The sequence below is a fragment of the Mycolicibacterium peregrinum genome (assembly GCF_001665625.1).
GTDB lineage: Bacteria > Actinomycetota > Actinomycetes > Mycobacteriales > Mycobacteriaceae > Mycobacterium > Mycobacterium peregrinum_B.
Genome location: NZ_LZSY01000093.1, coordinates 1 through 54,837, shown reverse-complemented (window position 1 = coordinate 54,837; position 54,837 = coordinate 1). Strand labels below are relative to the sequence as shown.

47 protein-coding genes and 1 pseudogene are annotated in these 54,837 nt (G+C 65.8%); 23 read left to right on the top strand and 25 right to left on the bottom strand.

What is annotated here, in order from left to right:
• The 7 genes and pseudogenes from A5779_RS32980 to rpmF all read right to left on the bottom strand — a co-directional run.
• Positions 1 to 148, bottom strand: a pseudogene (locus A5779_RS32980) (MspA family porin); the annotation flags it as partial.
• 385 nt (positions 149 to 533) lie between these two features.
• Complete coding sequence (locus A5779_RS34025; RefSeq protein WP_165609180.1) at positions 534 to 692, bottom strand: hypothetical protein; 159 nt, start codon at positions 690 to 692, stop codon at positions 534 to 536.
• A 146-nt stretch (positions 693 to 838) separates the two neighbouring features.
• Positions 839 to 1,390 carry a MogA/MoaB family molybdenum cofactor biosynthesis protein gene (locus tag A5779_RS13430; protein WP_370693121.1) on the bottom strand — a complete coding sequence of 184 codons (552 nt, stop codon included), beginning with the start codon at positions 1,388 to 1,390 and terminating at the stop codon, positions 839 to 841.
• A gap of 23 nt (positions 1,391 to 1,413) precedes the next feature.
• Positions 1,414 to 2,820, bottom strand: coding sequence for a S1C family serine protease (locus A5779_RS13425; protein WP_064882618.1), 1,407 nt, complete (start codon positions 2,818 to 2,820; stop codon positions 1,414 to 1,416).
• Between the two features lie 194 nt (positions 2,821 to 3,014).
• The gene (locus A5779_RS13420) at positions 3,015 to 4,514 is read right to left on the bottom strand and encodes a HAMP domain-containing sensor histidine kinase (protein WP_236734759.1); all 1,500 of its coding nucleotides are present in this window, start codon (positions 4,512 to 4,514) and stop codon (positions 3,015 to 3,017) included.
• Between the two features lie 4 nt (positions 4,515 to 4,518).
• Positions 4,519 to 5,205, bottom strand: coding sequence for a response regulator transcription factor (locus A5779_RS13415; protein WP_055117058.1), 687 nt, complete (start codon positions 5,203 to 5,205; stop codon positions 4,519 to 4,521).
• 145 nt (positions 5,206 to 5,350) lie between these two features.
• Positions 5,351 to 5,524 carry a 50S ribosomal protein L32 gene (gene rpmF / locus A5779_RS13410; RefSeq protein WP_044521728.1) on the bottom strand — a complete coding sequence of 58 codons (174 nt, stop codon included), beginning with the start codon at positions 5,522 to 5,524 and terminating at the stop codon, positions 5,351 to 5,353.
• Positions 5,525 to 5,804: 280 nt separating this feature from the next.
• On the opposite strand from rpmF, the gene A5779_RS13405 reads away from it, so the two are divergent.
• From A5779_RS13405 to A5779_RS13375, 7 genes are all read left to right on the top strand, one after another.
• Positions 5,805 to 6,674 carry a putative endonuclease domain-containing protein gene (locus A5779_RS13405; protein WP_064882616.1) on the top strand — a complete coding sequence of 290 codons (870 nt, stop codon included), beginning with the start codon at positions 5,805 to 5,807 and terminating at the stop codon, positions 6,672 to 6,674.
• Positions 6,675 to 6,794: 120 nt separating this feature from the next.
• Positions 6,795 to 8,489 (top strand): acyclic terpene utilization AtuA family protein, encoded by a 1,695-nt coding sequence (locus A5779_RS13400; protein WP_064882614.1) that lies wholly within the window; start codon positions 6,795 to 6,797, stop codon positions 8,487 to 8,489.
• Positions 8,486 to 9,637, top strand: a complete 1,152-nt coding sequence (locus A5779_RS13395) for an acyl-CoA dehydrogenase family protein (protein WP_236734758.1) — start codon at positions 8,486 to 8,488, stop codon at positions 9,635 to 9,637. Before A5779_RS13400 ends, A5779_RS13395 begins: the two co-directional genes overlap by 4 nt.
• The gene (locus tag A5779_RS13390) at positions 9,634 to 11,229 is read left to right on the top strand and encodes an acyl-CoA carboxylase subunit beta (RefSeq protein ID WP_064882609.1); all 1,596 of its coding nucleotides are present in this window, start codon (positions 9,634 to 9,636) and stop codon (positions 11,227 to 11,229) included. The genes A5779_RS13395 and A5779_RS13390 overlap by 4 nt, the downstream gene beginning before the upstream one ends.
• Before the next feature lie 97 nt (positions 11,230 to 11,326).
• A complete protein-coding gene (locus A5779_RS13385) occupies positions 11,327 to 13,261 on the top strand; it encodes an ATP-binding protein (protein ID WP_064882607.1) in 1,935 nt (644 codons plus the stop codon).
• Positions 13,258 to 14,415 carry an acyl-CoA dehydrogenase family protein gene (locus A5779_RS13380; RefSeq protein WP_064882605.1) on the top strand — a complete coding sequence of 386 codons (1,158 nt, stop codon included), beginning with the start codon at positions 13,258 to 13,260 and terminating at the stop codon, positions 14,413 to 14,415. Before A5779_RS13385 ends, A5779_RS13380 begins: the two co-directional genes overlap by 4 nt.
• A 16-nt stretch (positions 14,416 to 14,431) precedes the next feature.
• Entirely contained in the window at positions 14,432 to 15,199 is a 768-nt protein-coding gene (locus A5779_RS13375; protein WP_064882603.1) for an enoyl-CoA hydratase family protein, read from the top strand.
• A 3-nt stretch (positions 15,200 to 15,202) separates the two neighbouring features.
• Here A5779_RS13375 and A5779_RS13370 read toward each other — a convergent pair whose 3' ends face one another.
• Together A5779_RS13370 and A5779_RS13365 are read right to left on the bottom strand one after the other, a co-directional pair.
• A complete protein-coding gene (locus A5779_RS13370; protein WP_064882600.1) occupies positions 15,203 to 15,676 on the bottom strand; it encodes a hypothetical protein in 474 nt (157 codons plus the stop codon).
• A gap of 10 nt (positions 15,677 to 15,686) precedes the next feature.
• Positions 15,687 to 16,289, bottom strand: a complete 603-nt coding sequence (locus A5779_RS13365; RefSeq protein ID WP_064882599.1) for a TetR/AcrR family transcriptional regulator — start codon at positions 16,287 to 16,289, stop codon at positions 15,687 to 15,689.
• Positions 16,290 to 16,423: 134 nt separating this feature from the next.
• Between A5779_RS13365 and A5779_RS13360 the strand changes: the two genes are divergently transcribed.
• The 6 genes from A5779_RS13360 to A5779_RS13335 all read left to right on the top strand — a co-directional run bounded on the left by A5779_RS13360 (position 16,424) and on the right by A5779_RS13335 (position 22,962).
• Complete coding sequence (locus A5779_RS13360) at positions 16,424 to 17,236, top strand: nuclear transport factor 2 family protein (RefSeq protein WP_064882597.1); 813 nt, start codon at positions 16,424 to 16,426, stop codon at positions 17,234 to 17,236.
• Between the two features lie 15 nt (positions 17,237 to 17,251).
• Entirely contained in the window at positions 17,252 to 18,199 is a 948-nt protein-coding gene (locus A5779_RS13355; protein WP_064882595.1) for an NADP-dependent oxidoreductase, read from the top strand.
• A 212-nt stretch (positions 18,200 to 18,411) separates the two neighbouring features.
• Positions 18,412 to 18,855 (top strand): ester cyclase, encoded by a 444-nt coding sequence (locus A5779_RS13350; protein ID WP_131811644.1) that lies wholly within the window; start codon positions 18,412 to 18,414, stop codon positions 18,853 to 18,855.
• A 555-nt stretch (positions 18,856 to 19,410) separates the two neighbouring features.
• Positions 19,411 to 21,465 carry an alpha/beta hydrolase family protein gene (locus A5779_RS13345; RefSeq protein ID WP_064882591.1) on the top strand — a complete coding sequence of 685 codons (2,055 nt, stop codon included), beginning with the start codon at positions 19,411 to 19,413 and terminating at the stop codon, positions 21,463 to 21,465.
• Positions 21,466 to 21,521: 56 nt separating this feature from the next.
• Positions 21,522 to 22,283: an SDR family oxidoreductase gene (locus A5779_RS13340; protein ID WP_064882590.1), complete on the top strand. Its 762-nt coding sequence runs from the start codon at positions 21,522 to 21,524 to the stop codon at positions 22,281 to 22,283.
• 97 nt (positions 22,284 to 22,380) lie between these two features.
• Positions 22,381 to 22,962 carry a DUF1707 SHOCT-like domain-containing protein gene (locus A5779_RS13335; RefSeq protein ID WP_064882588.1) on the top strand — a complete coding sequence of 194 codons (582 nt, stop codon included), beginning with the start codon at positions 22,381 to 22,383 and terminating at the stop codon, positions 22,960 to 22,962.
• Positions 22,963 to 23,029: 67 nt separating this feature from the next.
• Here A5779_RS13335 and A5779_RS13330 read toward each other — a convergent pair whose 3' ends face one another.
• From A5779_RS13330 to A5779_RS13300, 6 genes are all read right to left on the bottom strand, one after another.
• The gene (locus A5779_RS13330; protein ID WP_064882586.1) at positions 23,030 to 23,581 is read right to left on the bottom strand and encodes a hypothetical protein; all 552 of its coding nucleotides are present in this window, start codon (positions 23,579 to 23,581) and stop codon (positions 23,030 to 23,032) included.
• Positions 23,582 to 23,829: 248 nt separating this feature from the next.
• Complete coding sequence (locus A5779_RS13325) at positions 23,830 to 25,431, bottom strand: hypothetical protein (RefSeq protein WP_064882585.1); 1,602 nt, start codon at positions 25,429 to 25,431, stop codon at positions 23,830 to 23,832.
• A 708-nt stretch (positions 25,432 to 26,139) separates the two neighbouring features.
• Complete coding sequence (locus A5779_RS13315) at positions 26,140 to 27,537, bottom strand: hypothetical protein (protein ID WP_064882582.1); 1,398 nt, start codon at positions 27,535 to 27,537, stop codon at positions 26,140 to 26,142.
• Between the two features lie 514 nt (positions 27,538 to 28,051).
• Entirely contained in the window at positions 28,052 to 28,714 is a 663-nt protein-coding gene (locus A5779_RS13310; RefSeq protein ID WP_064882581.1) for a hypothetical protein, read from the bottom strand.
• A 48-nt stretch (positions 28,715 to 28,762) separates the two neighbouring features.
• Positions 28,763 to 30,772 (bottom strand): vWA domain-containing protein, encoded by a 2,010-nt coding sequence (locus A5779_RS13305; RefSeq protein WP_064882580.1) that lies wholly within the window; start codon positions 30,770 to 30,772, stop codon positions 28,763 to 28,765.
• The gene (locus tag A5779_RS13300) at positions 30,765 to 32,180 is read right to left on the bottom strand and encodes a sigma 54-interacting transcriptional regulator (protein ID WP_413784915.1); all 1,416 of its coding nucleotides are present in this window, start codon (positions 32,178 to 32,180) and stop codon (positions 30,765 to 30,767) included. The genes A5779_RS13305 and A5779_RS13300 overlap by 8 nt, the downstream gene beginning before the upstream one ends.
• A 122-nt stretch (positions 32,181 to 32,302) precedes the next feature.
• Between A5779_RS13300 and A5779_RS13295 the strand changes: the two genes are divergently transcribed.
• On the top strand, positions 32,303 to 34,183 hold the full coding sequence (locus A5779_RS13295) for an LpqN/LpqT family lipoprotein (RefSeq protein WP_064882579.1): 1,881 nt from the start codon (positions 32,303 to 32,305) through the stop codon (positions 34,181 to 34,183).
• Between the two features lie 36 nt (positions 34,184 to 34,219).
• Positions 34,220 to 35,233: an alpha/beta hydrolase gene (locus A5779_RS13290; RefSeq protein ID WP_064882577.1), complete on the top strand. Its 1,014-nt coding sequence runs from the start codon at positions 34,220 to 34,222 to the stop codon at positions 35,231 to 35,233.
• A 233-nt stretch (positions 35,234 to 35,466) separates the two neighbouring features.
• Here A5779_RS13290 and A5779_RS13285 read toward each other — a convergent pair whose 3' ends face one another.
• From A5779_RS13285 to sfnG, 6 genes are all read right to left on the bottom strand, one after another.
• Positions 35,467 to 36,318 carry a hypothetical protein gene (locus A5779_RS13285; protein ID WP_064882575.1) on the bottom strand — a complete coding sequence of 284 codons (852 nt, stop codon included), beginning with the start codon at positions 36,316 to 36,318 and terminating at the stop codon, positions 35,467 to 35,469.
• A 302-nt stretch (positions 36,319 to 36,620) separates the two neighbouring features.
• Entirely contained in the window at positions 36,621 to 38,189 is a 1,569-nt protein-coding gene (purH, locus tag A5779_RS13280) for a bifunctional phosphoribosylaminoimidazolecarboxamide formyltransferase/IMP cyclohydrolase (protein WP_064882573.1), read from the bottom strand.
• Positions 38,190 to 38,199: 10 nt separating this feature from the next.
• Complete coding sequence (gene purN, locus A5779_RS13275) at positions 38,200 to 38,832, bottom strand: phosphoribosylglycinamide formyltransferase (RefSeq protein WP_064882624.1); 633 nt, start codon at positions 38,830 to 38,832, stop codon at positions 38,200 to 38,202.
• 10 nt (positions 38,833 to 38,842) lie between these two features.
• Complete coding sequence (locus A5779_RS13270; protein ID WP_064882571.1) at positions 38,843 to 40,342, bottom strand: cell division protein PerM; 1,500 nt, start codon at positions 40,340 to 40,342, stop codon at positions 38,843 to 38,845.
• A 60-nt stretch (positions 40,343 to 40,402) separates the two neighbouring features.
• On the bottom strand, positions 40,403 to 41,245 hold the full coding sequence (locus A5779_RS13265) for a DUF5336 domain-containing protein (RefSeq protein ID WP_064882569.1): 843 nt from the start codon (positions 41,243 to 41,245) through the stop codon (positions 40,403 to 40,405).
• Positions 41,246 to 41,379: 134 nt separating this feature from the next.
• Positions 41,380 to 42,510, bottom strand: a complete 1,131-nt coding sequence (gene sfnG / locus A5779_RS13260) for a dimethylsulfone monooxygenase SfnG (RefSeq protein WP_055117226.1) — start codon at positions 42,508 to 42,510, stop codon at positions 41,380 to 41,382.
• A gap of 130 nt (positions 42,511 to 42,640) precedes the next feature.
• On the opposite strand from sfnG, the gene A5779_RS13255 reads away from it, so the two are divergent.
• A complete protein-coding gene (locus A5779_RS13255) occupies positions 42,641 to 43,489 on the top strand; it encodes an LLM class F420-dependent oxidoreductase (protein ID WP_064882567.1) in 849 nt (282 codons plus the stop codon).
• Between the two features lie 99 nt (positions 43,490 to 43,588).
• Here the strand turns inward: A5779_RS13255 and A5779_RS13250 are convergent, their stop codons facing one another.
• A complete protein-coding gene (locus tag A5779_RS13250) occupies positions 43,589 to 45,115 on the bottom strand; it encodes an acetyl-CoA acetyltransferase (RefSeq protein ID WP_064882565.1) in 1,527 nt (508 codons plus the stop codon).
• Positions 45,116 to 45,218: 103 nt separating this feature from the next.
• Between A5779_RS13250 and A5779_RS33855 the strand changes: the two genes are divergently transcribed.
• Positions 45,219 to 45,401, top strand: a complete 183-nt coding sequence (locus tag A5779_RS33855) for a hypothetical protein (RefSeq protein ID WP_131811642.1) — start codon at positions 45,219 to 45,221, stop codon at positions 45,399 to 45,401.
• A 495-nt stretch (positions 45,402 to 45,896) separates the two neighbouring features.
• On the opposite strand, the gene A5779_RS13245 is transcribed toward A5779_RS33855, so the two are convergent.
• On the bottom strand, positions 45,897 to 46,856 hold the full coding sequence (locus tag A5779_RS13245) for an oxygenase MpaB family protein (protein ID WP_064882563.1): 960 nt from the start codon (positions 46,854 to 46,856) through the stop codon (positions 45,897 to 45,899).
• Between the two features lie 141 nt (positions 46,857 to 46,997).
• Here A5779_RS13245 and A5779_RS13240 point away from each other — a divergent pair, with 141 nt between their 5' ends.
• The 3 genes from A5779_RS13240 (at position 46,998) to A5779_RS13230 (ending at position 50,263) form a co-directional block, all read left to right on the top strand.
• Positions 46,998 to 47,564 (top strand): TetR/AcrR family transcriptional regulator, encoded by a 567-nt coding sequence (locus A5779_RS13240; protein ID WP_064882622.1) that lies wholly within the window; start codon positions 46,998 to 47,000, stop codon positions 47,562 to 47,564.
• Positions 47,565 to 47,737: 173 nt separating this feature from the next.
• A complete protein-coding gene (locus tag A5779_RS13235; RefSeq protein ID WP_082941675.1) occupies positions 47,738 to 48,352 on the top strand; it encodes a TetR/AcrR family transcriptional regulator in 615 nt (204 codons plus the stop codon).
• A 42-nt stretch (positions 48,353 to 48,394) separates the two neighbouring features.
• Entirely contained in the window at positions 48,395 to 50,263 is a 1,869-nt protein-coding gene (locus tag A5779_RS13230) for an alpha/beta hydrolase family protein (RefSeq protein ID WP_064882560.1), read from the top strand.
• A gap of 116 nt (positions 50,264 to 50,379) precedes the next feature.
• On the opposite strand, the gene sucD is transcribed toward A5779_RS13230, so the two are convergent.
• Together sucD and sucC are read right to left on the bottom strand one after the other, a co-directional pair.
• The gene (gene sucD / locus A5779_RS13225; RefSeq protein ID WP_044520139.1) at positions 50,380 to 51,282 is read right to left on the bottom strand and encodes a succinate--CoA ligase subunit alpha; all 903 of its coding nucleotides are present in this window, start codon (positions 51,280 to 51,282) and stop codon (positions 50,380 to 50,382) included.
• A 12-nt stretch (positions 51,283 to 51,294) separates the two neighbouring features.
• On the bottom strand, positions 51,295 to 52,458 hold the full coding sequence (gene sucC, locus A5779_RS13220; RefSeq protein ID WP_064882558.1) for an ADP-forming succinate--CoA ligase subunit beta: 1,164 nt from the start codon (positions 52,456 to 52,458) through the stop codon (positions 51,295 to 51,297).
• A 282-nt stretch (positions 52,459 to 52,740) separates the two neighbouring features.
• On the opposite strand from sucC, the gene A5779_RS13215 reads away from it, so the two are divergent.
• From A5779_RS13215 to A5779_RS13205, 3 genes are all read left to right on the top strand, one after another.
• Positions 52,741 to 53,829, top strand: a complete 1,089-nt coding sequence (locus tag A5779_RS13215) for a M23 family metallopeptidase (protein WP_064882556.1) — start codon at positions 52,741 to 52,743, stop codon at positions 53,827 to 53,829.
• Positions 53,830 to 54,474 (top strand): hypothetical protein, encoded by a 645-nt coding sequence (locus A5779_RS13210; RefSeq protein WP_064882554.1) that lies wholly within the window; start codon positions 53,830 to 53,832, stop codon positions 54,472 to 54,474. It abuts the gene before it with no gap.
• 39 nt (positions 54,475 to 54,513) lie between these two features.
• On the top strand, positions 54,514 to 54,837 hold a 324-nt coding region (locus tag A5779_RS13205; protein WP_207549074.1), incomplete at its 3' end, for a hypothetical protein.

Genomic DNA, 54,837 nt, shown 5'->3' with positions numbered 1-54,837 from the left:
TGTCCCACTGCTGAACCGTCAGGGTCCGATCCTGACCATCGACCAGGCTCAGTTCATTGTCCAGACCCGCATGAGAAATGCCGGTGCTCGTAAACAGCGCCGCGATGGCTGCAACCATCGCGACCAGCACCCGACTGAATGCCTTCATGTTCTCCCTAGCTATGTCGCCGGCGCTCCCGGAGGGCCCACCGTTTGTGGAGGCGTCCCGGCCCCCGCAGACCGTACCGCCGCGCAAGACCAACATGTGATGTGGATTAGGAACTCCACACGTCGCTCTTACTTAATGCTCATCGTTGACACGAGGAACATAACGGGAGGGCATCCGAGCGGCAACGCAAGCACATATCCGCGGGGCCGCATACGTTCAATCGATCAAAATTTGCTGAATGCCGGCTGGGAGATGTCGCACAGGGTCGCGGTGCTGCAAGTTGGCCCGCGGGGCAATGCTGTGACGCCGTTCGCCTTGGTAACAACCTGAGGTCCAGACCACACTGCCTTACAGGGTTTTCCTGCCTTACAAGCCGCTCATCTATTCATCCATGATGAGGCGGAATGTTGTTCTGCAGCCACCGGTCGCGGTCGGCATCGTCGTCCGGCGAAGCGATGTCGCGTTCCTCGGGAGCGATCTCCGGGAGGGCCTCACCGAAGATCTTGTTAACTGCGTGGCGGGACATTTTGTTCGCTTCCGGCATCAGGATTCCCCTTTGTGACGAAGATCACATTCCAAGTCGAGCGGTGTGCAACGCCCGTTAACCTGCCCTTAACCAGCATGAACGCTGGGCGCGACATTCGCCAACAAACGGAAACGGCGGCCGATGGCCGCCGTTTCCGCTTGCGTTCAGATCTCCAAACTTGATAACTGGCCGATCACCTGCGCAGCCAGCGGCCCGAGGGTGGCCATACCGTCACGCACCGCTGCACGGGACCCGGCGATATTCACCACCAGCGTGCTGCCCGAGACTCCGCACAGCCCGCGCGACAGCCCCGCATCGACGATGCCCGCGGAGAGGCCCGATGCCCGCAGCGCCTCGGCGATGCCCAGCAGCTCGCGGTCGAGGATGTCGAGGGTGGCTTCTGGTGTCACATCGCGCGGTGTCACCCCCGTACCACCGACCGACACCACCAGATCGACGCCGCCGATGACCGCGGTGTTCAGCGCGTTGCGGATCTCGACTTCATCCGCGGCCACCACCACGACCCCGTCGACGACGAAACCGGCCTCACCCAACAACTCTGTGACCAACGGACCGCTGTGGTCTTCCTCGCCGTGTGCGGTGCGATCATCGACGACGACGACGAGCGCCCGGCCCACCAACTCCCCTGGCTGTTCCATGCCTGCAACCGTATATCCGGCGGCAGACAACGGTGTAGCCAGACGCAGTGTGGCCATCCCGCCGGGCCCGGTAAGTGTGCTCACTGCTCGGCCCTGCCGAGGGTGACCTCGATGGTCTGCGGCTTGCCGCCCTGGTCGAGGAAGGTCAGCGTGACCTTGTCGCCGGGGGCCTTGGACCGCACGGCGGCGACAAGCGCGTCAGCGCTGCCGATGACCCGTTCGTCGACCTTCGTGACCACCACACCGCTGGGAAGACCCGCTGCTGCGGCTGCCCCACCGTTGGTGACCTCGACGATCTTGGCGCCGTCACTGGTGGTGTCATTGCTGACCTGCACACCCAGCGACGCGTGCGAGGCCGTGCCGTTCTGGATCAGCTCGTCGGCGATCCGCTTGGCCTGGTCCACCGGGATCGCGAAGCCGAGGCCGATCGACCCGCTCTGCGCCTGCGGCGAATCCCCGCCCATGGTGGCGATCGCCGAGTTGATCCCGACCAGTTCGCCGTTCATGTTGACCAGAGCGCCACCGGAGTTACCCGGGTTGATCGCAGCGTCGGTCTGGATGGCGTCGAGCACGGTGTTCTGGTTGCGGGCGTCGCCGCCGGCGGCGACCGGGCGGTTCAGCGCACTGACGATGCCGGTGGTGACCGTGCCTTCGAGTCCGAGCGGTGAACCGACCGCCACCACATCTTGACCCACCCGGAGGTTGGCCGAGGAGCCGAGCGTGATGGGGGTGAGGCCCGAGACGTCCTGTGCGCGTACCACCGCGATGTCGCTGCTCGGGTCGGTACCCACGACGGTGAACGACTTGGTGGTCCCGTCGGAGAAGGTCACCTTGGTCTGCGCGCCGGGCGGCGCAGGCGCCCCGCCCGGTACCGGCGCGGGGCCGGGCCCGCCCGGCTTGGCGGCCTGCACGACGTGGTTGTTGGTGAGGATCAGGCCGTCGGCTGTGAGAATGATGCCGGAGCCCTCCTCGGAAGCGCGACCCAGGTCGGTCTCGAGCTTGACCACACTCGGCACCACCTTGGCCGCCACCTGCTCCACCGAACCCGGCGGCAGGGCCGCGGCGGGGACAGTCGGTGCGGCGCCGAGGCCTTGCGTGCCCAGACGCGGATGGTCGTCGTGTACGAAGGTTGCAACACCGCCACCGATGCCTGCCGACACCACGGCCACGGCGAGCGCGCCGGCCACGAGGCCGTTCTTGGACCGCTTTTTCGCGGGGACGGGCTGCGGGCCGACCGGAATCCGGTACGGGTCATACGGCGCACGGTAGGCCTGCTGCGGCGGCTGGTGTTGCGGCGTCTGGTGTTGCTGCGTCTGGTGCGACTGCTGCGGGGGCGGCAGTTGTTGCTGCTGCTGCGATGGCTGTTGACGCGCGTAGCGCCAGTCGTAGGGCTGTGACTGGTAAGGATCAGGACGCGCACCGGCGTATCCGGGGGCGCCGCCGGGATGCTGCTCCGGCTGCTGGGGGTACCTCGGGTGGTTCGTCATTGTGCTGCGTGCTCTTCTCTTGTAAAAGGTCCGCCGGCCAGTCACGCCGATCCGGTCCGACCCGTATGTCCAACCCTCGTATCCGTCACTTCGTCAAACGAAGTGGTGGTCACTCAGGTTGCCCAGATGGGCTGAGAATCCACTTAGAGATTTCTGGTCCATCCATGACTGGTCCCCCGACCACCTCAACTGTCTCACTTTTTCTCCGCGCCGACGGTGTGCCCGCCACCGGCCGGGTGCACGTGTGTCGCATCGGCATTCGAGATCGGCTGCCCTGGCAGCACCATGTGAAACGACGCCCCCGGCGGGGTGCCACCCGGCACGGTGTCGTCGATGTGCAGGGCACCGCCGTGCTTGAGCACCACCTGCTGGACGATAGCCAATCCGAGGCCGGATCCCGGCATCGCCCTGGCCGCATCGGATCGGTAGAACCGCTCGAACACCAGCGCGCGTTCCTGCGGAGGGATACCGGGCCCATGGTCGGAGACCACAAGCTCGGCATGTGTCGGATCGATCTGGCGCAACCGGACACCGACCGCCCCGCCGGCCGGACTCCACTTGGCGGCGTTGTCGAGCAGGTTGAGCACGGCGCGGCCGAGTCCGGGCGCATCGCCGAACACCTGCCAGCCAATGACATCGACGTCGAAGTCGATGTCATTGCGACGCCGCCGGACCCGCTCCAGGCTGCGGTCGACGACCTCGGACATGTCGACCGGTTCGGGGGTGATGCCGCCCGCGTCGTCGCGGGTGAGGTCGACGAGGTCGCCGACGAGGGTGGAGAGCTCCTCGATCTGGGCGATCACGTCCTGCTGCAACCCATCCATCTCGTCCCTGGGCAGCGGCGGCGCCCCGGGCGCCTGCGAGGCCATCAACAGTTCGACGTTGGTGCGCAGCGAGGTCAGCGGCGTTCTCAGCTCATGCCCGGCGTCGGAGACCAGCCGGGACTGGCGTTCCCGCGATTCGGCCAGCGCCCGCAACATCATGTTGAACGCCTCGGTGAGCCGGGCGAGCTCGTCGCTGCCGACCACCGGGATGGGCCGCAGGTCGTCGGTACGGGCGACCCGCTCCGCGGCTTCGGTGAGTCTGCCCACCGGTCTGAGCCCGGCTCGGGCCACGGCTCCACCGGCCATGGCCGCCACTGCCACGCCGACACCTCCGACGATGAGCAGCACCGTGCCCAGGCGTCGCAGCACTTGGACAGTGGGCGCCAGGCTCTTCGAGATCAGCAGGGAGCTGCCGTTGGCCAGGTGCACCGCGAGCACCCGCTGGTGATTGGCGGTGCGCAGGGACATCAGCAGCTCGCCCGAGATGACGTCCTTCTCTGCCGCGCCCAGTGGCAGCATCTGGCCCTGCTGATTGGCGGTGTAGATGGATCGGCCCGGGATCACCAGCATCGCGTTGACATCGGAGTACGCGGTGCCCTCGATCGCCTTGCCTGGGTCGGCTGCCAGCGATCCGCTCTCGATGAGCAGCCGGGCTCGGCTGTGCAGCTGGTTGTCGAGATCGTCGTAGAGCGCACGGGACACCACCGCGTAGACGGCGACGGCCATCAGCACGACCACCATGGCCACCATCGACATCGCCAGCATCATCACGCGCCAGCGCAGTGACAGTGAGCTGGTGTTTCGGAGGACGGCGGCAGGCCGCCCGATGTTCAAGGGGGTGGTGCGACCGTCGTTGTCGTTGAGCGCCATCAAATCAGGGGGGTGTTTCGCGCAGCACGTAGCCGACGCCGCGCACGGTGTGGATCAGTCGAATCTCACCTTCGGCCTCGGTCTTGCGCCGCAGGTAGCCGATGTAGACCTCAAGCGCATTGCCGGAGGTCGGGAAGTCGAAGCCCCAGACCTCTTCGAGGATGCGGCTGCGGGTGAGCACCCGGCGGGGGTTGGCGATGAGCATTTCCAGCAGCGAGAACTCGGTGCGGGTGAGGCTGATCTGACGCTGGCCGCGGGTCACCTCGCGGGTCACCGGGTCCAGGGTCAGATCCGAGAACGACATCTTCTGCGAATCGGCGCCGTCGTCGCTGACGGTCCGGCGCAGCAACGCCCGCATCCGCGCCAGCAGCTCCTCGAGCGCAAACGGCTTGGGCAGGTAGTCATCCGCGCCGGCGTCCAGCCCGGCGACCCGCTCAGAGACCGAGTCACGGGCCGTCAGCACCAGGATCGGCAGGTCGTCACCGGTGCTGCGGAGCTGCCGGCACACCTCCAGCCCGTCCAGCCGGGGCATCATCACGTCCAAAACCACAGCGTCGGGCCGGTCATTGGAAATCGCCTCGAGCGCTTCTACCCCATCCTGGGCGAGCTCGACCGAATATCCGTTGAAAGAAAGCGACCGGCGCAGGGATTCGCGCACAGCGCGATCGTCGTCCACGACAAGTATGCGCACAGGCCCAGTTTCAACCCGCTGTCTGAGAGTGGGCTGAGAGGCGCGCCGCAAATTCTCCGAGCGTTTTCGTGGCGCGTACAGCCCCTGGACACGACAAAAAGCGCTATCGCGAGCGATAGCGCTTTTTGAAGAAGTCTCTGCGGTTCTAGCGCTTGTCGAGGTCGACCAGGCCGAGACGGGCGGCCTTGAGCAGACGGCGCGGCACCTTGTGCTGCTGACCGGCGACACTGACGCCGACGAGACCGGTGGCCTCGGCCTTCCACTGCGCGCGCCGGCTACGGGTGTTCGCGCGCGACATTCTGCGCTTGGGCACAGCCATGACGTGCATCTCCTTGCTCTGGGTTGTTGCCGCGCGAATCGAAATGAGCTCACCGGCGGCGACGATTAGGTACAGAGTAACGGTTGACCTGGCGCTCCTCCAAAACGCAGCTCCACGGCCCTGCCCCAAGCGCTCCGCGGCCGTTACGCCGAGGGCTCCGCGCCCCATCCGCCCCTTCCGCCGAGATTGATGTCAGGGACAAAAATCCGGCCGATTCTGTCCCTGACATCAATCTCGATGGCATGTCGGTGCGGGGTGCGAGCATGCCGCAATGACGGCAATGACCAGGGTGTTCATGGGTAGCGAAGCGTTGGCCGAGGGGCTCGTGACGCGCAACGACCTCAGGCATCACTACCAACGGATTTTTCCCGACGTGTATGCACCAGCCGAACCCACGCTGCGGGACCGAACCATTGGCGCCTGGCTGTGGTCGAGGCGCCGGGCGGTGATCGCGGGGGTCGCCGCATCCGCGCTGCACGGGGCCTCCTACGTCGATGCCGACATCCCGATCGAACTCATCTGGCGCAACGGCCGCTCACCCAGCGGATTGATCGTGCGCAACGAGACGCTCGCCGACGACGAGATCAAACGAGTGGTCGGACTGCCGGTGACCACACCGGTGCGGACGGCGTTCGACCTGGGCCGTCACCTCCCACGCGATGACGCCGTCGCCCGCATCGACGCTTTGGCGTGGACTCTCCAGGTCACCGCCGACGACGTCACCCCGCTCATCGACCGCTACCCGCGGATCCGTGGGATCCGGGCCCTCAAAGTGGCGTTGCCACTGGTCGATTCCGGCGCCGATTCACCGCGCGAGACTTGGCTGCGCCTGCAATTGACCGACGCCGGACTGCCGCCCGACCAGACCCAGATCGTGGTGATCCAAGGACGCGGCCGCATCGTCGCAAAGTTGGACATGGGCTGGGAGCGGTTCATGGTCGGGGTCAATTACGACGGCATCTTCCACCAGTCGGACCGCAGGCGTTATGTGCAGGACCAGAAGACCCTACGGAAGCTGGAGGCCATGGGCTGGATCGTCATCCGCGTGATCGCCGAGGACAACATCGTCGACGTCCTTGCGCGGGTCGAGCAGGCGCTGCGCAGCCGCGGCTGGCATCCAGATTGCATTCAGGGACAAATCGCCGCCTGATTCCGTCCCTGGATGCAATCTGGTGGGTGGATCCCGGGCCGGACACCCCTTGACGTGGTACCGGCGGTACCCGCTAACCTACCGGTTGGTTGGTCCCTTTCAGCGTTGACGGGAGTACGTGTGCCACCAGTAGTACGGATCGGCAACTGTTCGGGGTTTTACGGCGACCGGCTGTCGGCCATGCACGACATGCTCGCCGGTGGGGAGCTGGACTATCTGACCGGCGATTATCTCGCCGAGCTCACCATGCTGATCCTGGCCCGCGACCGGGCCAAGAATCCCGAGCGCGGCTACGCCAAGACCTTCCTCACTCAGCTCGAGCAGTCACTGGGGCTGGCACTGGAGAAGGGCGTGAAGATCGTGGCCAACGCCGGCGGGCTGAACCCCGCGGGGCTGGCCGTCGCCATCCGGGCCCTGGCCGAACGGCTGGGTCTCGACGTCAACGTCGCCCACGTCGAGGGCGACGACCTCGTGGGCCGCGCTTCCGAACTCGGGCTCGGCACTCCCCTCGCGGCGAACGCCTACCTGGGCGCGTGGGGCATCGTCGACTGCCTCAATTCCGGTGCCGACGTCGTCGTCACCGGCCGCGTGACGGACGCGTCGGTGATCGTCGGGCCCGCGGCCGCGCACTTCGGTTGGAAGACCACCGATTACGACGCACTCGCCGGGGCGGTGGCCGCCGGTCACGTGATCGAGTGCGGCACTCAGGCCACCGGTGGCAATTACTCGTTCTTCTCCGAAATCCCAGATCTGGCCCGGCCCGGTTTCCCCATCGCCGAGATCTCCGCGGACGGCTCGTCGGTGATCACCAAACACGCCGGCACCGGCGGGCAGGTCAGCGTCGGCACGGTGACCGCGCAGCTGCTCTACGAGATCACCGGGGCGCGTTACGCCAATCCCGATGTGACGCTTCGGGTGGACTCGGTGCAGTTGAGCCAGGACGGTCCCGACCGCGTCGGCATCTCCGGGGTGACGGGCGAAGCCCCGCCGCCGACGCTGAAGGTGTCGTGCAACAGCATCGGCGGGTTCCGCAACGCCGCCACCTTCGTGCTGACCGGCCTGGACATCGAAGCCAAGGCGGCGCTCATCCGCAGCCAGTTGGAGGCCGGCATCAAAGTCCGTCCCGCCGAGCTGGAGTGGAACCTGGCCCGCACCGACCATCCGGACGCCGACACCGAGGAAGCCGCCAGCGCTTTGTTGCACTGTGTGGTCCGCGACCCCGACCCCAACCTTGTCGGCCGCCAATTTTCCGCGGCGGGCGTGGAACTCGCGCTGGCGAGCTACCCGGGATTCACCACCACGGCGCCGCCGGGCGACGGTCAGATATACGGCGTGTTCGTACCCGGCTATGTCGACGCCACCGAGGTGCCGCACATCGCCGTGCATGCCGACGGCACCCGGATCGGTATCGCTCCGGCAGCCGAAACACTCTCGCTGTCACCGGTTTCCGACCCGGCCCTGCCCGAGGAGCTCCCCGAAGGCCCCACCCGACGCGCCGCACTCGGCACGATCGCCGGCGCCCGCAGCGGCGACAAGGGCGGGTCGGCCAACGTGGGCGTCTGGGTGCGGACCGACGAGCAGTGGCGCTGGCTGGCCCACGCCCTGACGGTCGAGCGGCTTCGTGAATTGCTGCCCGAGACAGCCGAGCTTCCGGTCACCCGGCATCTGCTGCCCAATCTGCGGGCCGTGAACTTTGTGATCGAAGGCATTCTCGGCCAGGGCGTCGCATATCAGGCCCGGTTCGATCCACAGGCCAAAGGGCTGGGCGAATGGTTGCGCAGCCGTCATCTCGATATCCCGGAAAGGTTGCTGTGACCGGCATCTGGAATACCCCCGAACGCGAATCGCTGCGCAAGACGGTGCGCAGTTTCGCCGAGCGTGAGGTGCTGCCCCACGCCGCCGAGTGGGAACGCACCGGCGAACTCCCGCGCGAGCTGCACCGCAAGGCCGGCGAGGCCGGACTGCTCGGAGCCAATTTCCCCGAGTCTGTCGGCGGTGGCGGCGGCGACGGAGCCGACGCGGTGATCATCTGCGAGGAAATGCATTACGCCGGCTCGCCCGGCGGCGTGTTCGCCTCGCTGTTCACCTGCGGCATCGCGGTGCCGCACATGATCGCCTCGGGTGACGAGCGGCTGATCGAGACGTATGTGAAGCCGACGCTGCGTGGGGATCTCATCGGGTCGCTGGCCATCACCGAACCCGGCGGCGGCTCCGATGTCGGGCACCTCACCACCCGCGCAATTCGAGACGGCGACGACTACATCCTCAACGGCGCCAAGACCTACATCACCTCGGGCGTACGCGCCGACTACGTCGTCACCGCCTCGCGCACCGGCGGCCCTGGTGCTGCGGGCGTCTCGCTGATCGTGGTCGACAAGCCCACCCCGGGCTTTGAGGTCAGCCGCAAGCTCGACAAGATGGGTTGGCGCTCAAGCGATACCGCCGAGCTGTCCTACACCGACGTCCGGGTGCCGGTAGCCAACCTGATCGGCGCGGAGAACTCCGGCTTCTTCCAGATCGCCGCGGCATTCGTGTCCGAGCGGGTCGGCCTGGCCGTCCAGGCGTACGCCAGTGCCCAGCGCTGCCTGGATCTGACCGTCGAGTGGTGCCGTAACCGCGAGACCTTCGGCAAGCCACTGATCTCCCGGCAGTCGGTGCAGAACACGCTGGCCGAGATGGCCCGCCGGATCGACGTGGCCCGGGTGTATACGCGCCATGTGGTCGAGCGGCAGCTCGCGGGTGAAGAGAATTTGATCACCGAAGTGTGCTTCGCCAAGAACACCGCTGTGGAGACCGGGGAATGGGTCGCCAACCAGGCCGTCCAGTTGTTCGGCGGGATGGGCTATATGGCCGAATCCGAGGTCGAACGTCAGTACCGTGACATGCGCATCCTGGGTATCGGCGGTGGCACCACCGAGATCCTGACCTCCTTGGCCGCAAAGACATTGGGGTTCCAGTCGTGACGACACTGAAATCAACAATCGATCCCCGCTCCCCCGGGTTCACCGAGGCCGCCGAAGCGATGGCGGTCAAGCTCACCGAACTCGACACCGAGCACGCCAAGGCCCTGGCCGGTGGCGGCCCCAAGTACGTCGACCGCCATCACGGCCGTGGCAAGCTCACTGCCCGCGAGCGCGTCGAACTGCTGCTGGACCCGGACGCACCGTTCCTCGAGCTGAGCCCACTGGCCGCCTGGGGCAGTGATTTCACCGTGGGCGCCAGCGTCGTCTGCGGCATCGGTGCCGTCGAGGGCGTCGAGTGCCTGATCGTCGCGAACGATCCGACGGTCAAGGGCGGCACCAGCAATCCGTGGACGCTCAAGAAGATCCTGCGCGCCAACCAGATCGCGATGGAGAACCGGCTGCCGGTGGTCTCCCTCGTGGAGTCCGGTGGCGCCGATCTGCCGACGCAGAAGGAGATCTTCATCCCGGGCGGGCAGATGTTCCGCGATCTGACCCGGCTGTCAGCGGCCGGCATCCCGACCGTCGCGCTGGTGTTCGGCAACTCGACGGCCGGCGGCGCCTACGTGCCGGGCATGTCGGATCACGTCGTGATGATCAAGGAACGCTCCAAGGTGTTCCTGGCCGGACCGCCGCTGGTGAAGATGGCCACGGGCGAGGAGTCCGATGACGAGTCGCTGGGCGGCGCCGAGATGCACGCCCGCACTTCGGGTCTGGGTGACTACCTTGCCAACGATGAGCTCGACGCGATCCGGATCGGCCGGCGCATCGTGGCCCGGCTGAACTGGCGCAAGAAGGGACCCGTTCCCGCACCGGTCGTCGAGCCGAAGTTCGACCCGGAGGAACTCATCGGCATCGTGCCCGCCGATCTGCGAATCCCGTTCGACCCGCGCGACGTGATCGCCCGCATCGTCGACGGTTCCGATTTCGACGAGTTCAAACCGCTGTACGGTTCGTCACTGGTGACGGGGTGGGCCACGCTGTACGGCTACCCGATCGGCATCCTGGCCAACGCCCGCGGGGTGCTGTTCAGCGAAGAGTCGCAGAAGGCAACCCAGTTCATCCAGCTGGCCAACCGGTCCGACACCCCACTTCTGTTCCTGCACAACACCACCGGCTACATGGTGGGTAAGCAGTACGAAGAGGGCGGCATGATCAAGCACGGCTCGATGATGATCAACGCGGTGTCCAATTCGACGGTGCCGCACATCTCACTGCTGCTCGGCGCCTCCTACGGCGCGGGCCACTACGGCATGTGCGGGCGCGCGTACGACCCGCGGTTCCTGTTCGCCTGGCCGTCGTCCAAGTCCGCGGTGATGGGCGGCACGCAGCTGGCCGGCGTCCTCTCGATCGTCAGCCGCGCCGCTGCCGAAGCCCGCGGTCAGGCGGTCGACGAGGCCGCTGACGCCGCGCTGCGGGCAGCGGTCGAGGCTCAGATCGAGGCGGAGTCGCTGCCGATGTTCCTGTCCGGCCGGCTCTACGACGACGGGGTGATCGATCCTCGCGACACCCGCACGGTGCTGGGAATGTGCCTGAGCGCCATCGCCAATGCCCCGATCGAGGGGACGTCGAACTTCGGCGTCTTCAGGATGTGAGGGCTGTCATGACCACCTTGTGCGCCGAGACTACGCATTCTGACGAATTCCGGCCGAAATCCATCACAAACCGTAGTGCCGGCGAAAAGAGATCAAAATGAAGACAGTGCTCGTCGCGAACCGCGGCGAGATCGCCCGCCGGGTCTTCGAGACCTGTCGCCGCCTGGGCATCGGGACCGTCGCGGTGTACACCGATCCTGACGCCGGCTCGCCCCACGTCGCCGAGGCCGACGCCCGGGTACGCCTGGAGGGCAACAACGGCTACCTCGATTCCGCTCAGATCATCGCCGCGGCCAAGGCTTCCGGCGCCGACGCCGTCCACCCCGGCTACGGGTTCCTCTCCGAGAACCCCGATTTCGCCGCCGCCGTGATCGACGCCGGGCTGACCTGGATCGGGCCGCCGGTGAACGCCGTGCAGGCCATGGGGTCCAAGATCGAGGCCAAGAAGATGATGGCCGCGGCCGGTGTGCCCGTGCTGGCCGAACTTGACCCGTCCACCGTGACGGCCGATCAGCTGCCGGTGCTGGTCAAGGCCTCCGCCGGCGGTGGCGGCCGCGGCATGCGCGTGGTGCGTGAACTGTCCGATCTGCCAAGCGAAGTGGCCGCGGCCCAGCGCGAGGCGCAGTCGGCGTTCGGTGACCCGACGGTGTTCTGTGAGCGCTACCTGGCCGCCGGACACCATGTCGAGGTGCAGGTGCTGGCCGATTCGCACGGCACGGTGTGGTCGGTCGGCGAGCGCGAGTGCTCGATCCAGCGGCGTCACCAGAAGGTCATCGAGGAGGCGCCCTCTCCCCTCGTCGAGCGCACCCCGGGAATGCGGGAGAAGCTCTTCGACGCCGCCCGACTGGCCGCCGAGGCGATCGGCTACGCCGGCGCCGGAACCGTCGAGTTCATGGCGGACGAGAAGGGCGACTTCTTCTTCCTGGAGATGAACACCCGGCTGCAGGTGGAACATCCGGTCACCGAGGCCACCACCGGGCTGGATCTCGTCGAGCTGCAGATCCTGGTCGCCGACGGCGGCCGCCTCGACGCCGAGCCCCCGGCCTCACGCGGGTCTTCCATCGAGGCCCGGCTCTACGCCGAGGATCCGGCCAAGGGCTGGCAGCCCCAGGCCGGCACCGTGCACCGGTTCGACGTACCCGGGCAGGTCCGCGTCGACACCGGCATCGAGGACGGCTCAGTGGTGTCGATCTTCTACGATCCCATGTTGGCCAAGGTCATCTCGTACGCCCCGACCCGCCGCCAGGCCGCCACCGTGCTGGCCGATGCGTTGGCCCGCACCCGGATTCACGGACTGCGCACCAACCGCGATCTGCTGGTGAACGTGCTGCGGCATCCGGCATTCCTGGATGGGGCCACCGACACGGCGTTCTTCGACACGCACGGCCTCGATACTCTGGCCGCCCCACTGGCCGACGCTGGTGTGGTGACGCTATCGGCGCTCGCCGCCGCCCTGGCCGACGCCGCGCACAACCGCAGCAGCGCCAAGGTTTTCGGTGCGGCACCGAGTGGCTGGCGCAACCTGGCGTCGGGCTATCAGTCGCGCACGTACCGCGATGCCGCGGGTGACGACGTTCCGGTGCGCTACCGGTTCACCCGCACCGGGATCGAGTTGCCCGACGACGACGGCGTTTCGCTCCTGTCGGCGACGCCGGACCGCGTGGTGCTGTCCGTGAACGGGGTTGACCGCACGTTCGATGTGGCGACCTATGGCGATCAGGTGTTCGTCGACTCACCGCTGGGTCCGGTCCAGCTCACCGCGGCGCCCCGCTTCCCCGATCCGGACGATGCGGTCGCGCACGGCTCACTGCTGGCACCGATGCCCGGTTCGGTGGTGCGGGTCGGCGCCGCCGTCGGCGATACCGTCACCGCCGGACAGCCCCTGATCTGGCTCGAGGCCATGAAGATGGAGCACACCATCGCCGCCCCCGAGGATGGGGTGCTGGCCGAACTCAATGTCGCCGCAGGCCAGCAGGTCGAGGTCGGCGCCATCCTTGCCCGAGTAGAGAACCCTGAAGGAGAACAGTCATGAGCTTCATCGAAACCGAGGAACAGAAGGCGCTGCGCCAGGCGGTGGCTGCGATGGTCGCCAACTACGGGCAGGACTACTACCTGGAGAAGGCCCGCGCCGGTGAGCACACCACCGAATTGTGGAATGAGGCAGGCAAACTCGGCTTCATCGGGGTGAACCTGCCCGAGGAGTATGGCGGCGGCGGGGCCGGCATGTACGAACTGTCCCTGGTGATGGAGGAGATGGCGGCCGGTGGTTCGGCGCTGCTGATGATGGTGGTCTCCCCCGCCATCAACGGCACGATCATCTCCAAGTTCGGTACCGAGGAGCAGAAGAAGCGCTGGATCCCCGGCATCGCGGACGGGTCGATCACGATGGCCTTCGCGATCACCGAGCCTGATGCGGGATCCAACAGCCACCGGATCACCACCACCGCCCGTCGCGACGGCAGCGATTGGATCCTCAAGGGCCAGAAGACGTTCATCTCCGGCATCGACCAGGCCCAGGCCGTGCTCGTCGTCGGCCGCACCGAGGACCACAAGACCGGCAATCTCAAGCCCGCACTGTTCGTCATTCCGACGGATACCCCGGGCCTGAGCTGGACTGCGATCGACATGGAGATCATCAGTCCGGAGAGCCAGTTCCAGGTGTTCTTCGACGACGTGCGACTGCCGGCCGATGCACTGGTCGGTTCGGAAGACGCCGCGATCGCCCAATTGTTCGCGGGCCTGAATCCCGAGCGGATCATGGGTTCGGCCATGGCGGTCGGCACCGGCCGGCTGGCCATCGCCAAGGCGACCGACTATCTGAAGACCCGCCAGGTCTGGAAGGTTCCGATCGGCTCACATCAGGGCCTGTCGCACCCACTGGCACAGACCCACATCGAGGTCGAACTGGCCAAGCTGATGATGCAGAAGGCCGCCACTCTGTACGACGCCGGTGATGACTTCGGTGCTGCGGAAGCCGCCAACATGGCCAAGTACGCCGCAGGCGAGGCCTCGGTGCGTGCGGTGGATCAGGCCGTGCAGTCCCTCGGCGGCAACGGCCTGACCAAGGAGTACGGCATCGCCGCAGCCGTCACCGCGTCGCGGTTGGCCCGCATCGCCCCGGTGAGCCGGGAGATGATCCTGAACTTCGTCGCCCAGACATCGCTCGGCCTGCCGCGCTCCTACTGACGAGGCCGTACTGACGATGACGTCTTTAGTCCACTACCGGGTTCACGGCGCCGTTGCGCGTCTGACACTCGATTCCCCGCACAACCGCAATGCGTTGTCGACGGCCCTGGTGGAGCAGTTGCACCAGGGCCTGGCGGACGCCGCCGATGAGCCCGGCGTCCGGGTGGTGGTCCTCGATCACACCGGCGGAACGTTCTGTGCAGGAGCTGATCTCAGCGAGGCCGCTGGTCAGGACCCCGGTGAGATTGCGGTGGACCGGGCCCGGGAGATGACCCGGACGCTGCGGACCATCCTGGAGCTTCCGGTTCCGGTGATCGGCGCGATCGACGGCCATGTGCGCGCCGGCGGGATGGGCCTGATCGGCGCGTGCGATCTCGTCGTGGCCGGCCCGAAGAGCACGTTCGCGTTGACCGAGGCGCGTATCGGCGTTGCGCCCTCGATCATCTCGCTGACGCTGTTGCCCAAGATGTCGCCGCGCTCAGCGGGCCGCTACTTCGTCACCGGCGAGAAGTTCGGCCCGACCGAGGCGGCCGAGATCGGTCTGATCACGCAGGCCGCGGACGACGTCGAGGCGGCCGTGGCCGCGCTGACCGCCGAGATCGCAAAGGGTTCCCCGCAGGGGTTGGCTGCGTCGAAGGCGTTGACCACAGCTTCGATCCTGCGTCGGTTCGACGCGGATGCCGAAGCGCTGACACGGCAGTCGGCGCAGCTGTTCGTCTCCGATGAGGCCCGCGAAGGCATGATGGCGTTCCTGCAGAAGCGCCCCCCGAATTGGATCGGCTGAGATTCAGCAGTCCGGCCAGAGTTGGACGCGGATGACCACGCGCGTTTGTGCCGCTCGCGTGAGGTCATCCGCGTCGAACTTTCCGTGCCTGCTCCGCCGCACGTGGTGAAACCGCGCATCCCGCGGCCTGGCCGCCAGGAAACTCTCTATTACCGGAATGTTGGCCACGCCGGTCGACGCCTCGGCGTATCCGCGAAAGTGGCTCCGCTGCAACAACACGGCGACATCGGCACCGCCGCGTAGGTTCTTCCACCAGGCGTTGTCGATCCCCGTGATACACGTGAGGACGGCGCCGTCAGCGATGTAGCTGACCGGGATCTCGTAGCTTCGACCGGTCCGACGGCCCGTCACGGTGAGGATCATCATCGTGCCGCTCAGACAGCCTTGCGCCGGACTCCGCAGCACGGTCTTGACCAGTGGCGTCACAGCCCTGACCAGCAGCCGCAGATAAGCCTGCGGGGCAGAACTCTCAGTCATTCTCTTCGGGTCACTTGTCGTGTGCGGCGATGCCGTTGAGCAATCTCTCAAGTGCGGCAAACGAATCCCGGCTTTCTCGCTCGGGGTCCGCGGACCGAGCGACGGTCATCGCCGCCTCGCACATCGCGCCGTGAAGGAGATGCGCGAGGGGTTCCACGCGCTGCTCGGGCAGGTGACCGTCGGCGATCACCTGGCTCAGCCCCAGCCGCAGCAGCGACGTGACGTGTTCGTCTTCGAGGTCCCGCATGGATTCCCAGCCGAGAACGGCGGGCGCGTCGATCAAGGTGATGCGTTGAACGCCGGGGTCGAGTACCGCATCGAAGAACCCGCGACAGCCGCGAAGGAATCGCTGCCAGCTGCCCTTGGCGCCCCTGGCCGCGTGGTTGACCGCTTCACCTATCGCGCGCTGTTCGTTTTCGAAGACCGCCGCGAACAGGCCGCGCTTGCCCTCGAAATGGTGGTAGAGCGCGCCTTTGGTCATGCCGGCGCGTTCGGCGACGTTATCGACGAACGTGTTGTCGTAACCGTCGGCGGCAAACCGCTCGCGCGCCACCACCAGGATCTGGTCGACGGTTGCGCGTGTGCGTTCGGCCTGGGTGCGCGGTCCGGGCATGCCGCCAATCTACACGATTCATACTTGAGGTACATACTCCACGTATGTTAATACTCGAGGTATGCAAGTTCCACGGCCTCTGCCCGCGCAGCGGACTTGAGGGCAGCAGACCCCACCAGTGAGAGGACGATTCGATGAACACTGATCAGATCGACGTACTGCGGGATTCCTTGCGCACCTATACCGAGGCCAAGAACCGACATGATGTGGACGCGATCATCGCCGCGTACGCACCCGATGGGTGCTACCGGGATTCCGGTATCACTCAAAAGGTTTCGGGCCACGACCAACTGAGGACGTTTTACGAGGCGGTGTTCCGGTCGATCCCCGACTATCAGGGGCAGTTCGACGGCGCGGCTTTCGCCGAGGACACCGCGGTGGCGTGGGGCAGGATGACCGGGACGGTCGGCGACGAGCTTCTCGGTCTACCCACTGTGGCGGGTAGCCGCATCGACGTTCCGGTCACCTTCGTCTGCACGTTCCGCGACGGCCAACTGGCCAGTGACACCGGGTATTTCGACACTCGGATCCTGCACCGGCAAGTAGGCGTTCCGGCCGCCGAGTCAGAGATCGAGACGTTCGTCGCGGGTTGGACCAAGTTCTGGGCGGCTCCCGGCGACGCCAGTGGGGTTCACGATCTCGTCACCGACGAGGTGATCCTCAACTGGCCAGGCGCCACCGAACCACTCCGCGGCCGCGGCGCGTACGCCGACCGACTGGGCGCCGCCGTCCAACTCATCCCCGATCTGACGTTGTCGGTGGTCGACTATGCCCACCGCGACGGCCTTCTCATGCTCGCCTGGGAAGGCCGCGGGACGATCGGCGGCGAGCTGCGGCGATGGCCAGGCGTCGACCGGTTCCGGTTACACGGAACCCGAAGTGCCGAAACCACTGTCGTATTCGATACCCGGGCCGTGGCGCCCTCCGTTCCATCACCCCGTCGCTGAACCGAGGAGACATTCATGCGCGCCATCATGCAGCACGAATGGGACGGCCCCGACTCCGTGCGCCTGGTTGAGGTGCCGGAACCTCGTCCGGCGCCCACAGAGGTGAAGGTCCGGGTTCACGCTGCGGGAGTCAACCCGGTGGACTACTACACAAGCGGAGGCCTGGCCTACAACCGCGTGCTGGACCTGCCCTTCATCCACGGCTGGGACGTGGCTGGTGTGGTCGAAGAGGTGGGCTACGGCGTCACCCGATTCCACGTCGGCGACCGAGTATTCGGCATGCCGTGGTTTCCCCGGCAGGCGGGCGGCTACGCGGAGTTCGTGGCCGCGCCGTCCCGCCACTTCGCCCCCATCCCAACTGGACTGAGCTTCGTCGAAGCTGCCTCACTGCCGCTGGCCGGGCTCACCGCATGGCAGATGCTCATCGACGTGGCCCGACTGACTCCCGGCCGGCGCGTGCTGATCTCCGCCGCCGCCGGCGGCGTGGGCCACCTCGCGGTGCAGATCGCCAAGGCACACGGCGCGTATGTGATCGGCACCGCCCGCACCGCCAAACACGACTTCATCTGCGGTCTGGGCGCCGACGAAGCGGTGGACTACACCACGACTCCGGTCCACGAAGTCGTCAACGACGTGGACATCGTGATCCAGATGTTCGGCGGCGCGGCCGGCCGTGACGCCTTGCGCTGCCTCCGCCCGGGTGGCGTCCTGGTCAGTGCCCAAGCCGCCTGGACACCCGGCCTGTTCGACCGGGCCCGCGAGTTGAATGTCCACGCCTACGACTACCTCGTCGAACCCGACGCGGCCGGCCTGCAATCCATTGCCGGACTCGTGGCGGACGGACGGCTACGGGTACATGTCGGCGCGCAGTACCCGTTATCCGAAGCGGCGCAGGCGCTGAAGGTGATCGGCGATGGCCGCACCACCGGCAAGATCGTGCTCACCGTCGAGCCCGAGAACTGACCCGGTCGACGGAAACCGCACCGACCGGAAGCGACGCCATCCGGCAGTGGCGGCATCGGGGACAGCGCAGGTCAGCCCATGCAGACGGGGCGGCCGATAATTGCCAGTGGCAGCACACCCCGAGGCGTATCTGTCGGATCTGCGGCCGCAGTTCTACCGTTTCCTGTGCGGACGTTATCTGCCGTGCGGTGACCCCCCGAAAGGCCGGAATCATGGCCGATGATCAGAACAAGGCGATTTCCCGACGCATATGGGAGGTATTTGCCTCCGGCGACCTCAGCGAGCTCGACGATCTCGTCGCTCCGACTGCCGCCTTCCACGACACGCAGGATCCGTTCGGCGATCAGCGGGGTCCCGAGCACATGAGAAGTCTCATGGGCATGTATCGGAAGTCGTTCTCCAACATGCGGTTTGACATCAAGATGCAACTCGCCGAGGGCGACTACGTCTGCACGATGATCGAGGCGCAGGGCGACAACACCGGCGAGATCATGGGTCGGCCCGCCACCGGCAAGCACAGTCGGATCAACTTGACCGATGTCGACCGGATCGAAGACGGCAAGATCGCCGAAAGCTGGGTTACCTGGGACACCCTCGGCATGCTGCAGCAGCTCGGCCTGATCCCCGCAGGCGCTCAACAAGCAGCGCCCGCCTGAGCTGATTGCAGTTAAGGGTCCAGGGCCGGCCGCGGCCCTGGACCCGCTCACTCCGGAGCGGACGAAAGCGCGCACCGATAAGTCAATGCGCCCATTTCGAGAAACGCAAGTGTTCTCCGAACCTCGAATATTACTGAACGACAACCCTTTCGGCGGCCCGAACAGCCACCTCCTGCGTACCCAGCCGTTCAGGTCGGAGCGCCCAAACCGGCGACCGAGCGGTTGATCCCAGTAGCAAATGCCTTCACTCGGCGTTCCGGCGGGCGTCTGACGCCTCCAAAGTTGCATTCAATTCCGTCCCCACGCTGCACCGACCGCAATGCCGTCGACCGGAACTCGCGGGTTCCGAGTCCGCCACGCCCCGCGCGTGCCCGCGGGTGAAATATCCTGCCGCATCGGCGATGCGCGTCGGGCGACGACGGATTCCGCAGCGCCGCCATCCTCCAACTTCCCCCGCGGGCGTCATCTTGGCAAATTTGCCACGAGGCAAATATGTGTTGTTACAGTGTGCAAGCATTTGTCAGCCAGATCACATATCGAAGGCGGCGCGCTTTGATGTCACAGCCCACCCCTCTCCGTCTGCACACGGCCAAAGCCGCAGCCACCGCGGCCGCCGTCGTTGCCACCACAGCAGCGCTGACCGCCGGTGTGGCGTCGTCCGCGCCGGAAGCGCTGGCGGCTCACAACCGCAGTGTGCAGGCCGAGGTCGAGCTGACCGCCGCATCAAACTCCGACATCGGAAAGATCCCCGACATCGTCGGGATCTACGGCGTCGGTCCGATCTTCTGGACCGCTCAACTTTTGGGGATCACGCCGGAGAACGTGATCAGGACAGCCGGAGGACTGACCGGCAACACCGCACTGGCCGAGACCGTCATCGGATTGCTGGATCTCCTGGACGCAATCTCGCCCATCGAGGCCGGCGTCAAGGGCCCGATGCCCGACGACGTGTACAACGCCGTGAACGACCTGGACTACACCTTCACCGGGCTCTCCAAGATGTTCGGGCTCGGCGATAACAATGCGTTCATCAACTGGATCGCCAAACACGCACCCGTCCTGAATCAGCGCCGCGACATCATCCTGTCGGAGAGTCTGGGCGGCCTCACCACATCGATGGCCTACCGCGACATGATCAACGCGGTGCAGTCCGATGACCCGGAATGGGGCGTCGGGGTGACGGGGCAGTGGCTGATCTTCGTCAACAACGTCAGTCGACCTGGTGGCGGATTGTTCGCGCTGGCAACGCCTCTCACCAACCTGTTCGGAGTGGACCTCACCACGCCGGACGCGGGCAGCTACACCAATGCCGACCAGACCAAGGTGCTCAACACCTCGATCCTCGACATCACCTGGGCCTACAACCCGCTGTCGGATGTGCCCACCACGCTGAGCCCGCTGGCCTGGGCGAACTCGCTCGCGGCCGGGGTGTTCCTCACCTACCTGCTGCCCGACGAGGGCAACAACATCGGCAACCATGTGCTGCCGAGGCTGATCACCGGCATCGGTGACGGCGTGAAGGTAATGATCGACCCGACCGGCGGCCAGGGTCTGCAGATGATCCCTGTCCTCGGCGACTTGCTGAAACTCTTCAACGTGAACGTCCTCGACTTCCCAGGCAACGCCACCTACATCACGTATGACTCGGGCAATCTGCCGTTGCTGGAGCCGTTCCGGATGGCACCGCATCTGCTCAACCTCGTTCCGGGCGTTGACATCCCGACGCCGTTGACCGACAGCATCGAGCCCGCCCTGCGCAAGCTGGTGAACATGGGTTACCAGGACGTCGACCCCGATACCCTGGAACGCACGTTCAACGAAGCCGGTGAGCAGGCATACTTCTGGCACTCCCCGCTCACTCCGACACAACAACTGGCGGCCAACCAAATTGTGTTCGACGCGCTGATCGACGGCATCCAGGCCAACGCCCTGAACCCGGACGCGTGGGTCGCGAAACTGCCGGGCGCGAACTTGGAGCCGCTCGTGAAGAACGCCGCGTCGGTGGCAGTCGCCAAGGCCCTTTCTGACGCCCTGGAGGCCGTGCAGAAGGGCGCCGACCCGATGTTCGATGCCGTCGAGAAGGGTCTGGCCCCGGTCACCCATGCCCTCGATGACATGAACGCTCAGATGGAAACCGCCATCGACAACATGTTGAAGGTCAACGGCTCCACGGCCGACAAGAAGCCGGGCACCCAGTCCGTCAATGCGCTCCCGTCGGCCGGCGCGCAGTTGAAGACGCTGAGCGTCGAAGCGACCGACACGGCCGCCGGCGCCAAGCCGACGCCCCTCAGGGACGCGCTCAACGACCTTGGTCTGGAACAGGATTCGTCGAAGGACTCCGCGCTCTCCAAGAGTGTCACGAAACTCTCCGAATCGGCCAAGACAAAGGCCAAGTCCCGCCACGCCACCGACGCGAACAATCCGCTCAAGAAGTCGGTGAAGGAAACGGTCGCCAAGGTGCGTCAAGCCGCGGAGGACACCGCCGACAAGGTGGAGAAGGCCGGCAAGGAGACCGCGAAGAAGATCGACAAGACAGCCGACGACGCCAAGGCGAAAGTCAAGGAGTCGAAGAAGCAGGCGAAGAAGGCCCCGAAGCACGCCGCAGCGTAAGACGCACCCGCCGTAATCGCTGACAGCCGCGGTGACGCGTCGGTAGCGTGGCCCACATGCCACGCACTGTGCTCGTCACCGGGGCGACCGGCAGTCTCGGCCACCATGTGGTGCCGGAGGCCATCGATGCCGGTCATCACGTCCGCGCGTTGAGCCGTCGGGAACGGGTCGGCTACACGGGTGTGCACTGGCACCAGGCCGACCTGCTGTCCCCCGGCGGATTGGACGCCGCACTCGACGGCGTGGACGCCGTCGTCCATTGCGCCACGCAACCCACCGGCAGTAAGGACGTCCGGGCGGCCCGGAATCTGATCGAGGCCGCACGACGCAAGGGCGTCGGGCACCTCGTCTACATCTCGATCGTCGGGATCGAGGACATCCCGCTTCCTTATTACAAGACCAAACTCCGGGTCGAGCAGGCGCTCGAGACGTCGGGGGTCGGGCACTCGATCCTGCGCGCGACGCAGTTCCACGAGCTAATCGAAAAGACGTTCTCGGCACAGCGATTTTCGCCCGTTTTGTGGGCGTTGCGTGATGTCCGATTCCAGCCGATCGACACCCGCGATGTGGCCGCCAGACTGGTCGCGTTGATCGATTCCGAACCCGCGGGGAGGGTGTCCGACATCGGCGGACCCAGCATCCACAGTCACCCAGAATTGGGCCAGATGTATCTGTCAGCACACAACAGCCTTCGTCGCGTGGCCAGACTCACCATCCCCGGGCGGATCGTCGCCGGTTACAGGTCGGGGGCCAATCTGACCCCGGAAAATGCAGTCAAAGGCGTTTCGTTCGAGGAGTACCTGGGTAGCGACCGGTAGATCACCGGCGTCGCGCGGCAGCCACTCCCGCGCCCCTGGCGACACAGTTTGGCTACTGGTCTTGCATGTGACAGCGATAGTCGTAGGCTCGACAGCGATGAGCACTTCAGCGCCGCAGGACAGGTCGATGCGGGCTGCCGACACCGACCGCATCCAGGTGGCGCAGCTGCTCACCGATGCTGCCGCCGCGGGCCGGCTGCCGATGGACGAATACGAGGACCGGCTAGCAAAGGCCTACGCCGCGGAGACCTACGACGACCTGGCCCGGCTCAGCCGCGACCTTCCGGGCGCGGTGAACTGTTCGGCCAGCCAGTGTCGCCCCGCCCCCTCGACGCTGCTGCTGGCGATCATGAGCGGGTTCGAGCGCCGTGGCCGGTGGAACGTTCCCAAGAAGCTGACGACGTTCGCCCTCTTCGGCGGTGGAGTGGTGGACCTGCGCTACGCCGACTTCACCGCACCCGACGTCGACGTCCGCACCTATTCGATTTTCGGCGGGCAGACCATCCTGGTGCCACCTGAGGTGAATGTGGATGTCGAAGGTGTGGGCGTGATGGGGAACTTCGATCACGGCGTCGACGGGGCCGGCACATCCGGGGCACCACGCGTACACATCCGCGGGTTCTCCCTTTGGGGCAGCGTGAGCGTGAAGCGCAAGAAGCGCCGTAACCAGGTTGATTAGGCCCTGACGGCCGCTACCGACGCAAAACGGGCGGGCCCGAAGGCCCGCCCGTCTGTGTGAACTGGGATCAGTGGTTGCAGCTCGCGGCGGCGACGCAGGTCAGAGCCTTGTTCGAATTGGAAGGCTTGGCACTCGACACCTTGGCGGTGGGCCCGTCGCCGGCGATGGCCTTGGGCAGGGTGCCCGGCAGGTCCTTCTCGTCGGGGAGGAACTTGTTGCCCAGGTACTGATTCGAGTACTTCTGCGTCTGGTTGTAGTAGTACTTGCCGGCATTGACGTTCAGCTCGCCCTGGATCACGCCGTTGGTGCCCTTGCTGGGATCGGCGTAATTCCCGGTGCCGAAGTTGATGTGGTACGCCTCGCCCAGCGGGCTGTCGTCGAGCGTCTTGTTGACACCGGGGGTCTGGTTGAAGACCTTGTCGCCGACGGCCTGGGCCGCCCGGACTCCCGGCGCGGGGTTGTCGAAAGCGGGGCGGCCAACCGCGTCGCCCGACTTGCTGGAGTCAGCGGATGCCAGCCCGGTCGGCAAAGCCACCGCCAACGCACCGCCCGCGATGACACCCCCGACCAACGTCCGCGTCCGAACCGACCGCTCGGACAACTTCCGATGTTTTGCCATGCCTGTTACCTCTCGTGAGTGGCGTTGCGCCGCAGCTAGATTGGGGCCAAGAAGCTGACATTGCCACTGGCCCGCCAGCGAACCTAAGGCACCGCGACCAGGTGCGATAGGTACTGGCGCCGTTGTTCATTTGCTGTTCGGCACATGATCACGAGAATTCACAGCCCGTCCACAGCGACCATCCAAGTACGTGAAAACGCAACGGCCCCCTCCAAATCGGAGGGGGCCGCTGCGTGACAGTTCAGGCGTTACTTGTCCTTGTGACCCTTGCTGTCTTTGCTGTCCTTGGCGCTCTTGGCATCGGCATGCGTGTTGCCGGCCTTGGCTCCGGAATCGCTGTCGGAAGCACCCTTGGCGGTGGCACCCTTCGCAGTATCCTGCTTGTCGGCACCGGCCTTGGTGGTGGGCTTGAACGCCTTCTCCAGATTCTTCGTGGCGTTCTCGACGAACTTCTCGCCTGCCGACTTCTTGCGCTCAGTGGTGCGCGATTTCGGAGCGAACTTGTTCGCAGTCTTGCCGGTGGCACCGGTGGCACCGGTGTCGGCCGAGTCCGCAGTGCCGGCCTTCTCCTCCGAGCTCGCCTTCTCCTCGGACTCCTCTTGTGCCGCAGTCTCTTTGACTTCCGCAGCCTCGTTGACCGTGGTCTTGGGCGTCAGGTTCAGGCCCAGATCCAGTTTCGGCAGCTCGAACTTCGGAGCCTCGGGCTTCGAGACCTCGACGACGGGTGTGGCTGCCTCGGTGCCGTCCTCAGCCGTCTCGTCGACCGTGACGTCCTCGGTCTTGAGGTCGAGAGTCTTGACGAGCTTGGACTCATCGGGCGCCTCGAGCTTCTCCGCCAGCTTCTTGAGGGGCGACTCGACGTTCGTCGGCAGGCTAAGCAGCTTGCTGAGGTTCGGCAGGGTCGTGGACGTCACCGAACCTGGCCCGGCTTCCACCTTCGACGTGGTCTCTTCTTGCGTCGACAGGAGGCTCAAGGTGCCGGCCTCTTCAGATGGCTCCTCGGGAGTGAGCACCGCCCTCACGGTGTCGACGATGTAGTTGACGGCGGCGGTGATGCCCGTATCGTCGCCGTACCCGAAGAAGAACGAGTTGCTCAGATCCTGCGCGAAACTGCCATCCGGAAGGTTGTCGTTCAGAATGCTGCCGACGACCATGGTGGCCCCACCGGTGAAGAACTCATCGACCCGCTTCGACAGCTGGAGGCGTTGCGTCGGGTCGAACGCATCGACGATCGAGGCGGCGACCACTGAACCGAGATAGGCGAACTCGGTGGCACCCGCCTCGAAGAAGATGTTGTCGAAAACATCAAGCGGCAGAATGTTATCGCTGAGGTAGTACGCCAGACCGGTGAAGCCGTCATGGCAGACCGCGCCGGTTGCGGAGCAGTTGCCCGGGTCGTAGTAGTTCTCGTTGACCTTGTTGCCCAAGGCGTTGTAGAACTGAACGCCGTCGCCCATGTCGCCGACAGTCGCGGGGATCTTGCCCTCCGCGTCCTTGTAAAGGGGCTTTCCATCCGGACCGACAAGAGCGGTGTCCGCCGGAGTGTCCTCATCTGGATCTAAGAGGAGAGTCCCGTCCTCATTGAGGATGTAGCCGGGGGTCGGGGCGGGAACATAGCCTTGGTAGTAATAGCCGCCGTAACCATCGAGGAAGGAACCCAAGGCCGCTTCCAGCGAAAGCGCCACAAGGTTGATCTGCTCGGCCGTCATGGTCCGGTGCACCGTGGCTTCCGCAGTTGAGGCGGCAACCGTGATCTCGTCGCGAGGAACGAACAGCGCAGGGGTCCCGGCCACCAGCGCACCCGCACTGAGCAGGGCCACACCAGTGGTGACGAGCGGACGGACTGCCATGTGGGTGTGGCCCCTTATCTCAAGCGCGAGCCGGATTCCTGAGAATCCGGCTCGGTATCTGCGTACTACCTTAGAAGTCTTTGAGAAGGGTAATTCCCGTCACCACCTCCCGCAACCTCTCCCGCCGCAGGACAGGACCCCTGATGCACTGCCACAGCGCTGTTTTTGCGGGACGGCACCGACAAATATTTCGGTGCCGAACACGGCATGCCCGATCGATTCACTTTCAGCTAATTTCGGATACCGTCGCCGATGCGCACACCCGGCACAAAAGTGCGGGTGGTCGCATACGGAATCCGTGGCGCGAACACCGAAGGTAGCGGTCGGGCACACTCTCACGCCCGCCTCGGTCAACTGGCAGCCGCCCACTCATCTCCCTAGGTCAGCGCGCATGACCCCGGCGCCGACGCACCGTCATCCGGTGCGGACACGGCCGGCGTCACGGCTCGTTCCCGGCCGGCACGAACCTCGGCCGTCGGTGTGCCGGAAATCCCGGCCGAAAACTGGCAGTGTCCCGTCGCGAAAGCAATCACGGCGGCCATTGAATACGCCGGCATTTCCGGGTTGAGTTCGCCGCCGACAAACGTCGGAAGCACTTCGCCTTACACGGCAGTCAATATGCCCAGCTCACGGACCTGAGCGAACTTCACCGGCAGTCGTGAGACCTGAGAAGAAACTGAGATCGCACTCAGTTTTCTGGCCGCACGACTACTTATCACCGCCGTCGGTTCCCTTGTCCTTGCCGGCGTCGGTGGCGTTCTTGACGGCCTCGCCCAGTTTCTTCAGGAACTTGCTGCCATTGGACTCGCCCTTCGGCTTGCCGTCACCGAAGAGGATGGGCGGCGCGACCTTGTTACCGGTCCGGGTGTCAACGCCGGTGTTGGTGCCGTCTTCGCCGGTGACCTCTTTTTCCTTCACGTTGATCTTGGGGAGGTCGGGCTTGAGTTCCGGCGCCTTGATCTCGGGCACCGTGGCGTCCGGCGTCTTGACCTCTGGGACCGTCAGGTCCGGCGTCTTGAATTCCGGCGTCTTGAATTCGGGCACCTTGAATTCCGGCGCCTTGGGAAGCTCAAACTTCGGAAGATCCAGCTTCGGAATCTCGGCGCCCAACGGAACGGTCCCACCCTCGACCGGGTTCTCGGTGTCCTTGACCGCGCCCGGATCGGTGGTGTCGAGGGTGTTGACGAGGTTCGTCTCGTCCTCGGCGGGGGCCTGGAAGGGCGACTTGAACAGCTTCTTGAACGGCGACTGCGTCGACAGGTTCAGCAGCGATGCCGGCCCCGGCAGGCTGGTGACGGCCGTGCCGGTCTCCTTCTTGGCCAGCAGCATGGTGTCGCTGTTGCTCTCCTCCTCGGTCGAGAGCAGGGAAGGGCCGGAGTCGAGCGGATTGATCAGATTCGGAGTGGGAGTGGGCGTGCCCTGGGCGATCGCATCCACGACATAGGTGAACGCCGCGCAGATGCCGCTGTTGTCGCCATACCCGAAGAAGAACGAGTTGGTCAGACCGTAGGCATAGCCGTCCTGCGGCAGGTTGTCGAGCAACAGGTTGCCGATGAGTTGCGTTGCGCCACCTTCGAAGAAGTCGTCGACACGCTTGGTCAGATCCAGCCGGCCGGTCGGGTCAACCGAATCGATGGCGACGGCCACGGTGCGGATGGCCACGTGCGCCAGCTCGGTGAAGCCGCCCTCGAAGAAGATGTTGTCCACGTCGCCGAGCGGCAGGATGTTGTCGCTGAGGTAGTACGCCAGTCCGGTGAAGCCCTTCTGGCACACGGCTCCGGCGGCGGTGCAGTCACCGGGCGCATCGACCATCACCGGGTTGCCGTCGGCATCGGTGACGATCTCACCGGTGACCGGATCGATCTCGGGAACCTGGCCGGGGATGTAGATACCGCCGTACCCCTGAGTGAAGGACTGCCAGGCACCCTGCAGCGACAGCGCAAGCAGATTGATCTGGTCCTGCGTCAGCTTCGTCGGTTCCAGGGCTGCGGTCGGCGCGGCGACCGTGACGTGGTCACGGGGCACGAACAATGCCGGAGTCGCGGCGACGACTGCAGCTGCGCTGAGAAGTGCGGCACCAGTGGTGACGAGCGGACGTACAGCCATGCGGTGGACCCCTTAACTAGAGGACGGTACGGCCGACTTGGAGATCCGCCGACGGCAACTTAGAAACTCCTGAGAATGCTAAGTCTCCACATTCACTCCCGCAACCGATAACGACAGGAAAATTACTGGCGAATCCGTTAACTACAGCCGGCAAGAGCCGAGCGAATGTAGCGACACAAACCGCTTTAACCCGGTCGTCGATTTCCACCGGCCCCAGGCGCAGACATCTGCCCGGCGCGGCCCCGACACTCATGTATGTCCAGGTCAAATCGATGTTAATTCGACTTGCAGCGTCGCCACAGCCTTGGCGGGGGTACGCCGAACGAATCGACCTTCGCCGTTTGATTGCCTTTGCAATGAATTGAAAGAACCGATCAAGAAATGTCGAATAGCGTTGCGCTACGCAAAAGTTTCATTGTCGAAGTGTCGCACCGCCAACCGAAGTCGCGCCGCTTATTGCCCACGCAATGAATGAAGAGTTTCGCGCACACTCCGACGTCGAACAAATGCCGGATCAGCGCGGCATCGCAATCCGCAACCCCGCCAACATCACCTGCGCGTCGGCCATGAAGGTGGGATTGTTGGGCGCCGTGCTCTGCGCCAACGCCACGATGTTCCAGACCTTCGCTCCGAGCGGCACCATCACCGACACGGACGTCACGTAGCTGGTCTTGCTGATCTTGTCGTCGGGCGGGGTCGTGTAGTTGACCATCAGCGCCGGGAAACCACAGATCTCGGAAGGCACCTGGGTGATGTTCTGCGCGCCGATGGATTGGAAGCCCTTGATCGTGTCACTCAGCAGGTCCTTGGGCGACCGGTCCCCGTCCGTCGCATCTCCGATCGACACCGAGATGGCTGGATTCGTCACACCGTCAGTGAGGGATTCGTTACGCAGCACCAGTTTGACCGGGCCCTTGGCGAACTCAGGCACCGGCACCCAGCCCGGTGGTTGCGCGACACGCACCCGCGGCTCGTCGGGCCCGGTCCCGGGAACTTCGATCCAGGCGTCCGAGTGCAACTGCTCGCAGGTTTGGGCCTTGTAACCGGACGCTCCCGAGGGCGCTCCGGGTGGTGCGAAGCCGGCCTTCGCGGTGCCGTCGGTCATCTGCGTGCACCCGCTGAGAATCAGTCCGGCCGCCAACACGACCACACCCGCACCGCGCTTCATGACCCCCATCGCCCCCAGAGACTACGCGAGCCCGCGGCGCGCCGACTGTGTCGCAAACTAGCGCCGACGCGAGTGCAGGTAGTCGCCGACCACCGCGGCACCCAGCCCGTCGAGATCGGGCACGACGACCCGGCCCTGCACGCGACGCGCCACCTGGTCGATGAACCGGGCGAGCCCGGGGTCGGAGCCCAACCGGAAGATCGTCACCTGAGCACCGAGCCGGGCCACCTCGTCGAAACCCCGCACGGTGTGGGCGATGGTGCGGGGGTGTGGCGGGTAGTCGAAGAAGACTTCCGGCGACGGAGTCGCCGAATTGGGCGCAGTCCCGTGTCCATATCCTTCCAGGTGGGCGGTGGGCTCGCCGTCGGTCACCACCAGCACGACCGGTTGCGCATTGGGGTGACGACGCAGATGCCGCGTCGCCAGGGCCAGCGCATGGTGCAGATTGGTGCCCTGCTCATACACACCCTCCAATCCGGTCAGCTCGCCCGCGGTTACCGTGCGCGCGTACCGGCCGAAGGCGATGATCTGCAACTCATCCGAGCGGAACCGGGTGCTCACCAGATGGTTGAGCGCCAGCGCGGTGCGCTTCATCGGTAGCCAGCGGTTCTCCATCACCATCGAGAACGAGGTGTCCACCAGCAGCGCCACACACGCCTGGGTGCGGGTCTCGGTCTCGGAGATCTCGACGTCCTCGACCGCGAACCGAATCGGTCGCTCGGCGATTCCGGTACCGGCCTGTCGCAGCACCGCATTGGTGACCGTGCGGGTGACGTTCCACGGTTCGGTGTCGCCGAACTGCCAGGGGCGGGTGGCCCCGGTCAACTCCCCCGCCGCCCCGGCGCGTCGGGTGTCCCGCTCGCCGTGTCGACCCGAAAGTTGTTGCGCCACATCACGCAACGCGGTCTGGCCGAGCTGACGCATGGCCTTGGGTGAAAGCCGCCACTGCCCATCGGAACCTCGGTCGATGAAGCCCTGGTTGACCAGGGCCTTCTCCAGTTCGGACAGGGTGCGGGCGTCGATCGCGGCGTCGTCGCCGAGCTGGCGGGCCAACGCCTCAAGGTCGACGTCGTCCATCGACGCCCCGGCGTAACTCTGCGACAACGCGTCGGCCAACTGCTCCAACTCGGCGATGTCGGACAGCGCCTGGGCACCCTCACCCATGCCAAGCGGATCGCCTCCGGAGAACCGCTCCGAACCGCTCCAGTCCTCACCCGGCCGGGCGGCCTGCAGGTGTGAGTCGAGCCGATTGAGCGCATTCATCAATGACGGCGAACCGAAAGCCTGCTGCGACAGGGCATCCAGCTCGGCACGCTGCTCGGCCGACAGGCTGTTGCGGAACCGCTGCGCGGCCGCGGCCCGCTTGGCCAACGAGTCCAGTAGTTCATCGATGTTCTGCGGTCCTTCGGGGAAGAACTCGCCGTGCTTGTCCATGAAGTTCTGGAAGTCCTGCGGGGTATCTTCACCGCGGGCGTGCTTGTCCAGCAGGTCGTTGAGGTCGTCGAGCATGTCGTTGACCCGCTGCCGGTCCTCGTCGGTGGCGTTCTCCAACGCCTCCTTCATTCCGGCGAAACGCTGATCCAGCATCTCGCGGCCCAGCAGATCCTTGATCTGCTCGTACTTCTGCCGCGCCTCAGGGCTGCGCCAGTCATAGTCGGCAAGTTCCTGTACCGCCTTGGCCGGTGACGGGGAAAGCGCCTCCATCTGCAATTCGCCGAACCGTGCATCATCGTCGAGCGCGCGGGCCAGCTCCTTGCGCTCGGCGAGCACGGCTTCGTCGAGCAGCTTCTTGATCTCCTGCAGCGTCCCGTCAAGGTTGTGCCGCTGCAACAACTCCCGGCGTTTCCGATTGGCCTCGGCCGCCAGGCGGTCGGTGCCGCGCATACCCTCGGTGCCGCGACGCATCAGCTCCGAGAGGGCGCGGCGCGGCGAGCTGCCCTCCATGACGCTCTGACCGATCTGCTCGAGCGCGTCGCGCAGATCGATCGGCGGTGCCAGCGGATCCGGGCCACCGGTATATCGCGAATAGCGCGAGGTGTGCCCGTGTCCCCGACCGGGATCAGCCATAGACCGTCTCGCCCTCCCCCGTCACCTTGTCCACCCGCTTGGCCAGATACAGCGCCTCCAAAGCCAATTCGATGGCCGCGGCACGCTGACCGACCGACACCGCGCCCAGCCGGGAGGCGAGCGCGTCGACCACGGCCAGATCGGGCAGCGCGGCCAGGACGTCCTTGGCCGACACCCGCTCCCCGGTGGTCACCGGCGAACCCTCCTCGACCGCAGCCACCAACGGGGCGACGTCGATACCCCCCAGCAGCCGCTGCGCGGTATCGGCGGTGGCACGTCGCAGCAGGTGCTCCAGCACCGCCTGCTCACGTCCCTCCTCGCCCGTCTCGAACTCCAACTTGCCGCGCAGCACGTCGATCACCGTGGCCAGATCAACCACCCGTGCCACCGGATCGTCCTCGCCGAGAATCGCGGAGCGGTGCCGCGCCGAGGCCGCCACCGTCTCGGCAGCGGCGATCGCGAAGCGGGCCGACACACCGGACCGTTGGTCGATCGAACTCGATTCACGCAGATTGCGGGCGAACCGGGCCAGCACGCCGAGCAGGTAATCCGGGACCTCGGCGGCCAACTGGGCCTCCTGGCGGATCACCCCGACCTCGTCGTCGATCTCCAACGGGTAGTGCGTACGGATCTCGGCGCCGAACCGGTCCTTGAGCGGGGTGATGATCCGGCCGCGGTTCGTGTAGTCCTCGGGGTTGGCGCTCGCGACGACGAGGACGTCGAGCGGCAACCGCAACGTGTAGCCGCGGACCTGAATGTCGCGCTCCTCCATCACGTTGAGCATCGACACCTGAATCCGCTCGGCCAGATCGGGCAGCTCGTTGACGGCAACGATGCCGCGGTGCGCCCGTGGGATCAGCCCGTAGGCGATCGTTTCCGGGTCACCCAGGCTGCGCCCCTCGGCCACCTTGATCGGATCGATGTCGCCCACGAGGTCGGCCACGCTGGTGTCCGGGGTGGCCAGCTTCTCGGTGTAGCGCTCACTGCGGTGCCGCCACTCGATCGGAAGGTCCTCGCCGGAATCGGCGGCCCGGCGGATCGACTCGGGCGTGATCGGGCTGAAGGGGTGCTCACCCAATTCGGACCCGGCGATCACCGGCGTCCATTCATCGAGCAGCCCCGTCAACGCCCGCAGCAGCCGCGTCTTGCCCTGGCCGCGTTCACCGAGCAGCACCACGTCGTGTCCGGCGATCAACGCCCGCTCCAACTGCGGGATCACCGTGTCTTGAAAGCCGAGAATCCCAGACCAAGGATCCCGGCGATCTGCAAGTGCGGACAGCAGGTTCTCGCGAATTTCGGCTTTGACGCCCCGTTCACGGTGGCCGGAGGCGCGCAGCTCGCCGACGGTACGGGGCAGATCGCCGGAGCCGGGCTGCCGGCGACCATCGTTTTTGGGTTGGCTCACCACTCCACGCTACGACTGAACCCGCCCGCGCACATCGCCACCCGGCAGAACTAGCATCCGGCGCGTGGAAGCCACTCCCCCGGCATAGTCGTTGCGTGAGCGTTGCTACCGGTAGTCTGCGCTCCATGCCGTTGGCTAGCGGTCAGGAATTCGCAGGGTTCACCATCGTGCGGTTGGTGGGCACTGGTGGCATGGGCGAGGTCTATTTGGCGTCCCACCCGCGGTTACCCCGCGAGGACGCTCTCAAAGTGCTGCCCATCAGTGTCAGCTCCGACAACGAATTCCGGCAGCGGTTCATCCGCGAGGCGGACATGGCGGCCACGCTGTGGCATCCGCACATCGTGGGCGTGCACGACCGCGGCGAATTCGAGGGCCGGTTGTGGATCTCGATGGATTTCGTCGACGGGCACGACGCGGCCAAGCTTCTGCACGACCAGTACCCCAAGGGCATGCCGGCCGAAGATGTCATCGAGGTCGTCACCGCCGTCGGCGACGCACTGGACTACGCGCACCAGCGCAAGCTGCTGCACCGCGACGTGAAACCCGCCAACATCCTGCTGACCAGCAAGCAGGGTTCCAAGCGCCGCATCATGCTGACCGACTTCGGCATCGCGCGGCGCGCCGACGAGGTCAACGGGCTCACCTCGACCAACATCACCGTTGGCTCGATGTCCTACACCGCGCCCGAACAGTTGATGGGACAGCCCCTCGACGGCCGGGCCGACCAGTACTCGCTCGCCGCTACGGCGTACCGCCTCTTCACCGGCACTCCGCCGTTCGCGCACAGCAACCCTGCCGTGGTGATCAGCCACCACCTGAACTCCCCGCCACCGAAGCTGGCTGACACGAAACCCGAACTGGCCGTGTTCGATTCGGTGATGGCCAAGGCGCTGTCCAAGGACGCCAAGGACCGTTACGACACCTGCCACGACTTCGCCGTCGCGCTGGCCGAGGCGGCCACCGGAACCACCCCCGAGGTGCGTACGCCGGCTCCGGCCCACGAGCCGGCGCCGCCCACCACGCCCCTGATCATCCCGAAGCCGGTGAACCCGCCGCCGGCGCCTGTCTCGCCGACGCCACTCTCGCCGTCGAACCCGCGGCAGGCACCGCCGTCAGAACCGCCGGTGTTCACCTCGTCGTGGGCAGGCAACGAAAACGCGTCCCGCCAACCCGTCGCGAGCAATACGCCGGTCGGTATGCAGGGCCTCAGCGGGCCGTCGGGACCGCCCGGGCCGGTGGGGCCGCCGCAGACCAACTTCGGTCCACCGCCGTTGCCGCATACCCCGATCCCGCAGAAGTCGGCCAACCGGCGCAATGTCGTCCTGGCTGCGGCCGCGATCGCCGGGGTGGTCCTGCTCATCGGTGGCATCATCTTCGCGGTCACCTCCGGAGGCGAAGAAGACATCCCAGGCGGCGACACCACGTCCGCGACCGCCACCGATACCTCCGGCGAGAAGACCACAACCGCCCCCAAGGCGCCCGCACACGCCTTCACCATTGCCGACTACATCAAGCAGAGTGGCCTCGTCGAAACGCCGGTCCACCGCGGCGATCCGGGCGCACCGGTGTTCAACTGGCCGACTCCGCCCGGCTGGATCGACGCAGGCACCCGCACACCGGCCTGGGCGTACTCGGCGATGGTCAACGACCCGACAAACCCGCCGGATCCGCCGTCGGTCATCTCGCTGATCTCCAAGCTGACCGGTGACGTCGATCCGAACAAGCTGCTCGAGTTCGCCCCCAACGAACTGCAGAACCTGGCGGACTACAAGGCGAATGGTGACGTGACCCGTGGGGAGATCAGCGGATTCCCCTCGGTCCACCTGGCCGGCTCGTACGCGAAGGCCGAACAGCGGCGAGCGATCACCCAGACCACCATCGTGATCCAGGCGCCCGGCGCCGTGTACGTGCTGCAGATCAACGCCGACGCGCTGGAACGCGACAGGAGCGCGTTGACCGACGTCAACAAGGCGATCGAAGCCCAGGCCACCGTCACCCTGCCCTGATCCGAGCGATTTCAGGTACCCGGTACCCTAGGTACCGTGAATTCGCTCGATTGGCGTAGCCGGCCGGCCACCGTGCACTTCGGCCCCGCATCCTTGCAGTCCAGAGCACTCGGCTGGACCACCGCGATCTTCGTCCGCCCATTGCTGGGTCTGCTGACCCTGATCGGACTGGGCATCAACCGCGTCGCCCCTGCGGTGCTGCAGCGTGCACACCTCGACGTCATCGACCGGCCGCTGCGGTTCATCAAGCCGCTGCCCGGCACCGAGGTGACACCGGTGGCGCTGCCCAACTGCCCGGCCGAATGGGTGATCGCCCCCGAGGCCCGCGACTCCGACCGGGTGATCGTCTACCTGCACGGCTCGGCGCTGGTGACCCTCGGCCTGAACTCGCACCGCCGCTTCGTGTCGAAGCTTTCCGCGGCCACCGGGGCGCGCGTGCTCAACGTCGGCTACCGCCTGGCCCCGCAGGCCGACATCGAGGACGCCGTGGCCGACGGGCTCGACGGCTACCGCCTGGCGCTGTCGCTCGGGTTCGCACCCAATCGAATTGTCCTGGCCGGGGACTCGGCCGGCGGACTGATGGCCGCCGACACCGCCCGGGCCGCCCGCGCCGCCGGGCGGCCGGTTCCCGCCGGGCAGGTCCTGCTCTCACCGCTGACCTCGTCCGACATGGACCTGAAATACCGTGCGCTGCAAGAGCATCGCGACGTGATGTTCCCGTTCATGACCGTGAAGTTCATCTACGACGTGTTCGCCACGGTCAACGGCACCCGGCCCACGCCGGTGATGCCGCCCGAGGCGGACCTGCACGGGCTCGGCCCGTTCCTGCTCCAGGTAGGCACTCACGAGATGCTGCTGAACGACGCCTTCGCCCTGGCCGACAAGCTGCAGGCCGCCGGTGTTCCGGCGTGGGTTCAGGTGTGGGACAGGGCAATGCACATGTTCCAGCTGAGCTTCGACATCAACCCCGACGCGCGGCACGCCGTCGAGGAGATCACGTCGTTCATCGCGTACGCGACCGCTGAGGTCGAGGACGAGGCGAGCGCGTAAGGGCTGCCGTTTGGCGGCTCGAATGCGACGCTGCGCCTCGCCATGGCGCGCCTGCACCTCGCCTGCGCAGTGCGCCCCGCCATCGCAGTGCGCCCCGCCATCGCGCCGTTTTCTACGTGTGGGCTGTTGATCTCACGGTCCAGCAACCCTGGTGTAGAAAACCGTGAACTGCCCGGCCAGACGTCCGCGCCGTTTTCTACGCCTGGGCTGCAGACCTTGTGGTCTAGCGACCCTCACGTAGAAAACGGCGAAGCGTCGCGCCGCGCAAAGGCCTCTCGCACGCGGTACAGGATGAATGCTTTGCTGTGTTCGGCCACGACGTGGATGTTGATCCACCCTTCACGTTCGATGAGCGCGTTGCGCCCAATGTCGTGCACATAGCGGGGCCGGTCCGTGGCGTGGTGCTTGCCCAAGTAGTCGAGGCCGACTTTGACGTCGTCATAACCCATGTCGATGAACGCCTCGGCGAAACCATCGGTCACCCGGATCTGAGTGCGGGGTCGTCGAAACCCCGCATCGATTAGGAGCAGCCGCAGCCAAGTCTCCTTCGGAGATTGACCACCGGGGTCCATCAGGTCGAGTGCCGTTCGGGCACTTCGTATTCCACGCAGGCTGCGATATCGGGCTGCCAGTTCGAGCACCGGCGCCGCTTCGACGCCCGTGGCGATGGCCAGCGCGTCGAGGTGGGCGACCGCGTCGTCGCGAGGAAGAAAACGCGCGAGATCAAGCGCCGTGCGGAGCGGTGTGGTGACGCTGAACTCGCCAATCCGGCAGATCTCGTCGGGCCTGATACGTTCCTCGCGCACGATGACGCCGCGCCTGCGACGCCCATGCTCGACGATCAGTTCTACAGGAGCGTCGTCGTCGACCCATTGCGCCCCATGAAGCGCTGCCGCCGCGCGGCCGGCGATGATCCCGCGACGGCCAGTCCACAACCACGCGGCCATGGTGTTGTCTGCCAGCGTTGCGACAGCATTCTTCGACAGATACACGCGTGGGTGCGCCGAGGTGTAACGCCATCGCAGCTGCCCTCGCGTGAGGACGCCGGCTGCCAGTGCTTCGGATCCGATGAATGGCGCGTTCATGGGCACCGATGGTCGGCAGCGTGACCGACGGATTGACGGTGCCCACGTACGCCTCAGTCGATTCTGTGGATGAACCGTACGCTGTGGATAGTGCGGCGCGACGCCGTTCTCTACACCAGGGTCGCGATCGTGAACCCGTCACAGCCCAGAGGAATTGGTGCACACCCTCGTGGCAGCCATGCACCGTTTTCTACGCCAGGGTCGCTAGACCACGCGATCAACAGCCCTGGTGTAGAAAACGGCGGTGCGGCAGTGTGAGGGGCGGCGGCAAAAAGGCGGTGCGGCAGTGCGAAGACCCAAAACTAGTGCGCGAAATGCCTTGCACCGGTGAGGTAGAGCGTGATGCCCGCAGCCTCGGCGGCGGCGGTCACCTCGGCGTCACGCACCGATCCACCCGGGTGCACGACAGCCTTGACGCCGGCGTTGGTCAGCGTCTCCAAGCCGTCGGGGAACGGGAAGAACGCATCGGAGGCACCGACCGAACCGGGCACTCGATCGCCCGCTCGCTGCACGGCCAGCCCGGCCGCGTCGACGCGATTCACCTGTCCCATACCGACACCCACGGTGGCGCCGTCCTTGGCGATCACGATCGCGTTGGACTTCACCGCGCGGCAGGCCCGCCAGGCGAAGACCAGATCGCTCAGGGTCTGCGGGTCGGCCGGCTCACCGGTGGCCAGGGTCCAGTTGGCGGGATCATCGCCTTCGGCGTCGAGTGCATCGCGCTGCTGAAGCAGAACGCCGCCGCTGATCTGGCGCAGCTCGATGCCGCCGACCAGCGGCTCGGAAGCCACCAGGATGCGGATGTTCTTCTTGCGGGCCAGGATTTCGACTGCGCCGGCCTCGTAGGCCGGGGCGATGATGACCTCGGTGAAGATGTCGGCGACGGTCTCGGCCATCTCGACACTGACCTCGGTGTTGGAGGCGATGACGCCGCCGAACGCGCTCAGCGGATCGCACTCGTGGGCCTTGCGGTGTGCATCGGCCACCGATTCCGAGGAGATCGCGATGCCACACGGGTTGGCGTGCTTGATGATCGCCACGCAGATCTCTTCGTGGTCGAACGCCGCCCGCCACGCCGCATCGGCGTCGGTGTAGTTGTTGTAGGACATCTCCTTGCCGTGCAGCTGCTCGGCCTGGGCCAGTCCGGGCCACGCGGAGTCGTCGCGGTACACCGCGGCCTGCTGATGCGGGTTCTCGCCGTAGCGCAGGACCGCGCTGCGGTGCCAGGTACCCCCGAACCACTGGGGCAAGGACGCAGGCACCGAATCTTCCGCGGGGGCCAGCGTCGACCCCATCCAGCCGGCAACGGCCACGTCGTACTCGGCGGTGTGCCGGAAGGCCAACGACGCCAGCTTCTTCCGCTCGTCGAGGGTGAAACCGCCCGCGCGGACCGCGGCCAGCACGCCGTCATAGCCCAGCGGATCCACGACCACGGCCACGCTCGGGTGGTTCTTGGCGGCCGCGCGAACCATGGACGGCCCGCCGATGTCGATCTGCTCGACACATTCGTCCACCGACGCCCCGGACTCCACGGTCTCGGTGAACGGGTAGAGGTTCACCACCACGAGCTCGAACGCCTCGACCTCGAGCTCGGCCAGGGCCGCAACGTGTTCGGGCTTGCGGGTGTCGGCCAGCAGGCCGGCGTGCACGCGCGGGTGCAGGGTCTTGACGCGGCCGTCGAGCACCTCGGGGAAGCCGGTGACGTCTTCGACGGGGGTGACCGGAACACCGGCGGCGGCAATGGTTTTGGCGGTCGACCCGGTGGAGACGATGGCCACGCCCGCCTCGTGCAGGCCGCGGGCCAGATCGGCCAGCCCGGTCTTGTCGTAGACACTGATCAGCGCTCGCCGGATCGGTTTCTTCTCGCTCACGCTGTCATCCTCAACATCCGATGGTCGCCTTTCGTCCAGTCCAGGTCACGCCGCGGGTTGCCAGCGCGGCCAGCACATCCACCAGTAGTCGACGTTCGACCACCTTGATGCGTTCATGCAAAGTCTCTTCGGTGTCATCATCGAGCACCTCGATGGCCTGCTGGGCCAGAATCGGCCCGGTATCCATGCCGGAGTCCACGAGATGCACGGTGCAGCCCGTCACCCGCACGCCGTACGCCAACGCCTCCGGCACCGCATGCGCCCCGGGGAACGCGGGCAGCAGTGCGGGGTGGGTGTTGACGACGCGGCCGGGGAATCGGGAAAGGAACTGGCCGCCCAGAATTTTCATGAATCCGGCCGAGACGACCAGATCGGGCTCGTGCTCGGCGGTGGCCTCGGTGAGCGCGGCGTCCCAGGCGGCGCGGTCCGGATGATCACCCAGCCGCACGGTGTACGACGGCACGTCCGCCGCGGCGGCGATGTCCAACGCGGCACATTTGCGGTCGGTGCCGACTGCGACGACGCGCGCCGGATAGTCGTCGACGGCGGCGGCCAGTAGCGAGGCGAGCAACGACCCTGTCCCCGAAGCCAGCACTACCAGCCGTGCCGGTGCACTCGGAGGCACTTGTAACGGTTGCTGCACGCGCAGCAGCCTAGTCGCCCGCACGGCGCGGCTGATCGCCGGTCGCTGGGTCGTCGGGGATGTCGTCGACGATGAAGTGGTCCTCGGGATCGTCATCGAGGTCTTCATAACGTCGGGGGCTGGGTTCGTTGACGGTTTCCTGCACGTCGTCGTACTCGACATACCGATCGACGTACTCGGGCGCGGGCTCGTCGGCCTGCGTCTCCTCGGCCGACCAGGACACCAGCGGCTCGTCGGGTTCGAGCTCCGGTTCCGGGTCTGGCTCGTCGTAGGCGACGACGTCCTCGTCGACGACGTCGGTTTCAGGCTCTTCCTCAACCTCTGGTTCGGGCTGCGGGGCTACCGGCTCGGGCTCCGGCTTGGCCGGGGCCACCGGTCGGGGCTTGCGGGTCAGTCCACCGGACATCGCCACCGTCAGTCCGCCGATCCCGACGAACCACAGGAACACCGCAGGCGCGAACGTCGCCTGATCCACCCCAACGGAACCGAAGTTGCCCAGCCGACCGCCACCGGCGAAACCGGCCAGCGCCATCGTCACCGCGGCCAGCGCCGAGGCCACCAGTAACTTCCCGGTAGCCGCCACGATCGGCAGCGGCCGTCGTGCACACTGCTGCCCCACCGCCACGGCCGAGGCCGCCCCCACGATCAGGAGCGCCACCCAGATCGGGCCCAGCGGCGGCGTGGGCACCGCGGCCAGCACCGGCACCGCGGGTATGTCGCCGCCGAACACGGTGAACGAGCTGAAGGCGGCCAACCCGACATGGGCGCTGGATCCGACCGCGATGGCCGAGGCTCCCACGATCACGTTGGGGATATAGAGGATCGACAACAGCGTGAGGCTGAGCTGGCCGAACAAGCTGTCGGTGATCGCGAACAGATCGTGCATCGTGCCCCAATGCACCACCAGGGACACCGCAGTCACCGCACCGGAAAGCCCGAACAGGGCGAGGACGCCGGCGACGGCGGCCCGGATCGCGTCGGGCAGCCAATCCGGCAGCGGCAGGACGGCCAACGTACGTCGGCCCACTTTGGACCCGACGCCGATCAGCGCACCGATCACGTGCACCAGCAGCACGCTGCAGAAAGCCCGCAGGGCATTGGGGGTCTGTAGTTCGCCGATGACCGAGGCGGCGTCATGGATGACGGCCAGCAGGAGGGCCGCGATCAGAATGGGCCCGCCCAATGCCGAGGCGACGACCCAGCGGGTGACGAACCACGAGGAATTCGGGGCGGTGGCCGCGGCGGTCGTGCGCGCGGTGCCCCAGACCATCGCCATCACCGGCAGCAGCGGCATCACACCCAGCTCGCGGCCGCCGATGGAGACTGGCACCTGGTGCACGCCCAGCCACATGCTGGCGATCGCACCGAGCGCGCCCGTCATATCGCTGTTGGCGATCAGCAGTTGCAACAACACAACCGCGGCGATGACCACCAGCGCGACGACGGACGGCCCGAACGCGACCCGGAGCAACTCACGCGCCTGGCGGGTGCCGACTGGCCGGTTACTCACTTGGTGGGCTGCTCCTCGCGATGATCGGCGCGTGCGCGGGAAGCGCACGCGCCGATCAGCTTACGACGGCGCAGGGCCAGATTGCTGTGAAGGCGGCTGCTGTGCCGGAGCGCCGGAGGGCGAGCCCGACTGCTGCGGCTGGCCGTAGGTGGGGTAGCCGGTCGGAGGCGTCGGCGGACCGCTCGGCTGCTGACCCTGCTGGCCCTGCGGGGACTGCACGGGGTAGCCACCGGTGTTCGGGCCGCCGGAGTAGCCGCCGTACTGCGAGGGATATCCGGGCTGCTGCGGCTGAGCCTGCTGGTAGGGCTGGCCACCGTGCTGCGGCTGGTGCTGCTGGCCGTAGTACTGCGACGGGCCACCGTACTGGCCGTACTGCGGCTGCTGGTCGAACTGCGGCTTGGGGGCCGGGGGCGTGATGATGCCCGCTTCGAACAGGAGCGCGGCGATGGCGGCACCGGCCTGGACCAGAGTGAGGACCAGGAGAACCCAGATGGTCCAGTCGGCCGATCCACCGCTGGACACCACGGCGCCGATCACGAACAAGAACGGAATCGTCGCGATGGCTGCGACCACTCCCGTGTACTTGTTCTGCTTGGGCAGCAGGCTGACACCGGCCAAAAGACCTGCCAACAGCGGCAGCGCGACGAGCACGACCATTCCCTGCGAGGTCGAGGCATCGAGGGCGAAGCTCACGAAGTAGATGAGCAGGCCGGCGATGGCCACGACTGCCAGCAGGATCTCGGGCAGCTTGTTCTCGCCGGGTTGCGCGGCGGCCGGGGCCGCCGCCGGGGCTGCCGGAGCCGGTGCGGGGACCGCCTTGGCGAACTGCTGGGTGGCGTCGAACTGCGAACCCGACTGCGGGTTCGGCGGCGGGTATCCGGGATTACTGGGCGGGTAGGTCATGACCTCTCCTGTGCTATCAAGCTTCGCGACGTGTGTTCACGCAGGCATGAATACCGACCACGTGAGCGATTCGATCTTCCACGCTAGCGCACCCGCCTGGGTGCCGGGCGCGCGTGCGTGGTGTCAGCGCGGTCTCAAGCTGATACCAGGACGGGTGCGTCAGCGGAATCGGTTTCGGCTGCCTCGATTTCGCGGACCAGCGGCAGCACGTTGGCACCGAAGTACTCGATTTCCTCTTGGAAATGCAGGAACCCGCCGAGGATCAGGTCCACGCCACGTTTGCGGTAGGCGGCGATGCGTTCGGCGATCTGCTCAGGTGTGCCGATCAGCTGGGTGCGGAAGCCGTCGTTGTACTGCACCAGATCTTCGAAACTGGAATCGGCCCACATACCCTTCTTGTCACCCGTGGAGTTGCCGGCCTGTTGCACCGCACTGCGGAAGCCTTCGACCGCGGGCTTGTTGGCCTTGGCCACGATTTCGCGGAGGACTTCCTTCGCCTCTTTCTCTGTGTCGCGGGCGATGATGAACCCGTTGAGACCGAACTTCACCTCTCTATCTGCGTTGCGCGCGTGATCGCGTACCTCGACGAGCTGTTCGGTGAGGCCGTCGAAGTCTTTGCCGTTGGAGAAGTACCAGTCGGCGTAATAGCCGCCGTTACGACGGGCCGCGGTCGAGTTGCCGCCCTGGAACAGCTCGGGGTTGGGACGCTCGGGGGTGTTGAGCGGCTTGGGCTTGAGCGTGAAATCGTGGATCCGGTAGAAGTCGCCGCGGAAATCGACGTCGTCCTCGGTCCAGATCTTGCGGAGAACCTGCAGGAATTCCGCGCTGCGCCGGTAGCGCTCGTCGTGTTCGAGCCAGGGTTCACCCAGGTGGGTGAACTCGTCCTTGAACCAGCCGGAGACGACGTTGACGGCGAAGCGGCCATTGCTGAGGTGGTCCGCGGTGGCACCGAGCTTGGCCAACACCGCCGGCTGCCAGAGACCCGGATGAACTGCGGCGATGACCTTGAGCTTCTGGGTGGCCAGCAACAGGGCGAGACTGAAGCTGGTGGATTCGTGCTGGTACTCCGCGCCGTAGCTGGCCTCGTAGCGAACCTGCGACAGCGCGTACTCGAAGCCGTTGACCTCCGCGGTCTGCGCGAGTTTCTTGTTGTACTCGTAGTTCCAGTCGGTGCGCTGCTCGATATCGCTGGTGACCAGGCCGCCACTGACGTTGGGCACCCAGTAGGCGAACTTGACGTGGTCGGCGATGCGTTCGGTCGTCATGCCGGTGATCCCAGCAAACGCATCGGCGCACGTCGCGGGTATCGCTCGCGGTGAAGTTTTCTCTTCGCTCCACCGCCCCACGAGACGCACCGTCTTGCTACTGCGACTGAAACACGTTCTAATTCTGGTCATGGACTATGGGCTTGTTCTCTTCACCAGTGACCGCGGCATCGCCCCGGCCAAGGCCGCCAAACTCGCCGACGATCACGGCTTCACGACGTTCTACGTCCCCGAGCACACCCACATCCCCATCAAGCGGGAGGCCGCTCATCCGACCACCGGTGACGAGTCTCTGCCCGATGACCGCTACATGCGCACCCTCGATCCATGGGTATCGCTGGGCACCGCGTGCGCGGTGACCTCGCGGGTGCGGTTGTCGACGGCCGTCGCGCTGCCCGTCGAGCACGACCCGATCACGCTGGCCAAATCCATCGCCACCCTGGACCACCTGTCCGGCGGACGCGTGTCACTGGGGGTCGGATTCGGTTGGAACACCGACGAACTCACCGACCACAACGTTCCCCCGGGCCGGCGCCGCACCATGCTGCGCGAATACCTGGAAGCCATGCGCGCACTGTGGACCCAGGAAGAGGCCTCTTACGAAGGCGAATTCGTGAACTTCGGGCCGTCGTGGGCCTGGCCCAAGCCCGTGCAGTCGCACATCCCGGTCCTGGTCGGTGCGGCCGGCAACGAGAAGAACTTCAAGTGGATCGCCAAGTCGGCCGACGGCTGGATCACCACGCCACGCGACTTCAACATCGACGAGCCCGTCAAGCTGCTGCAGGACACCTGGGCCGCCGCCGGGCGAGACGGTGCACCGCAGATTGTGGCGCTGGACTTCAAGCCGGACCCCGAGAAGCTCGCGCGCTGGCGCGAACTGGGCGTCACCGAAGTGCTGTTCGGGCTGCCGGACAAGTCCGAGGCCGAGGTATCGGCATACGTCGAGCGGCTCGCGGGCAAGTTGGCGACGCTCGTCTAGTTCTGTCCCGTTAGCGCCCTAATCAACGCCATGGTCGTAAAAGTTCGAGGGGAACGACCATGGCGTTGATTTCGCGTTGGTCCGACGCGGGTGCGCGCCCTACGCCAGCGTCGCGGTGTTCCGCTTCTCGCCGGACTGGACCATGATCTTCACACCGAGCGGCTCGCCCTCGGAGAGTAACTGCACCAGCGCCTCGTCCGTCGTCGTCGCCAGGAAGCGGCTGCCGTCGGAATCCAGACGCCCGATGATGATGCCGGTGCGCGGCGTCCAGTCGTAGCGGACGGTGTACGTCTCGATGGTCGCCGGGCCGTCGGCCATTTCGGTGATGGCGACGCGCTCCTGCGCATCGAACTCGTCTTGCAGGGCGGCGCTGCCGTCGGCCACCCAGTCGGCGGGCTCGGTGGAGTAGATGCCGACCGAGTACTTGCTCGCGATACCGCCGTTGCCACCGACAAGCGCGAATTGACCTGGCTTGTCGCGCATTTCGTTGACGGCCTCGGCGATGCCGTGCATCGAGTAGTTGTTGCCCGGGCCGCCGAAGAAGGGCAGGCCACCGGTGAGCGTCAGGCCACGTTCGTCGTCGGGGGCCAGGCCGGTGCCGTCGCAGATGTTGAACACCGGGAACGGGAAGCAGCTGTAGAGATCGAAGGCCGCGACGTCGTCGAGTCCGATACCGGCGATCCGCAAAGCCTCGTTCACGGCGATCGCCGCGGCTTCGCTGTAGCCGAGTTCGGCGCGCTCGAGCAGCTTGATTTCCTTCATGTCGGCGTGACCGCGCAGGTACACCCACTTCTCTTCGGGCACACCGAGTTTCTGGGCGGTCGCGACCGACATCAGCAGGACCGCAGCACCCTGGTTGACCTGGTCGCGCGCCACCATCATGCGCGGATACGGATCGCAGATCATCCGGTTGCTCTCGGTGACGGTGGCCAGCTCCTCGGCCGAACGCTCCACCGGCGCAGACGAATAGGGGTTCTTGGCTGCCACCTTGGAGAACGGCGCGAACAGTTCTGCCATCGCCTGCCGGTAGTCCGCCACAGACAGACCCACCCGTGCTCGGCGGGCATTCTCGAGCAGGCCGTACTGCACCGGAGCGCCGATCAGACCGTGCTTGATCGTGTACTCGTCGAAGATGCCGTCGTAACCGTAGCCGCGGTCCTCGAGCTGGCCCTGGATCGTCTCCGAGTGGTCCGGCTTGTCGTCGCGCTTGGAGAAGTGCCGCAGCGTGGAGGTGTTCTCCGAACCGAACAGCAGCACCGCCTCGGCCTCGCCCGCCGCGATGGCGCCGGCGAACTCGGTGACGAGATGCTGCGGGCTCTGGCCGCCGATCACCTCGAGGATCGCCCGGGCCGGCTCGGCGCCGACGTTGCGCGCGACGGAGCGCGGGTAGTTGTTGGACAGACCCACGGTCGGCGACTGCGGACCGGAGATCTCGAACTGCCGCGTGCCCGCCACGGTGTCGATGGCCTGCGCCACGGCAGCGGCGTCGGCGCCGCAATCGCGCAGCGCTGCCCTGGCCGCCTCGGTGGCCAGCTCGACCGAGGACATCCCGCGATAGCCGTCGAGGTCGATGCGTTCGGTGAACTGCCCGACGCCGACGATGACAGGGGTGCGCGGATCGACCATGACAATCTCCTTGACGGGTGTTAATTCGTGAGGCTAACCGATTGCTGATTCGAGAGGGAAATCGGTGCATATCGACCGTCATCAGCTGCACTACCGTTGATGGGTGACGCAGCCACTGAGAGTCGACACCGCAGCGCTTAGGGGCGCCGCCCAAGAACTGGCCGGGCTGAGCGATGAACTCGGCCACTCACTCACTCACGAATGGCAACCGCCGGCGGATCAACCGTCAGCGAAGGCCACTGTTGCCGTCACTGCTGCGGCCAATCACGTGCTGAGCCAATGCTGAACAACCATGACTAGAGTGCACCTACTGCGTCGCGGTCTAGCTATCCCGGCAATGGTTGCAGCCCTCGCCGTTGGTCCTGCAGTGCCATCGGCGGAGGCACAGCCACCTGGATTTCCCGATGTCAATGCGTTTGCAGAAGCACCGCCCACCCTCGACTTCTCGCGCCCAGACCGTTGGGCCAACGGGTACGCGTTCTTTCGCACACCCGACGGTCTGAGTTGCATGATCGGTGGCGTGAGACGGTGCAGTGGACCTATACCCGGCCTGCCCGTGGAATACGGCGGATGCGCTGTCGTTCTGCAGACCCACGAAGAGTCCAGTCGCTCGGCAGCTTTTAGATTCGAGAAGTCAGTCGAAGGGTGCCCGCCATCCGCCGACGATCTTCTCAACATCGGTCAGAAGCTAACTCTCACAGCGAACCACACCACCACGTGTGTGGTCGGCGAAGGCAGACTAACCGCCTGCATCGACGCCGACCACAAGCACGGGTTCGTCCTACAACCCTCTGGCAGCTGGACCTTCTGACAGGTTGTAGGCGAAGGACTTCTGCTGCCGCTGCTTCATCTTTTCAAGGCACTCATGGTGTTTCCGCGCGTGATAGGCCAGCGGAAAGTAGGTGAGCCGATCGGGCAGGATGCGGTAGGCAGCGCGGATGACGGTGTAGATGCGCTGAAGTTGACGCTCTTCGTCGTCGCTCCACGTGACACCGAGCTTGGCCCGCAGCCGGGGCTCGAGCAGCCCGACAACAGACAGGTAGTTGAACCGCAGCGCCGGGCGCAGCGCCCGACGCACCAAGGGATGCAACAGCTTCGGTACGGACGGCGGCAGCTCGACGTTGCCGGTCTGCATCTCCTCGATCAGTTGCAAGGCCTGCGGTGTGCCCTCCAACTTGTCGATCATCGCCTCGTAGTAGTCGGCCATCTCGGCACGCGTCGTCGGATAGCCGCCCATCGGCACGTGCAGCAGTCGCGCGAGTCGGCGGTTGTCGCGCAGCAACTCGTCCTTTTCATCGTCGGTGAAGTCGCGTCCGATCAGCAGCTTGCCCCCGCCTTCGGCGTTGACGATGTAGCCGGTGGCGATCACCCATTGATATGCCTCGGGATTGAGCGCGCTGATCTGCTTCCCGGTCTCGGCGCTCTTCATCGTGATGGGCTGGTGCAGTGCGCGCACCCGGTTCCCCTCGGCGACCGCCTCGGTGCCGCCATAGGTCCACCGCAGCACCGAGTCGACGCTGCGAATCGCCCGCCCACCCGGATCGCCGTGGAACGCAGCCGAATAGCGGCCGGTGATCTCTGCGATGACGGGGTGCATCGCCTGCATCATGAACGCCGCCCCGTCGACGATCAGGAACGTCCACCGGCCGGTGTGCACACCGGTCAGCGAGTCGAGCGGAACCAGTTCGATGTCAACGGATTCGTCGACGACCGGGTTGACGGCGTCCGTAGTGGCGGTCATATGCAGCGCACCTCCTTGAGCGTGAGCCGACGGTAATCTGACCGGAAGGTCGCATTCAAGTCGCATTTGAACTCAGAGGCAGAAATGGAAACCCGCACTTCAGCGCAGCGCAAGCTGCCCCAGCAGGAGCGTTCTCGTGAGATGGTCGCAAAAATCATCGCGACGACGGTGAAGATGCTGAAGAAGACCGACCCCGATCAGATCACCACCAACGCCGTCGCGGCGCGGGCCGGCGTCAGCAAGGGATCGATCTACCAGTACTTCGCCAACAAAGAAGAGCTCATCCATGCCGCGATCGAGCAGCTCGCCGCCGAGCAGGCGCCGCTGATCGAGGACATGCTCCGGTCGGTCACCCTCGAGCAGCCACAAGATGCGATGCAGGCGTCGATCGACATCCTGATCAACTTCACGATCGCCAACCGGAAGTTGATCCGCTACGTCGCCGACCGGCCGGACTATGCCCGCACCTTGGAAAACGCCTCAGGTCTGAACGCGACGCTGCTGGCGATGACCACCCTGCACATGGCGCATTACCGGGACCAGTACCGCCACGAGCTGAGCCCACGGGCATTGGCGTGGCTGTTCTTCAACATGGCCGTGGCCACTACGACGCGCTACATCGAGAGCGAGGACCCGATCCAGCTCGACGAGCTTCGCAGCGGTTTGAAGTTCGCCTCGGCGGGCCTGCTGGCGGCCGGGCGACAGTAGCTCGGGCAACGTGTCGTCGATGTCGACGTCCTGGTTGTTTTCCGTGCGCAAGCACAACCCTGCCGTAGAAAACGGCGAAACAAAACCCACACTGACCAGCACACCTTGACGACGCTGTCACTTAGTGACACATTGGAGCTGTCACTAAGTGACAAGTTCTGGAAGGTGAGTCGATGGGCGAAAAGCAGGAACAGGCCCGCCTCGAGGTGTCACGACATGCCTGCAAGTTGTTCTGGGAGCAAGGCGTCGCCGCCACCAGCGGTGACGACATCGCCGCGGCGGCAGGGCTGTCGACGCGCACGATCTGGCGCTACTTCCGCGCGAAGGAGAGCTGCGTCGAACCAGTACTGGCCAAGTCGGCCGACCGGTTCATCGCCATCTTGAACCGCTGGCCGCACGACCTGTCGTTGGCCGAACATCTTGCTGCTGACGGGATTTCACACCCACTGGCGCCCCAGGACGTGGCCGATGAGATCAGCGCGATGCGGATCGCCACCATGACTCCATCGGAACCGGCACTGCGCACTGCCTACCTCATGGTGCATGACCGGATGGAGCAGGGCTTCATCCCGGTGATCGCCGACCGATTGGGCCTGCCCGCCGATGATCTCACCGTGCGACTCTGCGCCGCCGCCGTCACCGGGGCGTTCCGCGTTGTCGATGAGGACGTCAGCGTGGCGGTGATCGTCGAGGGGAAGACGGTCACCGAGGAGCAGGCACTCTCGCTGATCGACCGGGCGATCCGCGACGCCACCAACGGGCGCCTCGGCGGCCCTGTCGCGTCCTAACCCATCCCGAAAGAGCTTGTCCACACCCGCGAAAGGAACGTCATGGCGTTGCCCGAACTCATCTTGGTGGAGGAATTCTTCAGCCCGCCCGAGCGCACAGCTGCCAGGATCTCGCCCGACGGAACCAAGATCGCCTATCTGGCGCCGTGGAAGAACCGCCTCAACGTATGGATCCAAGACCTCGACGGTGACACTCCGCCACGCTGTGTCACCGCGGATGAAACCCGCAGCGTCTACATCTACCAATGGACCGACGATCCACGATGGCTGCTCTACATGCAGGACAACGGCGGCGACGAGAATTTCCACGTCTACCGGATCGACCTGGATGACCCCGACACCGCCGCAGTGGATCTCACACCGTTTCCGGGAGCCAGGGCGAGCTTCGACCTCACCAAGGGCCGACCAGGAAAAGCGATCGTGCAGACCAACAACCGCAATCCCGAACTGGTCGATGCGTACGAACTCGACATCGCGACAGGAGAACTCACCCTTCTCGCGGAGAACCCCGGCAATGTCATCATGTGGCTGTGCGCCCCCAACGGTGACCTGTTCACCAACACGTTGACGGCCGACGGCGACGTCGAGATATCGCAATGGGACTCGACCACAGCATCATTGCGACCCATCAAGGTCTACGACGGCACCGATTACCCGCTGGGTATCTTCCCGGTCGCCCTCTCCCCGGACGGCACCGGCATCTGGCTCGGATCAAACGAGGGTACCGACAGGATCCGGCTGGCCCGCATCGACGTGGCCACCGGTTCAGAGACCGAGGTGGACAGCCACCCTACGTTCGACCTGGGCAACCAGATGGTGTTGCCGTCGCCGTTCATCCTGAGCGAGCGCACGGGCGAACTGATCGGCGCCCGCTACTACGGGGAACGCCAGGTGATTCATGCTCTCGACCCGAATTTCGCTGCGGTACTGGAGAATCTGACCAAACTGTCCGATGGCGACCTCGGGGGCATCTCCTCCGACGACAGCGGGCAGCGATGGGTGGCCAGTTTCACCCATGACCGCGACCCGTGGGCGACCTACTTCTACGACCACTCCACCGGCGAGAGTCGGCTGCTGTTCCGGCCGTATCCGAATCTGAATTCAGATTCATTAGCACCGATGACGCCGGCGACCATCACCGCACGCGATGGGCTGGATCTGCACTCGTATCTGACCTTGCCCGTCGGAGTCGAGCCGACCGATCTGCCGTTGGTCCTGCTGGTGCACGGCGGCCCGTGGTCTCGGGATTGCTGGGGCTTCCAGCCAGACGTGCAGATGCTGGCCAACCGCGGATATGCGGTGCTGCAGGTCAACTTTCGCGGCTCGACGGGCTACGGCAAGGCGTTCACCAAGGCTGCGATCGGCGAGTTCGCCGGCAAGATGCACGACGATCTCATCGACGCGGTGGACTGGGCTGTCAAGCAAGGTTATGCCGACCGCGACAAGGTGGCGATCTTCGGTGGCTCGTACGGCGGTTACGCTGCGCTGGTCGGCGTGACGTTCACTCCGGACGTCTTCGCCGCGGCGGTCGATTACGTCGGGATCTCCAGCCTGGCCAACTTCATGCGCACGCTGCCGAATGTGGCTCGGCCGTTCCTGGCCAACAACTGGCACCTCTACGTCGGGAATCACAACGATCCTGAGCAGGAGGCCGACATGCTGGCCCGCTCCCCCATCACGAAGGTCGATCAGATCCGCACGCCGCTGCTGGTTGTCCAGGGCGCCAACGACTCTCGTGTAGTGCAGGCCGAGTCCGACAACCTGGTCGAGGCGCTGCGCAAGCGTGGGGTCGAGGTCGAATACATGGTCAAGGAGGACGAAGGCCACGGATTCCTCAACCCCGACAACCAGATCGACATGTACCACGCCGTCGAACGCTTCCTCGCCGAGCACCTGGGCGGGCGCGTCTAGCCCGCACGCCAAGTGTGCACTCAGATCGCAGAAGTTGGCGAAATCGCGATCTGAGTGCACGCTCGCGCCAAAAGAAAAGGCCCCCGCCGTAGCGGGGGCCTTTCCGTTGCACAGACTTACAGGTTTGCGAGCAGCTCACGCGCCTTGGCGGCGGTCTCGGACGGCGTCTTGCCGACCTTCACGCCCGCGGCCTCCAGGGCCTCCTGCTTGCCGGCGGCGGTGCCCGCACCGTCGGACACGATGGCGCCGGCGTGGCCCATCGTCTTGCCCTCGGGAGCGGTGAAGCCCGCGACGTAGCCGACGACCGGCTTGGTCACGTTCGCCTTGATGTAGGCCGCGGCCTTCTCTTCTGCGTCGCCACCGATCTCACCGATCATCACGATCAGCTTGGTCTCGGGGTCCTTCTCGAACGCCTCGATGGCGTCGATGTGGGTGGTGCCGATGACCGGGTCGCCACCGATGCCGATGGCGGTCGAGAAGCCGAGATCGCGCAGCTCGTACATCATCTGGTAGGTCAGCGTGCCCGACTTCGACACCAGGCCGATCGGGCCCTTGCCGGTGATGTTGTTCGGCGTGATGCCGACCAGCGACTCGCCGGGGGTGATGATGCCGGGGCAGTTCGGACCGATGATGCGGGTCTTCTCGCCCTTGTCGACGTTGTAGGCCCACGCATAGGCGCTGTCCTGCACCGGAATTCCCTCGGTGATGACCACCAGCAGCGGGATCTCGGCGTCGATGGCCTCGATGATGGCGTCCTTGGAGAACGCCGGCGGCACGAAGGCGATCGACACGTCAGCGCCGGTCTCCTTCATGGCCTCGGCGACCGAGGCGAACACGGGCAGCTCGACGTCGTTGCCGTCTTTGTCCTTGTGGGACACGGTGGTTCCGGCCTTGCGGGCGTTCACGCCGCCGACGACCTGGGTGCCGGCCTTGAGCATCAGAGCGGTGTGCTTGGTGCCCTCGCCGCCGGTGATGCCCTGGACGATGACCTTGGAGTCCTTGTTCAAAAAGATCGACATTGCAGCAGTCCCTTACTTGTTCGCCAGCTCGGCGGCCTTGTCGGCGCCTGCGTCCATGGTCTCGGCCTGGACAACCAGGGGATGGTTGGCCTCGGCCAGAATGCGCCGGCCCTCTTCGACGTTGTTGCCGTCCAGGCGGACGACGAGCGGCTTGTTGGCCTCGTCACCGAGGATCTGCAGCGCCTTGACGATGCCGTTGGCCACCGCGTCACAGGCGGTGATGCCGCCGAACACGTTGACGAACACGCTCTTGACCTGGCTGTCGTTCAGGATGACGTCGAGGCCGTTGGCCATGACCTCGGCCGAGGCGCCGCCGCCGATGTCGAGGAAGTTGGCCGGCTTCACGCCGCCGTGCTTCTCGCCCGCGTAGGCGACCACGTCCAGCGTCGACATGACCAGACCGGCACCGTTACCGATGATGCCCACCTCGCCGTCGAGCTTGACGTAGTTGAGGTCGTTCTCCTTGGCCTTGAGCTCCAGGGGATCGGTCGCGTCCTTGTCCTCGAACTCGGCGTGGCCGGGCTGACGGAAGTCGGCGTTGGCGTCCAGGGTGACCTTGCCGTCCAGGGCCAGGATCTGGTCGTCGGGCGTACGCACCAGCGGGTTGACCTCAACCAGGGTGGCGTCCTCGCCGACGAACACCTCCCACAGCTTCTGGATGGTCACGGCCGCGGCGTCCAGCACCTCGGCGGGCAGGTGACCCTGCTCGGCGATCGAGCGCGCGAAGGCCAGATCGACACCCTTGACGGCGTCGACGGGAACCTTGGCCAGCCGCTCGGGCTTGGTCGCGGCGACTTCCTCGATCTCCATGCCGCCCTCGACCGAGCACATGGCCAGGTAGGTCCGGTTGGAACGGTCGAGCAGGAAGGAGATGTAGTACTCCTCGGCGATGTCGCTCGCCTCGGCCACCAGCAACTTTTTGACGACGTGACCCTTGATGTCGAGACCGAGGATGTTGGTCGCGTGCTCGAGGGCGTCCTCAGGGGTGGCTGCGTACTTCACGCCGCCGGCCTTACCGCGGCCGCCGACCTTCACCTGTGCCTTGATCATCACGGGCTTGCCGATTTCGGTGGCGATCGCCTTGGCGTCCTCGGCCGAGTCGGTCACGCGGCCCGGGGTCGTGGGGACGTTGTGCTTGGCGAACAGCTCTTTTGCCTGATATTCGAAGAGATCCATGTGCTTCCTAGATAGGCGTTGTCTGTCTGCTTGGCTTCTAGCGCGCTTCGAAGCTGCCCGGTCCGCATACCTCTGACGGGCCCGCTGGCACTTTATCCATCGCCGAGTGATGGGCTAGCATCGCCTCCGGCTCATGTGGTAGATCTCACCGCCCATGGGAGGTGATACGGATCACATTCCGACACGGAATAGACCCATAAGTTGCCACCATCATTGGGATTTGGTTAACGTGCCTCTGGTCCAGATAACGTTCAGGTCACGACGAAGAAGGATTCTCGAGTCTTGCCGCAGCATCGTTCGTCCGCAGCTCCGCGAGGGGTGCCGACGGACGCGCGCCGCCGCAGGCGGCGGGTTTCCCCTGACGAACTGGACGCTGCGGAGATCACCGACGTCATCCCCTTCAGCGCTTTCGAAGCGTTCGATGCCCCTCCCGGCCAGGATGATCGCGGATCGGACGATCACGAATCCAACGTCATATATGCCCCGGAGCTCGACGATCTAAACGACACCGACGACCTGGTGCCCGTCCGCCTCGCCGTCCCCTCCCGCTTCCGTCCCGAGGCCGGCACCGAGCGCGGCTCCCGTTACGCGTACCGCGACAGCCACACCGACGTGAGCGACGGCGTCGCCGCCACCGACGTGATCAACCTGTCCGGCCGCCGCGGTGCCCACCGCAAGGAGCACGCCGGCGCCGTCAAGAGCCGTCTGATGATCGCCGCCATGGCCGCGGGTGCCACCGCCGCCGGCGCCTACTCGCTCAGTAATCCCACCGAGACCAACGCCGACGACACGATCCTGGCCTCCGAGGGCAGCCACATCGAAGGCGCCTCCGTCACCGGCTCGGTGGACGGCATGCAGATCGTCTCGGTCTCCTCGACCGCCGACACCTCGGTGCACGCCGAAGAGATCACGAAGGCCGCCGCCTTCGCCCAGGAACGCGCCGAGCGCGAGGCCCGGCTGTCGCGCCCACTGTTCGTCATGCCCACCAAGGGTTATGTCTGGACCTCGAACTTCGGCTACCGCTGGGGCGTGCTGCACGCCGGCATCGACCTCGCGAGCCCGATCGGCACCCCGATCGTGGCGGTCTCCGACGGCGTCGTCATCGCCTCGGGCCCGACCGCCGGCTACGGCGCGTGGGTCAAACTCCGCCATGCCGACGGCACCGTCACGCTCTACGGTCACATCAACACGTGGCTCGTCAGCGTGGGCGACCGGGTGATGGCCGGCGACCAGATCGCCACCGTCGGAAACCGGGGCTATTCCACCGGCCCCCACCTGCATTTTGAGGTGCTGCAGAACGGCACCAGCCGCATCGATCCGGTGCCGTGGCTGTCAAAGCGAGGCCTCAGCCTCGGCAGCTATGTTGGCTGAGTGAGCGACGACGGTCAGATACCAGCCGATCACCCCGACGAGGACGACGACCGCACCCGCATCATCCGGCGTCAGCCGCAGGACCCGGTTTCCCGGCCCGTACCCGTGGCCGACGATCCCCACACAAGCATCATCCGGCGTCATCCCACCGGCGCCATTCCCAGCGCGGGCAGCGCGGAGCCCCAGACCAGCCTGATCGGCCGCGCGGACGACGACGCCAGCACGAGCTATGTGCCCCGCGCCCGGCCCGTGATCGTCCCGCGCACCCCGGCGGGTGCCAATCCGCGCACGGCGATTGTGGCGGCCACGTTGGCCATCCTCAGCGGCTGGGCCACCGGCGTGATCGCCACCGACCTGATCGCAGGGTGGTGGCGCACCGACCGATTGTTCTGCGTCGCCATCGGTTTCCTGGCGGCGATCTCGGCTGCAGCAACCATTGGCGGGCTCATCGCATTGTTGCTGCGGCGCCGGATGGGCCGACTCCTGGTCGTCGTCGGTGCGGTCATCGGACTGCTGATCTTCGGCAGTCTGTTCATCGCCGGGGCCCGACTGCATCCCGTCGTCTACGCGATGCCGGCCCTTCCGCTGGCCGCCATCCTGTTCACCGTGTTGCCCGCGACCGGACGCTGGAGCGCGCGCCGATAGGCGCCCGGTCCGCACGGTGACCGCTGTTAGGTTTGCGCGATGCGCCCCACTGCGTTGACCGCGATTGCCCTGACCTGTGTCAGTGGTGTCCTGGGAATCGTCGCGACACTGCGTGCGCTGATCGTGGCCTGGTACGCCATCGGCTACGGCTTCAGCTTCAACCCGCTTCGCTTCTGCCACTCGATCTTCAACCTTGTCGCGCTGGGTGCGGTGACGGTGGCGCTGTTCGCCGGTGCAGTGCTGCTGGAACGGCGCAACCCGCGGGGACGGGTCGTGGTGATCGCGGCCAGCGCGACGGTGATCGTGCTGTCGCTGATCGAGTTGGGTGTATGGGCCACGTCGTCCGGTCAGAGCATGCTCGGG

Coding starts and splice junctions, on each gene's coding strand:
- A5779_RS34025 (WP_165609180.1), bottom strand. CDS start 692: ATGCCGGAAGCGAACAAAATGTCCCGCCACGCAGTTAACAAGATCTTC.
- A5779_RS13430 (WP_370693121.1), bottom strand. CDS start 1,390: ATGGCCACACTGCGTCTGGCTACACCGTTGTCTGCCGCCGGATATACG.
- A5779_RS13425 (WP_064882618.1), bottom strand. CDS start 2,820: ATGACGAACCACCCGAGGTACCCCCAGCAGCCGGAGCAGCATCCCGGC.
- A5779_RS13420 (WP_236734759.1), bottom strand. CDS start 4,514: ATGGCGCTCAACGACAACGACGGTCGCACCACCCCCTTGAACATCGGG.
- rpmF (WP_044521728.1), bottom strand. CDS start 5,524: ATGGCTGTGCCCAAGCGCAGAATGTCGCGCGCGAACACCCGTAGCCGG.
- A5779_RS13405 (WP_064882616.1), top strand. CDS start 5,805: ATGACCAGGGTGTTCATGGGTAGCGAAGCGTTGGCCGAGGGGCTCGTG.
- A5779_RS13385 (WP_064882607.1), top strand. CDS start 11,327: ATGAAGACAGTGCTCGTCGCGAACCGCGGCGAGATCGCCCGCCGGGTC.
- A5779_RS13380 (WP_064882605.1), top strand. CDS start 13,258: ATGAGCTTCATCGAAACCGAGGAACAGAAGGCGCTGCGCCAGGCGGTG.
- A5779_RS13375 (WP_064882603.1), top strand. CDS start 14,432: ATGACGTCTTTAGTCCACTACCGGGTTCACGGCGCCGTTGCGCGTCTG.
- A5779_RS13370 (WP_064882600.1), bottom strand. CDS start 15,676: ATGACTGAGAGTTCTGCCCCGCAGGCTTATCTGCGGCTGCTGGTCAGG.
- A5779_RS13365 (WP_064882599.1), bottom strand. CDS start 16,289: ATGCCCGGACCGCGCACCCAGGCCGAACGCACACGCGCAACCGTCGAC.
- A5779_RS13360 (WP_064882597.1), top strand. CDS start 16,424: ATGAACACTGATCAGATCGACGTACTGCGGGATTCCTTGCGCACCTAT.
- A5779_RS13355 (WP_064882595.1), top strand. CDS start 17,252: ATGCGCGCCATCATGCAGCACGAATGGGACGGCCCCGACTCCGTGCGC.
- A5779_RS13350 (WP_131811644.1), top strand. CDS start 18,412: ATGGCCGATGATCAGAACAAGGCGATTTCCCGACGCATATGGGAGGTA.
- A5779_RS13345 (WP_064882591.1), top strand. CDS start 19,411: ATGTCACAGCCCACCCCTCTCCGTCTGCACACGGCCAAAGCCGCAGCC.
- A5779_RS13340 (WP_064882590.1), top strand. CDS start 21,522: ATGCCACGCACTGTGCTCGTCACCGGGGCGACCGGCAGTCTCGGCCAC.
- A5779_RS13335 (WP_064882588.1), top strand. CDS start 22,381: ATGAGCACTTCAGCGCCGCAGGACAGGTCGATGCGGGCTGCCGACACC.
- A5779_RS13330 (WP_064882586.1), bottom strand. CDS start 23,581: ATGGCAAAACATCGGAAGTTGTCCGAGCGGTCGGTTCGGACGCGGACG.
- A5779_RS13325 (WP_064882585.1), bottom strand. CDS start 25,431: ATGGCAGTCCGTCCGCTCGTCACCACTGGTGTGGCCCTGCTCAGTGCG.
- A5779_RS13315 (WP_064882582.1), bottom strand. CDS start 27,537: ATGGCTGTACGTCCGCTCGTCACCACTGGTGCCGCACTTCTCAGCGCA.
- A5779_RS13310 (WP_064882581.1), bottom strand. CDS start 28,714: ATGGGGGTCATGAAGCGCGGTGCGGGTGTGGTCGTGTTGGCGGCCGGA.
- A5779_RS13305 (WP_064882580.1), bottom strand. CDS start 30,772: ATGGCTGATCCCGGTCGGGGACACGGGCACACCTCGCGCTATTCGCGA.
- A5779_RS13295 (WP_064882579.1), top strand. CDS start 32,303: ATGCCGTTGGCTAGCGGTCAGGAATTCGCAGGGTTCACCATCGTGCGG.
- A5779_RS13285 (WP_064882575.1), bottom strand. CDS start 36,318: ATGAACGCGCCATTCATCGGATCCGAAGCACTGGCAGCCGGCGTCCTC.
- A5779_RS13265 (WP_064882569.1), bottom strand. CDS start 41,245: ATGACCTACCCGCCCAGTAATCCCGGATACCCGCCGCCGAACCCGCAG.
- sfnG (WP_055117226.1), bottom strand. CDS start 42,510: ATGACGACCGAACGCATCGCCGACCACGTCAAGTTCGCCTACTGGGTG.
- A5779_RS13255 (WP_064882567.1), top strand. CDS start 42,641: ATGGACTATGGGCTTGTTCTCTTCACCAGTGACCGCGGCATCGCCCCG.
- A5779_RS13250 (WP_064882565.1), bottom strand. CDS start 45,115: ATGGTCGATCCGCGCACCCCTGTCATCGTCGGCGTCGGGCAGTTCACC.
- A5779_RS13245 (WP_064882563.1), bottom strand. CDS start 46,856: ATGACCGCCACTACGGACGCCGTCAACCCGGTCGTCGACGAATCCGTT.
- A5779_RS13240 (WP_064882622.1), top strand. CDS start 46,998: ATGGTCGCAAAAATCATCGCGACGACGGTGAAGATGCTGAAGAAGACC.
- A5779_RS13235 (WP_082941675.1), top strand. CDS start 47,738: ATGGGCGAAAAGCAGGAACAGGCCCGCCTCGAGGTGTCACGACATGCC.
- A5779_RS13230 (WP_064882560.1), top strand. CDS start 48,395: ATGGCGTTGCCCGAACTCATCTTGGTGGAGGAATTCTTCAGCCCGCCC.
- sucD (WP_044520139.1), bottom strand. CDS start 51,282: ATGTCGATCTTTTTGAACAAGGACTCCAAGGTCATCGTCCAGGGCATC.
- sucC (WP_064882558.1), bottom strand. CDS start 52,458: ATGGATCTCTTCGAATATCAGGCAAAAGAGCTGTTCGCCAAGCACAAC.